The 55,367-nt window shown below is 60.9% G+C and carries 57 protein-coding genes, 1 tRNA gene and 1 pseudogene (2 of these 59 running past the window's edge); 31 read left to right on the top strand and 28 right to left on the bottom strand.

Going from position 1 to position 55,367, the window contains the following annotated elements; translation table 11 throughout:
* Positions 1–549, top strand: the 3' portion of a protein-coding gene (locus tag AC13QE_RS15430; protein WP_488484308.1) for an MFS transporter. 633 nt of this gene lie to the left of the window's left edge; 549 of the gene's 1,182 nt are visible here — the last part of the coding sequence; the start codon falls outside the window, past its left edge; its stop codon occupies positions 547–549.
* A gap of 118 nt (positions 550–667) precedes the next feature.
* Complete coding sequence (locus AC13QE_RS15435; protein ID WP_488484309.1) at positions 668–1,729, top strand: peptidase M14; 1,062 nt, start codon at positions 668–670, stop codon at positions 1,727–1,729.
* A gap of 6 nt (positions 1,730–1,735) precedes the next feature.
* On the opposite strand, the gene AC13QE_RS15440 is transcribed toward AC13QE_RS15435, so the two are convergent.
* Both AC13QE_RS15440 and AC13QE_RS15445 read right to left on the bottom strand, forming a co-directional pair.
* Positions 1,736–1,897: a hypothetical protein gene (locus tag AC13QE_RS15440; RefSeq protein ID WP_165915179.1), complete on the bottom strand. Its 162-nt coding sequence runs from the start codon at positions 1,895–1,897 to the stop codon at positions 1,736–1,738.
* Positions 1,898–2,018: 121 nt separating this feature from the next.
* Positions 2,019–2,540 (bottom strand): MarR family winged helix-turn-helix transcriptional regulator, encoded by a 522-nt coding sequence (locus AC13QE_RS15445; RefSeq protein WP_488484310.1) that lies wholly within the window; start codon positions 2,538–2,540, stop codon positions 2,019–2,021.
* Between the two features lie 154 nt (positions 2,541–2,694).
* Here AC13QE_RS15445 and AC13QE_RS15450 point away from each other — a divergent pair, with 154 nt between their 5' ends.
* From AC13QE_RS15450 to AC13QE_RS15460, 3 genes are all read left to right on the top strand, one after another.
* Positions 2,695–3,057 (top strand): ArsC family reductase, encoded by a 363-nt coding sequence (locus AC13QE_RS15450; RefSeq protein WP_488484311.1) that lies wholly within the window; start codon positions 2,695–2,697, stop codon positions 3,055–3,057.
* A gap of 3 nt (positions 3,058–3,060) precedes the next feature.
* Entirely contained in the window at positions 3,061–3,534 is a 474-nt protein-coding gene (gene ybaK / locus AC13QE_RS15455; RefSeq protein ID WP_488484312.1) for a Cys-tRNA(Pro) deacylase, read from the top strand.
* A 93-nt stretch (positions 3,535–3,627) separates the two neighbouring features.
* Positions 3,628–4,881, top strand: a complete 1,254-nt coding sequence (locus tag AC13QE_RS15460) for an aminopeptidase (RefSeq protein ID WP_488484313.1) — start codon at positions 3,628–3,630, stop codon at positions 4,879–4,881.
* A 74-nt stretch (positions 4,882–4,955) separates the two neighbouring features.
* On the opposite strand, the gene AC13QE_RS15465 is transcribed toward AC13QE_RS15460, so the two are convergent.
* Positions 4,956–5,546, bottom strand: a complete 591-nt coding sequence (locus AC13QE_RS15465) for an NAD(P)H-dependent oxidoreductase (protein ID WP_132715583.1) — start codon at positions 5,544–5,546, stop codon at positions 4,956–4,958.
* The gene (xseA, locus tag AC13QE_RS15470; protein ID WP_132715582.1) at positions 5,546–7,159 is read right to left on the bottom strand and encodes an exodeoxyribonuclease VII large subunit; all 1,614 of its coding nucleotides are present in this window, start codon (positions 7,157–7,159) and stop codon (positions 5,546–5,548) included. Before xseA ends, AC13QE_RS15465 begins: the two co-directional genes overlap by 1 nt.
* A gap of 238 nt (positions 7,160–7,397) precedes the next feature.
* On the opposite strand from xseA, the gene AC13QE_RS15475 reads away from it, so the two are divergent.
* Positions 7,398–7,625: a homogentisate export protein gene (locus AC13QE_RS15475; RefSeq protein ID WP_132715581.1), complete on the top strand. Its 228-nt coding sequence runs from the start codon at positions 7,398–7,400 to the stop codon at positions 7,623–7,625.
* An 83-nt stretch (positions 7,626–7,708) separates the two neighbouring features.
* On the opposite strand, the gene AC13QE_RS15480 is transcribed toward AC13QE_RS15475, so the two are convergent.
* Positions 7,709–9,547, bottom strand: a complete 1,839-nt coding sequence (locus tag AC13QE_RS15480; RefSeq protein WP_132715580.1) for a hypothetical protein — start codon at positions 9,545–9,547, stop codon at positions 7,709–7,711.
* Between the two features lie 239 nt (positions 9,548–9,786).
* On the opposite strand from AC13QE_RS15480, the gene AC13QE_RS15485 reads away from it, so the two are divergent.
* Positions 9,787–10,800 carry a glycosyltransferase gene (locus AC13QE_RS15485; protein ID WP_488484314.1) on the top strand — a complete coding sequence of 338 codons (1,014 nt, stop codon included), beginning with the start codon at positions 9,787–9,789 and terminating at the stop codon, positions 10,798–10,800.
* Entirely contained in the window at positions 10,797–11,183 is a 387-nt protein-coding gene (locus AC13QE_RS15490; protein WP_488484315.1) for a GtrA family protein, read from the top strand. The genes AC13QE_RS15485 and AC13QE_RS15490 overlap by 4 nt, the downstream gene beginning before the upstream one ends.
* 7 nt (positions 11,184–11,190) lie before the next feature.
* Here AC13QE_RS15490 and AC13QE_RS15495 read toward each other — a convergent pair whose 3' ends face one another.
* Positions 11,191–12,177: a Gfo/Idh/MocA family protein gene (locus AC13QE_RS15495; protein ID WP_488484316.1), complete on the bottom strand. Its 987-nt coding sequence runs from the start codon at positions 12,175–12,177 to the stop codon at positions 11,191–11,193.
* 317 nt (positions 12,178–12,494) lie between these two features.
* Between AC13QE_RS15495 and AC13QE_RS15500 the strand changes: the two genes are divergently transcribed.
* The 4 genes from AC13QE_RS15500 (at position 12,495) to AC13QE_RS15515 (ending at position 15,572) form a co-directional block, all read left to right on the top strand.
* Positions 12,495–13,064: an isochorismatase family protein gene (locus tag AC13QE_RS15500; protein WP_488484317.1), complete on the top strand. Its 570-nt coding sequence runs from the start codon at positions 12,495–12,497 to the stop codon at positions 13,062–13,064.
* Entirely contained in the window at positions 13,061–14,059 is a 999-nt protein-coding gene (locus AC13QE_RS15505; protein WP_488484318.1) for a GlxA family transcriptional regulator, read from the top strand. The genes AC13QE_RS15500 and AC13QE_RS15505 overlap by 4 nt, the downstream gene beginning before the upstream one ends.
* A gap of 105 nt (positions 14,060–14,164) precedes the next feature.
* Positions 14,165–15,115, top strand: a complete 951-nt coding sequence (locus tag AC13QE_RS15510) for an aldo/keto reductase (protein WP_132715574.1) — start codon at positions 14,165–14,167, stop codon at positions 15,113–15,115.
* 13 nt (positions 15,116–15,128) lie between these two features.
* Positions 15,129–15,572, top strand: coding sequence for a GNAT family N-acetyltransferase (locus AC13QE_RS15515; protein ID WP_488484319.1), 444 nt, complete (start codon positions 15,129–15,131; stop codon positions 15,570–15,572).
* On the opposite strand, the gene AC13QE_RS15520 is transcribed toward AC13QE_RS15515, so the two are convergent.
* Together AC13QE_RS15520 and AC13QE_RS15525 are read right to left on the bottom strand one after the other, a co-directional pair.
* The gene (locus AC13QE_RS15520; RefSeq protein ID WP_488484320.1) at positions 15,562–16,179 is read right to left on the bottom strand and encodes a hypothetical protein; all 618 of its coding nucleotides are present in this window, start codon (positions 16,177–16,179) and stop codon (positions 15,562–15,564) included. The two genes, AC13QE_RS15515 and AC13QE_RS15520, sit on opposite strands and share 11 nt — an antisense overlap.
* A 146-nt stretch (positions 16,180–16,325) precedes the next feature.
* On the bottom strand, positions 16,326–17,219 hold the full coding sequence (locus AC13QE_RS15525) for a LysR family transcriptional regulator (protein WP_132715571.1): 894 nt from the start codon (positions 17,217–17,219) through the stop codon (positions 16,326–16,328).
* 128 nt (positions 17,220–17,347) lie between these two features.
* Between AC13QE_RS15525 and AC13QE_RS15530 the strand changes: the two genes are divergently transcribed.
* From AC13QE_RS15530 to AC13QE_RS15545, 4 genes are all read left to right on the top strand, one after another.
* The gene (locus AC13QE_RS15530) at positions 17,348–18,343 is read left to right on the top strand and encodes an aldo/keto reductase (protein WP_488484321.1); all 996 of its coding nucleotides are present in this window, start codon (positions 17,348–17,350) and stop codon (positions 18,341–18,343) included.
* A 254-nt stretch (positions 18,344–18,597) separates the two neighbouring features.
* A complete protein-coding gene (locus AC13QE_RS15535; RefSeq protein WP_488484322.1) occupies positions 18,598–24,120 on the top strand; it encodes an alpha-2-macroglobulin family protein in 5,523 nt (1,840 codons plus the stop codon).
* Between the two features lie 9 nt (positions 24,121–24,129).
* Positions 24,130–26,217 carry a penicillin-binding protein 1C gene (gene pbpC / locus AC13QE_RS15540; RefSeq protein ID WP_488484323.1) on the top strand — a complete coding sequence of 696 codons (2,088 nt, stop codon included), beginning with the start codon at positions 24,130–24,132 and terminating at the stop codon, positions 26,215–26,217.
* A 94-nt stretch (positions 26,218–26,311) separates the two neighbouring features.
* On the top strand, positions 26,312–26,671 hold the full coding sequence (locus AC13QE_RS15545) for a nuclear transport factor 2 family protein (RefSeq protein ID WP_015338486.1): 360 nt from the start codon (positions 26,312–26,314) through the stop codon (positions 26,669–26,671).
* A gap of 252 nt (positions 26,672–26,923) precedes the next feature.
* Here AC13QE_RS15545 and pheT read toward each other — a convergent pair whose 3' ends face one another.
* From pheT to infC, 6 genes are all read right to left on the bottom strand, one after another.
* A complete protein-coding gene (gene pheT / locus AC13QE_RS15550) occupies positions 26,924–29,347 on the bottom strand; it encodes a phenylalanine--tRNA ligase subunit beta (protein WP_488484324.1) in 2,424 nt (807 codons plus the stop codon).
* 16 nt (positions 29,348–29,363) lie between these two features.
* Positions 29,364–30,446, bottom strand: a complete 1,083-nt coding sequence (gene pheS / locus AC13QE_RS15555; protein WP_132715566.1) for a phenylalanine--tRNA ligase subunit alpha — start codon at positions 30,444–30,446, stop codon at positions 29,364–29,366.
* 37 nt (positions 30,447–30,483) lie between these two features.
* Entirely contained in the window at positions 30,484–30,741 is a 258-nt protein-coding gene (locus AC13QE_RS15560; protein WP_488484325.1) for a hypothetical protein, read from the bottom strand.
* Positions 30,742–30,772: 31 nt separating this feature from the next.
* A complete protein-coding gene (gene rplT, locus AC13QE_RS15565) occupies positions 30,773–31,177 on the bottom strand; it encodes a 50S ribosomal protein L20 (RefSeq protein ID WP_112336785.1) in 405 nt (134 codons plus the stop codon).
* 37 nt (positions 31,178–31,214) lie between these two features.
* Positions 31,215–31,418 (bottom strand): 50S ribosomal protein L35, encoded by a 204-nt coding sequence (gene rpmI / locus AC13QE_RS15570; protein ID WP_012759782.1) that lies wholly within the window; start codon positions 31,416–31,418, stop codon positions 31,215–31,217.
* A 321-nt stretch (positions 31,419–31,739) separates the two neighbouring features.
* A complete protein-coding gene (gene infC, locus AC13QE_RS15575) occupies positions 31,740–32,276 on the bottom strand; it encodes a translation initiation factor IF-3 (protein WP_184461881.1) in 537 nt (178 codons plus the stop codon).
* A 277-nt stretch (positions 32,277–32,553) separates the two neighbouring features.
* On the opposite strand from infC, the gene AC13QE_RS15580 reads away from it, so the two are divergent.
* Together AC13QE_RS15580 and AC13QE_RS15585 are read left to right on the top strand one after the other, a co-directional pair.
* Complete coding sequence (locus AC13QE_RS15580; RefSeq protein ID WP_488484326.1) at positions 32,554–33,363, top strand: alpha/beta hydrolase; 810 nt, start codon at positions 32,554–32,556, stop codon at positions 33,361–33,363.
* A 235-nt stretch (positions 33,364–33,598) separates the two neighbouring features.
* Complete coding sequence (locus AC13QE_RS15585) at positions 33,599–34,198, top strand: transglutaminase-like cysteine peptidase (protein ID WP_488484327.1); 600 nt, start codon at positions 33,599–33,601, stop codon at positions 34,196–34,198.
* Between the two features lie 120 nt (positions 34,199–34,318).
* On the opposite strand, the gene AC13QE_RS15590 is transcribed toward AC13QE_RS15585, so the two are convergent.
* Together AC13QE_RS15590 and mbfA are read right to left on the bottom strand one after the other, a co-directional pair.
* Positions 34,319–34,507, bottom strand: coding sequence for a hypothetical protein (locus AC13QE_RS15590; RefSeq protein ID WP_112399686.1), 189 nt, complete (start codon positions 34,505–34,507; stop codon positions 34,319–34,321).
* 229 nt (positions 34,508–34,736) lie between these two features.
* Positions 34,737–35,720, bottom strand: coding sequence for an iron exporter MbfA (gene mbfA / locus AC13QE_RS15595; RefSeq protein ID WP_015338476.1), 984 nt, complete (start codon positions 35,718–35,720; stop codon positions 34,737–34,739).
* A gap of 254 nt (positions 35,721–35,974) precedes the next feature.
* On the opposite strand from mbfA, the gene AC13QE_RS15600 reads away from it, so the two are divergent.
* Positions 35,975–36,442, top strand: coding sequence for a group III truncated hemoglobin (locus AC13QE_RS15600; RefSeq protein WP_488484328.1), 468 nt, complete (start codon positions 35,975–35,977; stop codon positions 36,440–36,442).
* Positions 36,443–36,535: 93 nt separating this feature from the next.
* Here the strand turns inward: AC13QE_RS15600 and AC13QE_RS15605 are convergent, their stop codons facing one another.
* Positions 36,536–37,093, bottom strand: a complete 558-nt coding sequence (locus AC13QE_RS15605; RefSeq protein WP_488484329.1) for a DUF308 domain-containing protein — start codon at positions 37,091–37,093, stop codon at positions 36,536–36,538.
* A 140-nt stretch (positions 37,094–37,233) separates the two neighbouring features.
* Here AC13QE_RS15605 and AC13QE_RS15610 point away from each other — a divergent pair, with 140 nt between their 5' ends.
* A complete protein-coding gene (locus AC13QE_RS15610) occupies positions 37,234–37,818 on the top strand; it encodes a TetR/AcrR family transcriptional regulator (RefSeq protein ID WP_488484330.1) in 585 nt (194 codons plus the stop codon).
* A gap of 54 nt (positions 37,819–37,872) precedes the next feature.
* On the opposite strand, the gene AC13QE_RS15615 is transcribed toward AC13QE_RS15610, so the two are convergent.
* Both AC13QE_RS15615 and AC13QE_RS15620 read right to left on the bottom strand, forming a co-directional pair.
* A complete protein-coding gene (locus AC13QE_RS15615; RefSeq protein ID WP_207899576.1) occupies positions 37,873–38,787 on the bottom strand; it encodes an EamA family transporter in 915 nt (304 codons plus the stop codon).
* 98 nt (positions 38,788–38,885) lie between these two features.
* Positions 38,886–39,911, bottom strand: a complete 1,026-nt coding sequence (locus tag AC13QE_RS15620) for a histone deacetylase family protein (protein ID WP_488484331.1) — start codon at positions 39,909–39,911, stop codon at positions 38,886–38,888.
* 149 nt (positions 39,912–40,060) lie between these two features.
* Here AC13QE_RS15620 and AC13QE_RS15625 point away from each other — a divergent pair, with 149 nt between their 5' ends.
* Complete coding sequence (locus tag AC13QE_RS15625; RefSeq protein ID WP_488484332.1) at positions 40,061–40,666, top strand: HAD-IA family hydrolase; 606 nt, start codon at positions 40,061–40,063, stop codon at positions 40,664–40,666.
* 2 nt (positions 40,667–40,668) lie between these two features.
* Here the strand turns inward: AC13QE_RS15625 and AC13QE_RS15630 are convergent, their stop codons facing one another.
* Positions 40,669–41,190 (bottom strand): GNAT family N-acetyltransferase, encoded by a 522-nt coding sequence (locus AC13QE_RS15630; RefSeq protein WP_488484333.1) that lies wholly within the window; start codon positions 41,188–41,190, stop codon positions 40,669–40,671.
* Between the two features lie 17 nt (positions 41,191–41,207).
* Entirely contained in the window at positions 41,208–41,780 is a 573-nt protein-coding gene (locus AC13QE_RS15635; RefSeq protein WP_488484334.1) for a helix-turn-helix domain-containing protein, read from the bottom strand.
* Positions 41,781–41,951: 171 nt separating this feature from the next.
* On the opposite strand from AC13QE_RS15635, the gene lepA reads away from it, so the two are divergent.
* Positions 41,952–43,784 (top strand): translation elongation factor 4, encoded by a 1,833-nt coding sequence (lepA, locus tag AC13QE_RS15640; RefSeq protein ID WP_047628664.1) that lies wholly within the window; start codon positions 41,952–41,954, stop codon positions 43,782–43,784.
* Between the two features lie 57 nt (positions 43,785–43,841).
* Positions 43,842–43,952: pseudogene (locus AC13QE_RS15645) on the top strand (type II toxin-antitoxin system CcdA family antitoxin); the annotation flags it as partial.
* 23 nt (positions 43,953–43,975) lie between these two features.
* Here the strand turns inward: AC13QE_RS15645 and AC13QE_RS15650 are convergent.
* Together AC13QE_RS15650 and AC13QE_RS15655 are read right to left on the bottom strand one after the other, a co-directional pair.
* On the bottom strand, positions 43,976–44,431 hold the full coding sequence (locus AC13QE_RS15650; protein WP_132715556.1) for a GFA family protein: 456 nt from the start codon (positions 44,429–44,431) through the stop codon (positions 43,976–43,978).
* Positions 44,432–44,492: 61 nt separating this feature from the next.
* A complete protein-coding gene (locus AC13QE_RS15655) occupies positions 44,493–45,227 on the bottom strand; it encodes a type 1 glutamine amidotransferase (RefSeq protein ID WP_488484335.1) in 735 nt (244 codons plus the stop codon).
* Between the two features lie 227 nt (positions 45,228–45,454).
* Between AC13QE_RS15655 and AC13QE_RS15660 the strand changes: the two genes are divergently transcribed.
* Positions 45,455–45,748, top strand: coding sequence for an Rdx family protein (locus AC13QE_RS15660; protein WP_015338465.1), 294 nt, complete (start codon positions 45,455–45,457; stop codon positions 45,746–45,748).
* A gap of 19 nt (positions 45,749–45,767) precedes the next feature.
* Here AC13QE_RS15660 and AC13QE_RS15665 read toward each other — a convergent pair whose 3' ends face one another.
* On the bottom strand, positions 45,768–46,196 hold the full coding sequence (locus tag AC13QE_RS15665; protein ID WP_488484336.1) for a BA14K family protein: 429 nt from the start codon (positions 46,194–46,196) through the stop codon (positions 45,768–45,770).
* A gap of 186 nt (positions 46,197–46,382) precedes the next feature.
* On the opposite strand from AC13QE_RS15665, the gene AC13QE_RS15670 reads away from it, so the two are divergent.
* The 3 genes from AC13QE_RS15670 to AC13QE_RS15680 all read left to right on the top strand — a co-directional run bounded on the left by AC13QE_RS15670 (position 46,383) and on the right by AC13QE_RS15680 (position 48,311).
* Positions 46,383–47,804 (top strand): phosphomannomutase, encoded by a 1,422-nt coding sequence (locus AC13QE_RS15670; RefSeq protein ID WP_488484361.1) that lies wholly within the window; start codon positions 46,383–46,385, stop codon positions 47,802–47,804.
* Positions 47,805–47,896: 92 nt separating this feature from the next.
* A tRNA-Leu gene (locus AC13QE_RS15675) sits at positions 47,897–47,983 on the top strand.
* A gap of 199 nt (positions 47,984–48,182) precedes the next feature.
* Positions 48,183–48,311 carry a hypothetical protein gene (locus tag AC13QE_RS15680; protein ID WP_015338462.1) on the top strand — a complete coding sequence of 43 codons (129 nt, stop codon included), beginning with the start codon at positions 48,183–48,185 and terminating at the stop codon, positions 48,309–48,311.
* Positions 48,312–48,367: 56 nt separating this feature from the next.
* On the opposite strand, the gene AC13QE_RS15685 is transcribed toward AC13QE_RS15680, so the two are convergent.
* Positions 48,368–48,634, bottom strand: coding sequence for a DUF982 domain-containing protein (locus AC13QE_RS15685; protein ID WP_132715552.1), 267 nt, complete (start codon positions 48,632–48,634; stop codon positions 48,368–48,370).
* 357 nt (positions 48,635–48,991) lie between these two features.
* Here AC13QE_RS15685 and AC13QE_RS15690 point away from each other — a divergent pair, with 357 nt between their 5' ends.
* Positions 48,992–49,174, top strand: coding sequence for a hypothetical protein (locus tag AC13QE_RS15690; protein ID WP_112336816.1), 183 nt, complete (start codon positions 48,992–48,994; stop codon positions 49,172–49,174).
* A gap of 217 nt (positions 49,175–49,391) precedes the next feature.
* Here AC13QE_RS15690 and AC13QE_RS15695 read toward each other — a convergent pair whose 3' ends face one another.
* From AC13QE_RS15695 to AC13QE_RS15705, 3 genes are read right to left on the bottom strand one after another with little or no spacing between them, the layout of a single operon-like run.
* Positions 49,392–51,311: a beta-N-acetylhexosaminidase gene (locus AC13QE_RS15695; protein ID WP_488484337.1), complete on the bottom strand. Its 1,920-nt coding sequence runs from the start codon at positions 51,309–51,311 to the stop codon at positions 49,392–49,394.
* Between the two features lie 24 nt (positions 51,312–51,335).
* On the bottom strand, positions 51,336–52,112 hold the full coding sequence (locus tag AC13QE_RS15700) for an SDR family oxidoreductase (RefSeq protein ID WP_488484338.1): 777 nt from the start codon (positions 52,110–52,112) through the stop codon (positions 51,336–51,338).
* Positions 52,113–52,140: 28 nt separating this feature from the next.
* Positions 52,141–53,004 (bottom strand): MurR/RpiR family transcriptional regulator, encoded by an 864-nt coding sequence (locus tag AC13QE_RS15705; protein ID WP_488484339.1) that lies wholly within the window; start codon positions 53,002–53,004, stop codon positions 52,141–52,143.
* Positions 53,005–53,278: 274 nt separating this feature from the next.
* Between AC13QE_RS15705 and AC13QE_RS15710 the strand changes: the two genes are divergently transcribed.
* The 3 genes in view from AC13QE_RS15710 to AC13QE_RS15720 are tightly spaced (at most 11 nt apart) and all read left to right on the top strand, a layout consistent with a single transcriptional unit that may run on beyond the window.
* A complete protein-coding gene (locus AC13QE_RS15710) occupies positions 53,279–53,764 on the top strand; it encodes a hypothetical protein (RefSeq protein ID WP_488484362.1) in 486 nt (161 codons plus the stop codon).
* 11 nt (positions 53,765–53,775) lie between these two features.
* Positions 53,776–55,251: a M81 family metallopeptidase gene (locus tag AC13QE_RS15715; RefSeq protein WP_488484340.1), complete on the top strand. Its 1,476-nt coding sequence runs from the start codon at positions 53,776–53,778 to the stop codon at positions 55,249–55,251.
* 1 nt (position 55,252) lies between these two features.
* A protein-coding gene (locus tag AC13QE_RS15720; protein ID WP_488484363.1) for a D-TA family PLP-dependent enzyme crosses the window boundary here: on the top strand, positions 55,253–55,367 show its beginning. 1,001 nt of this gene lie beyond the right edge of the window; only the first 115 of its 1,116 coding nucleotides appear in the window; the start codon lies at positions 55,253–55,255; its stop codon lies beyond the right edge, outside the window.

Raw genomic sequence — 55,367 nt, forward strand, 5'->3', positions numbered from 1 at the left:
CAGGTGCTGAGCCGCGTTGCACCATACGGCGTCGCGCTTGCGCTTGCCTCAAGCGGCTTCGGCGTCGTCATGGCCTTCGTCGCGCTGTTCTTCCATAGCCGCGGCTGGGAAGGCGCCTCCTTTGCGCTCAGTGCTTTCGGCCTCGCCTTCATGGGCGTGCGCCTGGGTCTTGCCCAGGCTGTCGCCCGCTTCGGGGGCCTGCCGCTGGTGCGCATTTCCCTTGTTATCGAGATCGTCGGCCTGGCTGCGCTTGCGCTTGCACCCTCCCCGACCGTTGCCATCATCGGCGCGGCTCTCGCCGGCGCCGGCTTCGCGCCCGTCTTCCCCGCACTTGGCAACGAGGCCATGGAGCGCATCCCGCCGCAGAACCGCGGCGTCGCGCTCGGGCTTTATTCGATCTTTCTCGACGTGTCGCTCGGTTCGACTGGCCCGATCGCCGGCCTGTTCGCGGATCATCTCGGCTATGCGGCACCCTTCTCTTTCGGTGTTGGTGCGGTGCTGCTCAGCCTGCTCCTGAGCTTCTGCCTGCGCAGGAATGGCAGTCGGTGAAAGCTGTTTTGGCGCTGTTTGTCCCCGGCCCTGATTCTGGCATATGGTGACAAACGGTTGCGGACCGCCTGCAGGGCTTGATATGGGTCTCTGATTATCATCAGCAGGAGGCCCGCCCATGAACGTCACCGAAATCGTCATCGAAGGCGACACTCCGGGGATCGCCTGGCGACTGCCCGTCCTGCATTTTTCCGGCAGCAAGACAGACGCTCCGAAGATCTACATTCAGGCTGCATTGCACGCCGGTGAACTGCCGGGAACTGCCTTGGTGCACTTCCTCTGCGAGCGACTTCGGAAAGCGGAAGCCGAAGGCGCGATCCTCAGCGATATCGTCGTGGTGCCGCATGCCAATCCGATCGGCGCGGCGCAATCGCATTTCGGCGAGATGCAAGGGCGCTTCGACTTGGGCTCGCGTACCAATTTCAATCGCGATTTCCTGCTGATCTCGCTGCGCGACCGCGATCTCCTCATCGAAAATCTGGAACGCTACCCCGCCGTCGACCGGCTGAAGCGCCAGCTGATCCATATGGCGCTCGGTGCCGATCTGGTGATCGATCTGCATTGCGATGACGAATCCCTGCAATATGCCTATATCGACGAGGCATTCTGGCCCGAGGCCGCCGATCTTGCCGCGGCGCTGAAGATGGATGCCGTGCTGCTGTCGGATGGCGAAAGCTCGGCCTTCGAGGAGGCCGTCAGCTTCGCCTGGAAATACGAAGTGCCGGGGGAAAAGAAGGCAAGGCTGCCGGGCAAGCTCTCTGTGACGGTCGAGTTGCGCGGCACACGCGACGTCTATCCCGAGATGGCAAGGAAAGATGCCGAAGGGCTCTGGCGTTTCCTGGCTGCGCGCGGCGCAGTCCGTGATGACAGCGTTGCGCTCGGTGTATTCGACGGCCCGGCCGTGCCGCTCGACAATGTCGAGATGATCCGCGCGCCGCAGGCGGGTACAGTGCTCTTCCATCGCAATATCGGCGAGCGCGTTGAAGAAGGTGATCTGCTGGCAACGATCATCACAGCGCCGGGCATGGCGAACGGGACCATTGAGGTCCGCGCGCCGCAAGCAGGTCTGATCGTCACCCGAGTATCGGACCGGCTGGTGCGCCGGCGCGGCGATCTTATGAAGATCGGTTCGGACAGAGCAAGCTCCGTCGCCCGCAAACCAGGAACACTTGAGGATTGATTTCCTCTAGCGGCGATCGATCACCTTACAGCGCATAGTGAAGGCGATCGCCGCTGATTCCCGCAGAAGCGCACCCAAATAGCGAATGTGACACTGCCCGCCAGCAAGGAGTGCGCGCACGATATTCGTTAGCTGGATAATAATTGAACGATTTTCCATCACGATCATGCCTCCGATCGAATTGATGCAGGCAATGTTCAGATCATCGAAGGCAGCAACTACCGTCCTTCGAAATATATGTATGCAGTGTGCATATATATGGTGAAACTGTCAAGATCCTATCTCGTGGCTATGTCATGAAGGCAATCGGGCAGCGATCCTGGTCGCAGGCGCCCTGATCGCAAACGCGACAGACCACGTCCTGGTCATCGCCGAGATCGACCAAGGCCGGCAGCAGCGTCTCGATGAGATGGCCGAATTGCATCGCCTCTTCAGGCCCGAGCACGGCGAAAGCTCGATGAATGACAGCACGCCGTGCCGCCAGGCTTTTGTCGAACAGCACCTGCCCGGCCTTGGTCAATTGCAGCGATCGGGCACGCTTGTCTCCCTCGACGCCTCCGGCGCGCAACGCGAGACCGGACGCCACCAGTTGGTCGACAAGGCGCACGGCGGCAGAATGGGAGAGCGCGATCATTCGGCGTAGGGTCTCGATCGTCAGCCCCGGCTCGGTGCCGATTTGAATGATTGCGGCGGTCGCGCTCGGGCCAAGGCCGGTTTCATCGACAAAGGCCTTTTCCATCTTGTCCACCAGAGCAAGGCTCATGGCGCCAAAGAGATTTTCCAACCGCAATATTTCCTTGTCCGTCGCCATGCTCCAACTCGCGCCATAAGTATGCATGCTGCATATTTATGCGATTATTGCTGGCAACTGCAACGGGCGAGAGAACTGCTTCCCCGTCCGAGCGGCTTTCATCCGCCTTTGTTCGCGTGTTATGCCCTATCGGACAGCAAAAGACGGATTCGCCATGACGATCACCATTTACGGCATCAAGAACTGCGACACGATGAAGAAGGCCCGCACCTGGCTCGAAAGCCATGGCATCGCCTATGACTTCCACGACTATAAGGCCGTGGGCATCGATCGGGATCATCTGGAGCGCTGGACCAAGGAAGCCGGATGGGAAGTGGTGCTCAACCGCACCGGCACCACCTTCAAGGCCCTGCCGGAAGCGGATCGCACCGACCTTTCGAAGGACAAGGCCATTCAGCTGATGATGGCGCAGCCCTCGATGATCAAGCGCCCGGTGCTGGAAGCGGACGGCAAATTGCTCATCGGCTTCAAGCCGGATATTTATGCGGCTGCATTCGGCAAGGCCGCCTTGAGATAAGCCATGTCCAAGACCACCCGCGCCACGCAAGTGCTGACCCAGGCGAAGATCGCCTTCACCGTGCATGCCTATGATTATGACCCGAATGCGGAACGTGTCGGCCTGCAGGCCGCAGAGGCCTTGGGCGAAGAACCCCATCGCGTGCTGAAGACGCTGATGGCGGAGGTGGATGACAAGCCCGTCTGCGCCGTCGTGCCCTCCGACCACGAAGTCAGCATGAAGAAGCTCGCCGCAGCCTTCGGTGGCAAGTCGGCTAATATGATGAAGCCTGCCGATGCCGAGCGCCTGACGGGCTATCATGTCGGCGGCATCAGCCCCTTCGGCCAGAAGAAGCTCGTTCCCACAGCGATCGAGGCGCAGGCGATGACCGAGGCCTATGTCTACATCAATGGCGGCCAGCGCGGGCTGCAGGTGTGCCTCAGCCCCCAGGATGCCTTGGCTGCTCTCAAAGCCAAGGCTGCGCCCCTGATTGCCTGACGATCTGCAAGATCGGACAAAGCGCCTTCAATTTCGCCGCAAACCGGTCTAAGTCTTCAGACCATCTTCGATATCAGCCAAGCAGGTTTTGTCATGACATCAGCCTCCCCCAACCATCATCCCGTCGATCACGCCAAGCTGGAAAAGCTTGCGGAAGTGGCCGTAAAGGTCGGGTTGCAGCTGCAGGCCGGTCAGGATCTGCTGATAACAGCGCCGGTCGCAGCGATGCCGCTGGTTCGGCTGATCACGCGCGAAGCCTACAAGGCCGGCGCCGGCCTCGTCTCGACCTTCTATTCCGACGAAGAGACCACGCTCGCCCGCTACGAATACGGCCAGGATGCGAGCTTCGACCGCGCCGCCACATGGCTCTATGAGGGCATGGCCAAGGCCTTCTCCAACAATACGGCACGCCTCGCCATTTCCGGCGACAATCCGATGCTCCTGTCCAGCCAGGACCCCAACAAGGTGGCGCGCGCCAACCGCGCCAACTCGGCCGCCTACAAGCCGGCGCTGGAAAAAATCTCGAATTTCGACACCAACTGGAACATCGTCTCCTACCCGAACCCGTCCTGGGCAAAGCTCGTCTTCCCGAACGACCCGGAGGCAATCGCAGTCGCCAAGCTCGCCAAGGCGATCTTCTCGGCCTCGCGCGTCGACGTCGAAGATCCGATCGCCGCCTGGGCCGAACACAATGCCAATCTGCACAAGCACTCGGCCTGGATGAACGGCCAGCGTTTTTCCGCCCTGCATTTCCAGGGACCGGGCACCGATCTGACCGTCGGTCTGGCGGATGGCCATGAATGGCATGGTGGCGCCTCCACCGCGAAGAACGGCATTACCTGCAACCCGAACATCCCGACGGAAGAGGTCTTCACCACGCCGCATGCGCTGCGCGTCGAAGGCCATGTTTCCTCCACCAAGCCGCTGTCGCATCAGGGCACCCTCATCGACAATATCCAGGTACGCTTCGAAGGCGGCCGGATCATCGAGGCCAAGGCAACGCGCGGTGAGGAAGTGCTGAACAAGGTGCTCGACACCGACGAAGGCGCCCGCCGGCTCGGCGAAGTGGCGCTGGTGCCGCATTCCTCGCCGATTTCGGCAAGCGGCATCCTGTTCTACAACACGCTGTTCGACGAAAATGCTTCATGCCACATTGCGCTCGGCCAGTGCTATTCCAAGTGCTTCATCGACGGCGCCAAGCTCAGCCAGGAGCAGATCAAGGCGCAGGGCGGCAATTCCAGCCTGATCCATATCGACTGGATGATCGGCTCCGACAAGGTTGATATTGACGGCATCAACGCCGATGGCTCGCGTGTGCCGGTCATGCGCAAGGGCGAGTGGGCATAACCAAGTTCAGATATTCGAATGCGATCATGCCGCGGTATCTCTGCCGCGGCATATTTTTTTCGGAAATCGTGAGATCAGATCGTCGCCAGCGCTCGCCTGATGCGTTCGAGATGCGCCTTGCGTCCGGCTTCGGTCATACGGTCCATGTCATGCAGCGCCAGCATGCGGAAATTCAACCGCTTGGCGCAGAAAGCGGCTATGCCGCGCTTCAATAGGCGCCGCACCGGATTGCCCATATAGAGGTGCACGATCCACCAGGGCGAACCGGTCGTCGTCAGCGCCCAGAAGAGGCGGATATTGGTGAGCTTCGGCACGATACGCCCGCCGGCGACATCGTGGGTGAAGGCAATGCCGGGCGCAAAGGCGCGGTCGAAGAAGCCCTTGAGGATCGCCGGAAAATTGAACCACCATTGCGGAAAGACGAGGATCAGTCCCTCCGCCGCCTGCAGTCGTGCGACGATGGCATCGACGCCAGAGGTATCATAGGGCTGGTCGAAATAGCCGCGCCGTTCGGCTTCGGACAGACGCGGATCGAAGCCCTCGCGATAGAGATCGAGCAGATCGACCTCGTGCCCGCCGGCAACAAGCGTCTCCTGTGCAATCTTCGCCACGGCGACGGCAAAACTATCCTCCAGCGGATGAGCCAGCACCAGCAGGATACGCATCAGAAGAGGCTTCCCTGCTTCGGCGGAGCGGCGGGTTCTACCGGTTTGGTTGCCCGCTTCTTCGCAGGCGTAGCGCCTGATGGCGTGGATGAAGACGAAGGCGGGACATCACCGCCGGCGACCGCCCCGACGCGGCCATCCGCGAACTCGATCGAAATAGCCGCACCTGCCGAAAGTGCCGCCGCCAACGAAACCGGGCGGTCATCCTCGTCACGAACCACGGCGTAGCCGCGCTTTAGGACGTTCTTGTAGGAGAGCGACTGCAGAATACGCTCCTGCGCCGTAAGCTCGCTGCGCGCGCGCGTCAGCTGATGACGGATGGCCGTATCGGCGTGACGGACGAGATTGCCGAGGCGATCACGCGCCCTGCCCGTCTGCGCTTCGAGGCGTGACGGCAAGGTAGCGAAAACGGCATCGGCCCGTTCGATGCGGGCATGAGAGCGGTCGAGCATGCGCTCGATGGTTCGCTCCGCGCGGGTCATTCGCTCGCTCAACTGCTGCCGGCGCTCGGTGATCCGGTTCGACAGGATATCCGGCCGCAGCTGCGAAGCGGTGCGCTCGAAGGAGCGGCGCTTGTTGAGCGTGTTCAGCTCCAGCCCGCGGCCAAGGCCGGCGGCCGCTTCGTCGAAGCGCCGGCGCGGCAGAGCCAGGATCTGGTCGAGGGAAGGCAAGGCGCGCAGCAGCGCGCGAACCGCCTGCCGCCGTTGATCCATCTGTCTCGTCATCCCCCCCTGCAGCCGAGCCGCAAGGCTTGCGAGTTGCGCCTCCAATTCGGCCCGAACAGGCACGGCCATTTCCGCCGCACCGGTCGGCGTTGGGGCGCGCACGTCGGCGGCATAGTCGATCAAGGTCCAGTCGGTCTCGTGGCCAACGGCCGAGATCAGCGGGATCTCGCTCGCGGCTGCGGCGCGGACGACCGCCTCGTCGTTAAAACTCCAGAGATCCTCGAGGCTGCCGCCGCCACGTGCGACAATCAGCACGTCCGGGCGCGGGATCGGGCCACCGGCCCCAAATTCGTTGAAGCCGCGAATGGCGTTGGCCACTTCATCGCCGGAGCCTTCGCCCTGCACCTTCACCGGCCAGACGAGGACGTGCACGGGGAAACGATCGGAGATACGATGCAGGATATCGCGAATGACGGCGCCTGTCGGCGAGGTTACGACACCGATCACTTTGGGCATGAAGGGCAGCCGGCGTTTGCGCTCGGGATCGAAGAGGCCTTCGGCACCGAGCTTGCGCTTGCGTTCCTCCAGCAGCGCCATCAAGGCGCCTGCCCCGGCAGGCTCCAAGGTTTCGATGACGAGCTGGTATTTCGAGGAGCCTGGGAAAGTCGTCACCTTGCCTGTTGCAATGACTTCCATTCCCTCTTCAGGGCGGAATTTCAGCTTGGAAAATGTGCCTTTCCAGATCACCGCATCGATGCGGGCGCGATCGTCCTTCAGCGAGAAATAGGCATGGCCTGAGGAATGTGGACCGCGATAGCCGGAAATTTCCCCGCGCACGCGCACCTGATCGAACGCATTTTCGACCGTGCGCTTGATCGATCCGGATAGTTCCGAGACGGAATATTCCGTCAGGTTCGAGGGCGAATCATTCTCAAAAAAGCTGCTCATGTCCTCTTTCTAGCCGATGTCGCGGTAAATGCGGAGCCTTGCGCATACCGCTTAAGTCTGAATCGATCGAAAGACAGGATTGCGCGCATATTTAAGGTACTGCCGCCTCCTTTGCATGTCCCATAACGGGCGTGGAGCCTATTGCTTCATCAAGCGTTAACCTTATCGACAAAGCCTTTCTTAGCCATCCGCGCGTAAACCTGTGCAAACTGGTTCTTGGTAAAGAGGATATGGAGCGATGATATTCGTGACCGCCACGATCATCGGAATTGCCGCCGGCCTGCAGCGCTCGACGATCGGCGCCCTGTTCGGCGTGGCATTGGTGAGCATCGCCTTCATGGCGGCCGTTGCGATATCGATCGTTCCGCCGCCGCTGACGACATTGTTTATCGCGCTCGGCGGCTACAATCTCGGCTTTATCGGCTATCTCATGACAGCGGATATGCTGGAACAGCGCCGGGCTTAGACACAATATCTAAGAATATTCTGCGGCTTCTCGCTCGCAGTAGCGTGGTTTGGAGATTCCGCGCAGAGCTGAACAGCTCCAGCTCAATTCTGCGGCTTGACGCGGAAGAACTGCACATCCGATTCCGCCGGCGCCGCAATCGGCTCCAGATAGACGGGAATATGCCCAGCAGTCAGCTGCGCATAAAGTCCCTTCGGCGCCCGCTCACTCACTAACTCCACCTGCGGATCCCCCTTACAGAAGGCGACAATCGTTACCTTCGCCTCATGCAGAAGCGCTTCTGCCTGTTGCGGCTCCGCAAGGCCAATAAGCAGCTCGGCCATCATTCCATCAGGATCGCGGTGATAGGGGCCGGAGAGGGTGCGATGGGGGGTAAAGCGCAGAAGCGGCGCTCCCAGGTTGGAAGCCGCCGCGACCACCCCCGGCGCAAGACCCGCGATCGGTCGCAGGGCCTGCTGGGATATACAGTTGGCAGTCTCCTCCGCCTTGACCGGCGCCGCGACCATAAGACCATTGACGACCCCCTTGCTTGCAAGCGCGCCGCCCACGGCCCAAACGGCTGGGACAGAAGCCAATAATGTCCCCCCATAAAGCAGGATCGCACGTAGATTCTTGGGATCGGTCATGTAGTTTTTTCGCAATTCGGCGATCATCAATGCCAGTGGCGGTATGGCCAGGAGATTGGCGAATTCTGTGCCGCGTACCTGCACCAGCGTGATCACCCAATTGATCGCGATCAGCGCCATCAGCATTGCGTGGAGGCTCGGCCGGGTGCCTCGCAGGATACGAAAGGCGCAGACGAGCATCGCCAGAAGACCCGTTGCGTAGAAGACGCCGAGCGTATCCGGCTGACGGTGGGCCACCGAGATAATCGATTGTGCCTCGGCCACTCTGCTGAGCCAGAAATCCACCAGCATGGGGTCCAGGTCGGAAAGCGGATTGCGCAGGCATTGCGGCGCAAGTGCGACGGTTATCGCAAACACGAATGCGCCGTTGACCGCGAGAATTGCAATGCGCCAGGGCCGGGAGAGACGGCTGGCAAAAACGGACGACAGGAGAAGCCCGACGCAGCCTGCGCTGGTGATGCCGTAAAAGCCGAGCGAGAGATTGTCGCATGTGACCATCGAGTAAAGACGCGGCGGCACCAGCGAGAAGAAGGCGGCGCTGACGGCGATCGTCAAGGTCAGGGCAAAAGCCTTTGCAGCGGGTGCGAATATCTCGCCTTTCCAGGCCCACAAACAGGCAACCGACATGCAGGCGACGGCGACAAAGGGCGTTGTCTCTGCGCCGATACCGAGCTGGATGGCAAGGGCAATGGCGGCCATCGCAAAGTTGCGAGGTCTGTAACTTTCGTCGACGAGCATTGCGACAGTAAACGCGACGAGGCCGAGCTGAACATTGTCGTGATCGATGGAGCCCGGCACGAAGCGCGGCGAAAGCAGGACAAACAGCGCCGTCAGAACCAGCGAGAAGTGCATGCCTTCCACGCCGGCGATGCGCCGACCTGCAAGACCCATGAAGAACATCAGCGGCAGGACGAGCATGAGAGGCCATACCGTCAGCGCGGCCGCCTCGGCGCCTTCCGGTGAAAGGAACATTCGGAAGAAGAGGATGAGGCTTGCGATCGGCAGATCGATGAAGCGCGACCAGTGCATCAGCGTCCCGCCCGCGAGGCCGAGACGGTATTGCATCATGTCGAACCAGCCCTGGCCTGCGAGAAAATCGCGCACTTCGACAAGACGCATGGCGTCGTCATTGTCCGGCCCGACATAGTCCGCAAGGTTACGATGAATGATGAGCTGTGCGACGATGACGATGGCGGCATAGGCCAGAGCGACGAGGGCAGAATGAGACCAACGCAGAGGCGCCTTCTTTTCTGCTGTTCCAGCTGCCTCGGGCGGCATTGCCAGCGTTTGCGCCATCTCGATGAACCCCATGTTGGAAGGATAGTCGGGGCGATACGCTAACGGTTGCCGATCAAAAAAAAGTAAAGCCGCTGCCTACAGCTGCTTTTATCACGATAATGTTTTTCGCAGCGCCGGTATCCCGCCTTTTTTATTAGGCAGCCATAGGGTCTTATTAACAGCCCGCGGGATAAGCTCTCGCCCGGATCGTCAATCGGGCCTCGACTTGACTTCACACGCAGCAACCGGCCAAGACCATGTCGAATGAGAAGCTGAATATCGCCGTCCTCCTGCCCTGCTACAATGAAGCCGCAACGATCGGCGAGGTCGTGCGCGGTTTCCGCAAGGCGCTGCCGCAAGCCGCGATCTATGTCTACGACAATAATTCGACGGACGGCACCGCGCTGCATGCCATGCTTGCCGGCGCGACTGTCGTGCGCGAGCGTCGGCAAGGCAAGGGGCACGTGGTGCGCCGCATGTTCGCCGATATCGAAGCTGACATCTATCTGATGGCCGATGGCGACGGCACCTATGCGCCCGAAGACGGCGAAGAGCTGATCCGCACGTTGCTGACCGAGGGATCCGACATGGTGGTCGGCACCCGCCGCAACGTTCGCAACGACGCTGGCCGGCAGGGTCATGCCTTCGGCAATCGTATTTTCAACTGGCTCTATCGCAGCATCTTCGGCGCCGATTTCACCGATATATTTTCCGGCTACCGGGCCTTTTCGCGCCGCTTCGTCAAGAGCTTTCCTGCCGTGTCGGGCGGTTTCGAGATCGAGACGGAAATGTCGGTTCATGCCTCCAGGCTGAAGCTGCCCGTCAGCGAACTGGAACTCGATTACGGTCGGCGGCCGGAAGGCTCGCATTCGAAGCTGTCCACCTTCCGCGACGGTGGCAAGATCCTCTGGATGTTTGCGATGCTGATGAAGGAAACGCGGCCTTTCGCCTTTTTCGGCATCCTGAGCGCCGTCGCCATGGAGCTCAGCATTGGCTTCTCCATTCCGGTCTTCATCGAATATTTCGAAACCGGACAGGTCTTACGCATGCCGAGTTGGATGCTCTCCCTGGCGCTGACAATGATCGCCTTCATGCTGTTCACGGCTGGTATCATCCTCGATTCCGTGGCGCGCGCCCGCGCCGAACAGTTGCGCATTCACTATATGAGCCTACCCAAGCCCTCCTCGCACGAAAGCGAAGATGACAGGACGGTTTACATGGCTGAGATCGACAAGCCGGCAAGCCGGAAAAAAAGGGCCAAGGCTGCATGAAGAAGCTCTTTCGCTTCCTGATCGCCGGCGGTGTCGGCTTCGTGGTCGATGCGGGCGTGCTGCATCTGTTGCTCTGGTTCACGCCCTTCGGCCCCTTCGTCGGCCGTGCGATTTCGATCCCGAGCGCGCTGCTTGCCACCTGGGTCCTCAACCGCAACTTCACCTTCGGCCGATCCGACCGCTCGCTTGCGGCGGAAGGCTTCCGCTACGGTTCGGTCGGTTTGACCTCGGCTCTGCTGAACTACACCCTCTTCAGCTCGCTGCTGATGACCGAGCCGTCATTAAGACCGATCATTGCGCTGACGCTAGCATCGGCGGCGGCAACAGCGTTCAGCTTCTTCGGCTATTCACGCTTCGTCTTCCGCCACCGGCAGAATTTGTGACAAACCCTCAAACAGGTTCCCAGCCGTCCTTCTCGCTGGCGCGGTAGATGGCGTCGATGACCTTCTGGTTGAGCTTCGAACTTTCCAGCGACACGACCTCGGCGCCTTGACCAAGCGCGGCAGAGGCGAAAGCTTCAGCCTCGCGCCTGTACTGGCGGCTGTCGGGGAAACGGAAAATCTGCGATTCCGAATGGCCGCGATTGGTCAGCTCCAGCTCTTCAGCACCATAGCGATCGGCATTGAAGGGCGACTTCACCTCGATGAAACCCTCGGTGCCGTGGAAGACCATGACCTGACGGTTGGCCATCTGCGTCGAGATATAGAAGGTCAGTTCGAAATCGCTGAAGTCTGCTTTGACGCTGGAGTAGATGTCGGTGCCGAATTCCGGGTCGCGCTCCGTCACTGCCTGAATGCGCAGCGGTTCGCGGCCCGTGACGAAACGGGTGCTGATCGTCGGATAGACGCCGATGTCGGGCAGGCCGCCGCCGCCGAGCGCGGGAATATTGCGCATGTTGCCGGCATCGCGGTTGAAATAGGTGAAGGCACCCTGGATATGGCGCAGACGGCCGATGGCGCCATCGGCGAGCAGCGAGCGAACCTTCCGCCAGACCGGCGCATAAGTGACCATATAGGCTTCCGTCACCAGTACCTTGTTGCGGTCGCGCGCGGCGATCAGGCTGTCGATCTCATCCGCCTTGAGCGCAATCGGCTTTTCGCACAGCACATGCTTGCCGGCATCGGCAGCCTTGATCGTCCATTCGACGTGCTGCGAAGTCGGCAGCGGGATATAGACGGCATCGATCGTATCGGAGGCGAGCATCTCTTCATAGGAGCCGAAGGCATGCGGCACGGAGAAGCGGTCGGCCATCTGCCTGGCGCGGCCGAGATCGCGGCTGGCGATGGCAGCCACGACGCAGTTTTCCGCATCCTGAATGGCGGGCACGACCAAATCCCGGCCGATCTTCGCCGTCGACAGAATTCCGAAACGCAGCATGATCTTTCTCCTGAAGCATCGTCCCCAAACAGATGGCCGCATGGCGATGATCGCAACATGGCCTTTCCGGCGGGATCCTTTGTGAACACGGTGGGGTAAAGCGAAACAGGGCATTCCGCTCTGGACGAAATCGACGTCAACTTTATTCGGCCCTTGCCGAAGGTGCAACGCCCGAGATGGCCCGCAGGCGCGAACCGGAGGGTGTAATGACCATCACGTCGTGTCCGTATTTGTCCCCTTTCTGTCTGCCAGATGGCTTTCGAAGCTTTCAAGCGACGCCTAATCTCAGCTATCCTTCAAGCACAGGAGATACGAAAATGTCCCATGCGGATACCGCACTGCTCGTCATCGACGTCCAGGAATCCTTTCGCCAGCGTCCCTATTGGCGAACGGACGACCTGCAAGCCTTCACCAGCCGCCTGCAGGCGCTGATCGACGGCGCCAAGGCGCAAGGCATTCCCGTCGTCCAGATTTTCCATGTCGAGGACAACGACGCGCATTTCAGCCTCAAGAGCGGCTTCGTTCGCAAGCTCGATGAGATCTCGCTGGAGGCCGATGCCGTCTTCCACAAGCGCCGCCATTCGGCGCTCGTCGGCTCAGGCCTCGATGTCTGGCTGGTGGCAAACGGCATCCGCAAGGTGATCGTTTCGGGTATCCGTACCGAGCAATGCTGCGAGACGACGACCCGGCACGCTTCCGATCTTGGCTATGAGGTCGACTATGTCACCGAGGCGACGCTGACCTTCCCGATGACGCATGCCTCGGGCACGGTCTTCAGCGTCGATGATATCAAGAAGCGCAGCGAGCTCGTGCTGTCAGGCCGTTTCGCCCGTATCGCAACGGTCGAAGAGGCGCTGGCCGACGCATCGATCCGGAGTGCCGCATGATTCAAAGCGACCAGCGCCTCCATCGGCGGATCATTCCCGTCTACGTGCTTCTGCCGCCTTATACGCTGCTGATGGACGTGGCGGGGCCTGTGGAGGTGTTGCGTCGCGCCAATATCGAACAGGACGACGTCCTGTTCGATTATCAGTTCATCGCTGCCCAGCCGTTGCAGACGACTTCGGTTGGGCTGACGCTTGCCGATCTCAGGCTGTTGCCGGATCACATTCCCGATGGCGCCTATGTCATCTTGTCCGGCAACGTCACGCCACCCGACGATGCCGAAGATATCGAACCGGAGATTGCCAGGCTTGCAGCGTGGCTGAGAGGTGCGATCCGGCCGGGCATCACCCTTGTCACCATATGCTCGGGTGCCGTGCTCGCAGCCCGCGCCGGACTGATGGATGGCTATGCCTGCACCAGCCACGCCGCCTGCCTCGACGAAATCACGCAATATGCACCGACGGCCAGGGTTCTCGACAACCGGCTCTACGTCGAAGACCGCGATCGATATTCGAGCGCCGGCATCACGACAGGCACCGATCTCATGTTGCATCTCGCCTCCAAGCTGACCTCGCCGGTGACGGCGCTGACCATTGCACGTCACATGGTCGTCTATATGCGTAGAACCGGCGCCGAGCCGCAGCTCTCGCCCTGGCTCAGCGGCCGCAACCACGTTCACCCCGCCATCCATCGCGTGCAGGATGCGATCATGGCCGATCCGGCCCATGGCTGGTCGCTTACCGAGCTTGCGGGCATCGGCGCCATGAGCGCGCGGCATATTTCGCGGCTGTTTCAGGAACATGCCGGCCTGTCGGTGACGGCCTATGTCAATCTGATGCGTGTGACGCTGGCGCGCGACGTGCTTGCCAATTCGCGGCTGGATATGGAGCGTGTGGCGGAAAAATCCGGCTTCGCCTCGCCGCGGCATATGCGGCGTGTCTGGTCGAAATACAACGCGCTGCCGCCCAGCCACTATAGGCGTTCGACGGCGGAATAAAGAAATCGTTAGTGGTCTTTGTCGGCAAAGGTCGTTAGCTTGGGCTGTCCCTTCGCGCCGACGCCTGCTCGCCGGCCTGCCCCTCAAGTGATTTGGAGTGATATCATGGACATGCGCAAGCTTGGACGAACCGATCTGTTTGTCGCCCCCATCGTTTTCGGCGGCAATGTCTTCGGCTGGACGGCTGATGAGAAAACCTCCTACGCACTGCTCGACGCCTTTTTCGATGCCGGTTTCAACACCATCGACACGGCCGATGTCTATTCCCGCTGGGTTCCGGGCAACAAGGGTGGCGATTCCGAGGAGATCATTGGCAAGTGGCTGAAGCAGGGCCGCGTTTCGCGCGACAAGGCCATCATCATCACCAAGGTCGGTTCGGAGATGGGCCCGGGCAAGAAGGGCCTCAAGGCCGACTATATCATCGAGGCGGCCGAGGCTTCGCTGAAGCGGCTGCAGACCGATCACATCGACCTTTATCTGTCGCACTGGCCGGACCCCGAGACGCCGCATGAGGAATCGCTTGCCGCCTATGCGAAGCTGAAGGAACAGGGCAAGATCCGCCATGTCGGCTGCTCGAACCTCGATGCGGCGCAGCTCCAGGCTTCGCTCGATGCTGCCGCCAAGGCTGGCCTGCCGCGTTACGACGTGCTGCAGCCCGAATATAATCTCTATGCCCGCGACAGCTTCGAGGGACCGCTGGCGGATCTCTGCGTCAGGCAAGAGATCGGCGTCATCACCTATTTCAGCCTCGCAGCCGGCTTCCTGACCGGCAAGTACCGCACCAAGGCCGATACCGAGGGACGGGCACGTGAGAACCGGGTTTCAGCCTATTTCGATGACAAGGGCCTGCGCATCCTTGCGGCTCTCGACAAGGTCGCCGCCGAAACCGGCGCGAAGCCCGCCGAGATCGCGCTTGCCTGGCTGTTGCGCAAGCGTGGCGTCACCGCTCCGATCGCCAGCGCCACCAGCCTCAACCAGCTCAACGCGCTCATCAATTCGGCAAAGCTGTCGCTTTCCGACGACGCCATGCGCCTGCTCGACGCAGCCGGCGAATAAAAGAGGCAGACTGATGACCGTGACGATCCGAGACGCCAGACCCAACGACGAAGCGCGCTGGCGCGCGCTATGGGACGGCTATCTGGCCTTCTACGGCGTCACCGTCGCGCCCGACATTACCGATGCGACATGGCGCCGGGTCTTCGATCCGGCGTCGGCGATCTTCATGCGCTTGGCCGAGGTCGACGGTGAGGTGAAGGGTTTTAGCCTCAGCCTCACGCATGAGGGCACCTGGGTGCGCGCACTCGACTGCTATCTGGAAGACCTGTTCGTTGATGAAAGCGCCAGGGGCCACGGCGTCGGCCGGGCGCTGCTCGACGATCTCGTCGCGCTCTGCAAGACGAACGGCTGGGCCAGGCTTTACTGGCACACCGAAGAAGGCAATGCGACCGCCCGCAAGCTCTATGACAGCTACGTCAAGAGCGACGGGCATATTCGCTACCGCATCAGCTTTTGACTTTCGGAAAGCCCTCATAATGGGCGGAATGATCCCCCTCCCAGTTGGCCATGCCAGGCTTGGTCAGCATGCCGCGCGGGCTGACATAGCTCTGGATAGTCCGTATCGGCCGCTCGTGCCATTGGATGTTGAAGGCCCATAGCTTCGGGAAGAAACAGAGCGAAGCATAGGGCAGATGGTCGTGGATCCACCAGGCGAGTTTCTGCCAATCGCCTTCGTGAGTATGGTGATCGATCAGCCAGGGCACGACGATGCAGACGGCCGCCCCCATGCAGCCGTCGAGATCGCGCATATCCCAGATGTGGTGCGCGGCGGTGTGGGGATTGGTCGAGCAGTTCAGCCCGTTCCTGTTGCCGAAAGCATTGACCTCGGGCGAGCGATAGCCGGAACGGATATGTAGCCGGCCAAAGGTCGCCTCCAGCGGCTCCAGCAATTCCTCGCAAAGCCGGCGTCCGGCCTCGATCGCCAGATCCGGGTCTTCCGGAATATTGGGGATGCGATAGAAATCCGATATTTCCGAATGCAGGAAATCGCGAAAGAAGAAGTTCTTCGACAGCCTGACGCGGCCTAGATCCTCGAGCCCCTTCATCGATCCCGGTTTTCTCATCGCTGCAATCCCTTCCTGAAACCATTCAATCAGTCGAGACGACTTATCGCATCACCGCCACCCGATTTTTGTCAGCAGTCGCTTCGTTCCCTTGCTTTGCGCGTTTCCGGACGGAAAACCGCTACGCACTTTTCCTGAAATCGCTTTTAAGGCCCCGTATATTTGAAAAAATCGATGAAGGCTCTAAGCGCCGGGCGCATCTGGCGGCGGCTCGGATAGTAGATGCAGAAGCCCGGATAGGGCGGGCACCAATCCTCGAGCACGCGGATGAGCTTGCCCTCGGCCAGTTCCTGCTGCACGCGAATATCGAAGAGATAGGCAAGGCCGGCGCCATTGAGGGCGGCCAAAACGCCTAACCGATCCTCGATGACGATCAGGGGACCATCGACGGCAATGACCAGCTCGCGGCCATCCTTCTCGAACTCCCAGCGATAGATCGAGCCATCGGTAAATCGCCGCTTGATGCAGCGGTGATGAACGAGGTCGCGGGGATGCAGAGGCTTCGGATGCTTCTCGAAATAGGCCGGAGACCCGGCAATGACGGTGCGGATATCCGGCGAGATCTTCACCGCGATCATGTCGCCTTCGATGCTCTCCGCCAGTCGGATACCGGCATCGTAGCCTTCCTTGACGATATTGCTGAAGCCGTCCTCATTGGCGATTTCGAGCGTGATATCGGGATAGGTATTGAGGAAATCGCCAATGCGCGGCGCCATCAGCAGATCGGAGGCAAAACGCGGGGCAGTGATGCGCAGCGTCCCCGCCGGGCGGCCGCGGGTCGCAAGCGTATCCTCCAACGCGATATCGATTTCCTCCAGGGCCGGCGCCAACCGTTGTAACAGCGCCTGTCCCTCCTCCGTGGGGAGCACGCTGCGCGTGGTGCGGGCAAGCAGCCGCACACCGAGGCTTTCCTCGAGGCTGGATACGGCGTGGCTGACCGCCGATGGCGCGATCGACAGTTCCTTGCCGGCAGCGCGGAAGCTGCGATGGGCGGCGACGGCGGCAAAAACCGCGAGTTGGGAGAGCTGTGTTCTGTTCATTGATCTAAATTATAGAACAACCTGTAAGGATTTGCATGGATTTTCATTCATTGTCCGAAACCCTAATTTGAGCGTGTCGGCAGCGGAAATGACCGCCGCCGCTCCCATAAGCTCAAAAGGAATAGATCATGAAAACCCGCAGGCTTGGTAAGGATCTCACCGTTTCCGCCGTCGGACTCGGCTGCATGGGCATGAGCTTCGCCTATGGCCCGACGGACGAAGACGAATCCGTCAAAACGCTGCATCGCGCCGTCGATCTCGGTGTCACCTTTTTCGATACGGCCGAAACCTACGGCCCGTTCACCAACGAGGAATTGCTCGGCCGAGCACTGAAGCCTGTGCGCGACCGCGTTGTCATCGCCACCAAATTCGGTTTCAAGCTCGATCACACGAAATCGGGCCCCGCCGCCATGATCGGCGTCGATAGCCGGCCCGAGCATGTCAAGGACGTTGCCGAAGCCTCCCTCAAGCGACTTGGCACCGATGTCATCGACCTCTACTACCAGCATCGTGTCGATCCGAATGTGCCGATCGAAGATACGGTCGGCGCCATGGCCGAGCTGGTGCGGGAGGGCAAGGTGCGCGCACTCGGCCTTTCCGAAGCAGGCTCCGCCACCATCCGCCGCGCCCATGCCGTACATCCGATCGCCGCCGTGCAGAGCGAATATTCGCTTTGGAGCCGCGATCCGGAGGAAGACGTGCTCGCCACCTGCCGCGAACTCGGCATCGGCTTCGTGCCCTACAGCCCGCTCGGCCGCGGCTTCCTGACCGGTGCCATCCAAAAGACGGAAGATCTCGCCACCGACGATTTCCGCCGTTCGCTACCGCGCTTCCAGAGCGAGAATTTCGATGCAAACGCAGCCCTGGTCGCAAAACTTCAGGCACTGGCCGAAGAAAAGGGTGCCACGGCTGCACAACTGGCGCTCGCATGGGTGCTGTATCAGGGCGACGACATCGTACCGATCCCCGGCGCGCGCAAGCTGCACCATCTCGAGCAGAACGCTGCAGCCGCCGATATCGTCCTTTCGGCACAAGAGGTGAAGGAACTCGGCGATATCATCAAGCCCGAGATCGTCGTCGGAAAGCGGTATACGGATGCCGCATTGGCTCTGACGAATATATGACAAACGGACTTCCTCTGCAGCCCAGACAGAGACACCGGTCATCAAGGCCGGTGTCATTTTGAGACTGAAAAGAAAAATGAAACCCGACTGACGCTTGGCTGAACATGCTAATCGCCTGAATTACAGCCTCTTTCAAGCACCTAGGCGAATCGTCGTAAACGTGAAGCGTACACAACAGCTCGACGCTCGGTTGACAAACGGGTCCGAAATTTGAAGATTGCCGCCATCAAAAACGGGCAGCGTGGGGAGGACTTATGTCTAGGCGCGCGTTTATCGGCTTCTCTGCTTTTCTTCTCGCCACTTTCGCATCTCTGACCCCTTCGCTGGCGGCTGACGTCAAGCGCCAGGTGGTCACCACGAAGGACGGCGATTACTTCGGCTTCGATCTGCGCACGGAGCAGAATGTGACGCTGGATCAGTGCTCCGCGTCCTGCATCGGCGACAAGTCCTGCAAGGCCTTCACCTACAATCCCAAGGTGAAGTGGTGCTTCATGAAGTCGGACTTCAACCAGCTCAACAGCTTCCCCGGCGCGATCGCCGGCAAGATCGTCGAGACGGCGGCCACCAGTGAACCGGATATCGGCGCGGCCCCTCCCCTTTCCTTCCTTTCCGACAATTTCGTCCAAAGCGCGCGCGATGCAAAGAACACGCTGACGCTCGGCAACGAGCTGAAGGGCCAGGGCGTCGAAAGCCTGATTGCGCTCGGCCGTATCGAGCTGACTTCTGGCAATGTCAACGATGCCCTGAACGCCTTCCAGGGTGCGCTCTCGCTCAGCCCCGACAATGGTGACCTGTGGGTCGAGATGGCGCGCGCCGCCAATACGATCACGAACGACACGTCTGTCGCTACGCGCGCCGCCTATGCCGCACTCAACGGCTATCAGCTGACCCGCACGACGAGCAGCCGCGCCGATGCGCTGGCCGTTCTCGCCGAGGCGCTGAAGAATGCGCAGAACTATCGCCCTGCGCTCAGCGCTTACAAGGCAAGTCTCAATCTCGTGAGCTCGGCGGCCGTCCAGGCAGCCTATAACGATCTTCTGGCCCGCCAGGGCTTCCGCGTGACCGGCAACACGCTCGACAACGACAATGCCTCGCCGCGCGCCTGCGTGCAGTTCTCCGAAAAGCTGGTAAAGAGCGGCGTCGATTATACCCCCTTCGTCACCCTCAACGGCGCCGCGCCGAAGGGCGTCGATGCCAAGGACAACCAGATCTGTGTCGAAGGTCTGGAATTCGGCCAGCACTACCGCGTCTCGCTGCGCGCCGGTCTGCCCTCCTCGGTGGAGGAAAACCTCGCCTCGCAGGTCAATGTCGATATCTACGTCAAGGATCGCACGGCTTCGCTGCGCTTCACGGGCGACAATTTCGTCCTGCCCTCGACCGCGCGTCGCGGCATTCCGATTGTGTCCGTCAACGCCACTACGGCCAATCTCAAACTCTATCGCATCGGCGACCGCAATATTGCGCAGCTTCTGAACAATTCGCAGTTCCTGACGCAGGTGGATAGCTACAGCGCTCAGACCATCCAGGATACCAATGGCGAACTGGTCTGGCAGGGCTCCATCGAGATCAAGCAGGAACTCAACAAGGAAGTCGCAACCAGCTTCCCTGTGGACGAGGCACTGCCGAAGCGCAAACCCGGCGTCTATGTGCTGACGGCGGTTGCGCCCGAGAGCGGCGGCCATGAATGGGACCCGCAGGCGACGCAGTGGTTCGTCGTCTCCGACATCGGCGTCACCACCTATGCCGGCACCGACGGGCTGAATGTTTTCGCACGCTCGCTCGGCAGCGCCAAGCCACTTGCCGGCATTCAGCTGCAGCTGCTCGCCAAGAACAACGAAATCCTCGGCACGGCGAAGACCGACGACAAGGGCCGCGCTGTCTTCAGCGCCGGCCTGATGCGCGGCACCGCGGGCATGACGCCGGCCGTCATCACCGCTCAGAATGGCGATCAGGATTATGTCTTCCTCGACATGACGCGCGCCGGCTTCGATCTTTCCGACCGCGGCGTGGCAGGCAGAACCGCGCCCGGCGCGATCGACCTGCTGACCTGGACGGAACGCGGCATCTACCGCGCCGGCGAGACGGTACATGCTTCCGCACTTGCCCGCGACGTCAGCTCGACGGCGGTGGAAAACCTGCCGCTCACCTTCGTCTTCCTGCGCCCGGATGGCGTCGAGGACCGCCGCATCGTCACCGATGGCGGCAAGCTCGGCGGCTACAATGTCGATCTGCCGCTGCAGCAGACCTCGATGCGCGGCACCTGGACGATGAACATCTACACCGACCCGAAGGGCTCCTCCATCGGCTCGCAGACCTTCCTCGTCGACGATTTCGTGCCGGATCGCATCGAATTCGACATGAAGAGCGACGCCAAGGAGATCGAAGTCGGCCAGCCGACGCCTGTTAATGTCGATGGACGCTATCTCTATGGCGCGCCTGCCGCCGGCCTCAACCTCGAAGGCGAAGTCACGCTGAAGCCGACGCGCCAGAGCGATGCCTTCAAGGGCTATCAGTTCGGCCTCGCCGACGAAGGTGCCGGCAAGGCAAATGCAAACAATGACGACGAGGACAGCAGCAGCGGCGACAGCAAGGCCGAGAGCACGCAGGTGCCGCTCGAAGACCTGCAGGCGCTGGATGAAAACGGCAAGACCACCTTCAACGTCACCATCAACGACACGCCTTCGACCACGCAGCTCTTGAACGCCAATATCACGGTGCGCATGCAGGAAGCCGGCGGCCGCGCCGTCGAGCGCTCTCTGACGCTGCCCGTCAAGGCGGACGGTCCGCGCATCGGCATCAAGCCGGAATTCGACGGCGATCTGGGCGAAAATTCGGTTGGCAACTTCCATGTCATCGCCGTGGACGCGAACGGCCAGAAGCAGGCCATGCAGGGCCTGACCTGGAAACTGCTGAGTGTCGAGCGCAATTATCAATGGTATCGCGACGGCAGCAGCTGGAAGTTCGAGCCGATCATGTCCACCAAGCAGGTGGCAGTCGGCACGGTCAACGCCACGACGGACGGCGCGGCGATTTCCATGCCCGTCACCTGGGGTCGCTACCGTCTCGAAGTTTCCACCGCCGATGCGAACGGCCCGGAAACCAGCGTGGAATTCAATGCCGGCTGGTACGTCGCCTCCACCTCGACGGAAACGCCGGATGCGCTCGAGATCGCGCTCGACAAGGAAAGCTACCATGTCGGCGATACGGCGAAGCTGAAGGTCACCTCGCGCTATGCCGGCCAGCTGATGGTAACGGCAGGCTCGGAAACTCTGATCTCGGTCACCAATGCCGATATCGGCGCCAATGGCGGCGAAGTGGATGTTCCCGTGACCGCCGATTGGGGCGCGGGCACCTATCTGACGGCAACCCTCTTCCGCCCCGGCGACGCCCAGGAAAGCCGCATGCCGATGCGCGCCATCGGCATCAAATGGGCTCCCGTCGATCCCGGCGAGCGCAAGCTGCAGATCAAGATCGACGCGCCCGAGAAGACGCTGCCGCGTCAGCCACTGAACATCGCGCTGCAAGTGGCCGGCGCAGGCGCCAATGAGGACGCCTACGTCACGATCGCCGCCGTCGATGTCGGCATCCTCAACCTGACCCGCTACCAGCCGCCAGCACCGGATGACTGGTATTATGGCCAACGCCAGCTCGGCCTCGAAATCCGCGATATCTACGGTCGCCTCATCGATGGCTCGCTTGGCGCGACCGGCAAGCTGCGAACCGGCGGTGACGGCGGACAAGCGGCCCTGCAGGCCAGCCCGCCGAAGGAAAAACTGATCGCCTTCTTCTCCGGCCCCATCAAGCTCGATGCCAGCGGCAAGGCCAATGTCAGCTTCGACATTCCGCAGTTCAACGGCACGGCGCGGCTGATGGCGGTTGCCTGGTCGAAGGCCGGCGTCGGCCACGCGACGCAGGATGTCATCATCCGCGATCCCGTCGTCGTCACGGCCAGCCTGCCGAAGTTCCTGGCGCCCGGAGACAAGGCAAACCTGCGTCTCGACGTCGCAAACACGGACGCGCCCACCGGCGAGTACGCGCTCACAGTCACCGGCAATAGCGCGGTTACGATAGATGCAAGCGCCACCCAACAGAAGATCAATCTGCAGACCGGAGGCAAATACGCCGTCACGCTACCGCTAACCGGCGGACAGCCGGGCGACGGCACGGTTTCGATCAAGCTCTCGAATGCGTCGGGCATGTCGCTCGACCAATCGGTCGATATCCCTCTTCGCCCGGCGCAGCTGCCGGTCACCGAACGGCGCGTCATCGCCCTTGCCCCCGGCAAGAGCCTGACCGTCAATGCCGACCTCCTTGCCGACAGCGTCCTGCCCGGCGCCTCGGTCAGCGTCAATGTCAGCCGTTCCAGCGCCTTTGACGTGCCGGCGCTTTTGATGAGCCTCAGCCACTATCCCTATGGCTGCGCGGAACAGACGGCGAGCAGCGCCATGCCGTTGCTCTATTTCAGCGACATGGCCATCAAGAACGGCCTGGCCAATGACGCCGAGATCCAGAAGCGCGTGCAGGACTCGATCTATCGCGAACTGTCCTACCAGTCTTCGACCGGCAGCTTCGGCCTCTGGAGCCCGGGCTCGGGTGATCTCTGGCTCGACGCCTATGTCATGGACTTCCTGACCCGCGCCCGCGAGCAGAAATACAACGTGCCGGATCAGGCGATGGTGCAGGGGCTCGAAAACCTCCAAAATGCGCTCAGCGCCAATACCAACGTCAAGGATAACGGCAACGAGATCGCCTATGCGCTCTACGTGCTGGCGCGCAACAAGAAGGCTTCGATCAGCGATCTGCGCTACTATGCGGACACCATGCTGAACGACTTCCCGACACCGCTCTCCAAGGCGCATCTGGCCGCGGCTCTCGCGCTCTATGGGGATGCACAGCGCTCACGCAACATCTTCGTGGATTCGCTGCAGATGTCGCAGAAGGCGGCGGTGACCAAGGTCAGCTTCGTCCGCTCGGATTACGGCTCGTCGCTGCGCGACGGCGCCGCCGTGCTGGCGCTGGCCGCCGAAAGCCGCCCGGTGCCGCCGATCATTCCGGAACTCGCAAGCGTCGTTGCCAAGGATTGGCAGAGCCGGAAATATACCAGCACCCAGGAACAAACCTGGATGCTGCTTGCCGCCCGCGCCCTGCAAAATGGCGATGACGGCCTGACGCTCGATGTCAACGGCGCCGCCCATAGCGGCACCTACATGGCGCAGATGTCGGGCGATGCGCTGATGGGCCATCCGCTGACCGTTACCAACACGACGCGCCAGCCGCTGTCGGCTGCCGTGACCACTGTCGCGGCTCCGGTTGCACAGCTGCCTGCCGGCGGCAACGGCTTCAAGATCGAGCGCAAATACTACACGCTCGATGGCGAAGAGGCGAATGTCAGCCAGGCACAGCAGAACGAACGCTACGTGGTCGTGCTGCACGTGACCGAGGACAATGACTGGCCGCAGCGCATCCTCGTGACCGATCTCCTCCCGGCAGGCTTCGAGATCGACAACCCGAGCATCGTCAACAGCGCCCAGCTTTCGAACTTCGACTGGCTCAGCGACATTCAGCCCGCTCATGTCGAATTCCGCAACGACCGTTTCGTCGCAGCCTTCGACCAGGGCTCCGGAGCAGATCGTGACATGACCTTCGCCTATGTCGTGCGCGCCGTGACCCCCGGCGTCTACGATCATCCAGCCGCAAGCGTCGAGGACATGTATCGTCCTCAGTTTTCGGCCCGCACGGCGATGGGCCGCATGGAGGTGCTGGGCGCCCAGCAGTAAGAAGCAGACATGAAGGCGCGGTGGAAAATTGCGATCGGCTTTGGAGCCACTGCCCTGGGGGCGTTGGCTCTGGTCTTTGGCCTGGAAGCCGCGGACCAGGCTTATCCGCCGCCGCTGGATAATGCTCGTGTGGTCTCGGCCGAAGTGCTCGACGCCAATGGCGATCTCCTGCGCGCCTTCGCCACGCCCGAGGGGCGCTGGCGGCTGAAGACCGGCGTTGCCGATGTCGATCCGCAATATCTGCGCATGCTGGTCGCCTATGAGGATCGGCGCTTCTACGATCACCATGGCGTCGATCCCATGGCGATCGGCCGCGCCTTTCTGCAGCTCGTCACGCATGGCCGCATCGTCTCGGGCGGCTCGACACTCTCCATGCAGGTGGCGCGCCTGATTGAGCCACGCAGCGAGCGCTCAATGACGGCGAAGCTCCTGCAGGTCGTCCGCGCCATCCAGATCGAGCGGCGACTGACCAAGGAACAGATCCTCGATCTCTATCTGACCCATGCCCCCTATGGCGGCAATCTGGAGGGCGTGCGCGCCGCAAGCCTTGCCTATTTCGGCAAGGAGCCGAAGCATCTGACGGTCGCGCAGGCTGGCCTGCTTGTGGCGTTGCCGCAGCTGCCGGAAAAGCGCCGGCCGGACCGCAATCTTGCCGCCGCCCAGGCTGCCCGCCATCGCGTGCTCGAGCGCGCCGCCGTTGCCACTATCATCGGTGAAGGCGAAGCGGAACGCGCCTCGCTCTCCCCTATTCCGGCCCAGCGCCGGCAGCTGCCGGCTTATGCGGCCCATCTGGCCGAACTGGCGCTCAGGAAGCAGCCCAGCGTTATCAAGCACAAGACGACGCTGCGGCGTGATGTACAGCAAGGCCTCGAAGCCGTTGCGGATGCGGCAGCGAAGCGGCTTGGGCCGAAGGTGTCTGTTGCCATGATCATGGCCGACGCGAAGACCGGCGAGATCATCGGCGAAGTCGGCTCGGCCAATTATTTTGATTCCTCGCGCGCGGGCTGGGTCGATATGACGCGCGTTCTGCGCTCGCCCGGCTCGACGCTGAAGCCCTTCATCTACGGCCTTGCCTTCGAGCAGGGCTATGTGGCGCAGGAAACGATCATCGAGGATCGCCCCGCCGATTTCTACGGCTATCGTCCCCGCAATTTTGACATGAGTTATCAGGGCGATGTCAGCGTGCGCCAGGCGCTGCAATTGTCATTGAACGTGCCGGCCGTGCGGCTGCTCGATGCCGTAGGTCCGACGCGGCTGCTGGTGCGCTTCCGCCGCGCCGAGGTGAAGCCGAAGTTGCCGCCGAACGAGGCACCGGGCCTTGCCATCGGCCTCGGTGGCGTCGGCGTGACGCTGAAGGATCTCGTGCAGCTCTATGCCGGGCTTGCCAATCGCGGCAAGGCGATGCGGATCGGCGACGGGGTTCAGGACGAGCCGGGACCGATCGAAGGCGAGCCGCTGATGGAGCCGATCGCGGTGTGGAACATCACCGACATCCTCTCCGACATCATCGCGCCGCGCGGCAGCAAGCAGCTCGGCATCGCCTACAAGACCGGCACCAGCTACGGCAACCGCGATGCCTGGTCGATCGGCTATGACGGCGCGCATGTGCTCGGCGTCTGGGTCGGCCGCCCGGACAATGGCGCCGTGCCGGGACTGGCGGGCTATGTTTCGGCCGCCCCGATCCTGTTCGAGGCCTTCGCGAAATCCGGCGTTGCCATAACCTCCTTCCCTGCCGCTCCCATGGGCGCCGTCCGCATCGCGCCGACCGAGCTGCCGATCAGCCAGCGGCGCTTTTCCGTGACCGCCGCAGGGCTGCTGGCCGCCTCCAGCCGCGAACCGGCGCCTCAGATCGTCTATCCGCCGGAAGGCGCACGCGTCGATCTCGGCGCCAGCAGCGGCAACGATCAGATCATGCCGCTGGCGTTGAAGCTGCAGGGTGGCAGGGCGCCGTTCCGCTGGCTCGCCAACGGCAAGCCGTTGCCCGACATGTCGCGGCGCCGCACCAACCAATGGACGCCCGATGGCGCCGGTTATTCGACGCTGACCGTCATCGATGCCGCCGGACGCGCGGCAAGCGTGCGGGTTTTTGTCGAATAATATAAGTCAAATCATTGCGATCGCGCCGCCTGCATTTTTGTCAGCTGCCGGCGTCTATGATATCTTAGGCATAACTCAAACGAGGAATGACGAGATGTCGGAAGAGCAGGCAATCCGTGCGGTTGTTCATCTCTATGTCGATGGAATGGCATTCGCAAACGAGCCGGCGCTGCGCAAGGCTTTCCATCCGCGGGCAGCGATCATCGGCAATTATCAAGGCGCGGTGGAATGGATGACGCGGGATGAATTCATCGCCGCGATCGTCGAGGAAGGCAGTGCGCCGCCCGGAACCATACCGCTGATGGAGATCGAATTGATCGACATCGAAGGCGATGCGGCCAGCGTCAAGGTCGTCGACGAATTCGCCGGGATGCGGTTTTCGGACTATCTATCGCTGGTGAAGATCGATGGGCGGTGGAGTGTGGTGAACAAGGTTTATCATCTGCATCGGTAGGTGAGGCGGCACCGAGGATGCCGTGCCCCTGATACCCCCCTCGGTCACTTCGTGACATCTCCCCCACAAGGGGGGAGATTGTTGGGAGTTTGCCGCACGCTCTTTCGAACCTGAAAGCTTCAGTGTCTGCAGCTTCGATATTTGATCGAGGCGAGAAGATTCCGCGAGTTACCAATCTCCCTCCTTGTGGGGGAGATGTCGCGATAGCGACAGAGGGGGGAACAGACCCTCCGCGAACTCGACAGCGACCGATTACGCTCTCAACACCCCACCCGTCGACTTCGTGACGTTCGACACGATCTTCTGCGTCAGCGCCTCGAAATCCTCATCCGTCAGCGTGCGCTCGGCCGGCTGAATCTGCACTTCGATGGCAATCGACTTCTTGCCTTCGCCGAGCGACGCACCCTCGAAAATGTCGAAGACGTTGACGCCGGTGACCAGCTTGCGGTCGGCCCCGACGGCGGCGCGGACGACGGCGCCGGCTTCCACTGACTTGTCGACCACGAAGGCGAAGTCGCGCTTGACGGCCTGGAAGGGAGAAAGCTCCAACGCCGGCTTGGTGCGGGTCGCCTTCTTCTTCGGCTCGGGCATGGCATCAATGTAGACTTCGAAGCCGGCGAGAGCGCCCGACACGTCGAGCGCTTCCAGCGTCTTCGGATGGAATTCACCGAAATAGCCGAGCACGACCTTCGGACCCATCTTGATGGTGCCGGAGCGGCCGGGGTGATACCAGGCAGGGCCGCCCTGCTCGATCTGGATATTGCCCATCGGCAAGCCGCAGGCCTCGATGACGGCGAGAGCGTCAGCCTTGGCGTCGAAAACGTCGACCGGCTTGCCGCCGCCCTTGGTGGCGTTCGACCACATGCGGCCGGCGCCGGCAAGCGATGCCGTGCCGCGGCGAATACCGCCGGCAACGCGCCGCTGTCCCTCGGGTGTGTCGTTCTCATAGGTGCCGGAGACTTCGAAGATCGCGACGTCGCCATAACCCTTGTCGGCATTGCGCTGCGCAGCCGACAGCAGGCCCGGCAGCAGCGAAGGACGCATGTCGGACATGTCAGCGGCGATCGGGTTCGCAAGCTTCAATGCGTTGGAGCCACCGCCGAAGAGCTTGGCCTGATCTTCCGAGATGAAGGACCAGGTGACGGCTTCCAGCATGCCGCGCGAGGCGAGCGCCCGCTTGGCGGTGCGGGTGCGGATCTGCAGTGTCGTCAGGATCTTGCCGTTGACAGCGGTGTGGCTGCTAAGCGGCTGCGGCTTGATATTGTCGACGCCGTGGATGCGCATGATCTCTTCGACAAGATCGGCCTTGCCATCGACATCCGGACGCCAGGAGGGAACAGCGACGGAAATGCGCTCGCCCGAACCGGAAACCGAAAAGCCGAGCTTCGTCAGGATCGACTTGCTCTCATCGGCCGAGACGTCGAGGCCCGTCAGGCGCTTGACTTCCGACAGCGGGAAATCGACGACCTTCGCCTCATAGCCCTTGTAGCCTTCGACGCGGGCTTTGGCAGCCGTACCGCCGCAGCAGGCAAGCACCAGCTCGGTCGTGCGCTCGAGGCCGGGCACCATATATTCCGGATCGACGCCGCGCTCGAAGCGATAGCGCGCATCGGTGATGATGCCGAGGCTTCGGCCCGTCTTGGCGATGTTCATCGGGTCCCAGAGTGCGGATTCGATCAGCACATCCGTGGTGTTTTCATCGCAGCCGGAATGTTCGCCGCCCATGATGCCGCCGATCGACTCGACACCATTGTCATCGGCGATGACGACGTTGCTCGGGCTGAGCTTGTATTCGCGCTCGTCCAGCGCCAGCACGGTTTCGCCGTCCCTGGCGCGGCGGACGACCAGGTTGCCCTTGACCTTGGCGGCGTCGAAGACGTGCATCGGGCGACCCTGGTCGAAGGTCATGTAGTTGGTGATGTCGACCAGCGCGCTGATCGGACGAAGGCCGATGGCGAGCAGGCGCTGCTGCATCCACTTCGGGCTTGGGCCGTTCTTGACGCCGCGCACGAGGCGAAGCGCAAAGCCCGGGCAAAGGCTGATATCGTCGAGCTCGATCTTGAGTTCGGTCGGCGTTTCACCTTGGACAGGAAACGTTGGCGTGAGGCGGGGCTTCAGCGTGCCAAGGCCGGAGGCGGCGAGATCGCGGGCGATGCCATAGACGCCGGTGCAGTCCGGGCGGTTCGGCGTCAGATTGATCTCGATGACCGGATCGTCGAGGCCGGCATAGGCCGCAAAGCTCGTGCCGACCGGCGCATCTTCCGGCAGATCGATGATTCCGTCATGGCTGTCGGAGATTTCCAGTTCCTTTTCCGAGCACATCATGCCGCGGCTCTCGACGCCGCGGATATTGCCGATGGCAAGCGTCACATCGATGCCGGGAACATAGGTGCCCGGGGCCGCAAAGGCACCGACGAGGCCGGCGCGCGCATTGGGGGCGCCGCAGACGACCTGAACGGGCGCACCGCTACCGGTGTCGACCATCAGCACCTTCAGGCGATCGGCCTGCGGGTGCTTTTCGGCCGAGAGAACCTTGGCGATGACGAAGGGCTTGAACGCGGCCTTGTCGTCCACTTCTTCCACTTCCAGCCCGATCATCGTCAGGCGGGCGCAGATCTCGTCGAGCGTGGCGTCGGTTTCCAGGTGCTCTTTCAGCCAGGAGAGTGTGAATTTCATGTGCTTTATCCCTTCCTTACGCGCTCAGACCGCCGAACAAAGTCGGCATGTCGAGCGGGCGGAAGCCATAGTGGTTCATCCAGCGGACGTCGGCGTTGAAGAAGTCGCGCAGGTCGGGCATGCCGTATTTCAGCATGGCAATGCGGTCGAGGCCCATGCCCCAGGCAAAGCCCTGATACTCGTCCGGATCGAGGCCGCCATAGCGCAGTACGTTCGGATGCACCATGCCGCAGCCGAGGATTTCCATCCAGTCGGTGCCTTCGCCGAACTTGACGATCGGGCCGGAGCGGTCGCACTGGATATCGACCTCGAAGGACGGTTCCGTGAAGGGGAAGAAGGACGGGCGGAAGCGCATCGTCACATTGTCGACCTCGAAGAAGGTCTTGCAGAACTCTTCGAGCACCCAGCGGATATTGGCGACGTTCGCGGTCTTGTCGATGACGAGGCCTTCGACCTGATGGAACATCGGGGAATGCGTGGCATCGCTGTCCTGGCGGTAGGTCTTGCCGGGGATGATGATGCGGATCGGCGGCTTTTGCGCTTCCATGGTGCGGATCTGCACCGGCGAGGTGTGCGTGCGCAGCACCTTGCGCTCACCCTTTTCATCCGGCTGGAAGAAGAAGGTATCGTGCATTTCGCGGGCCGGGTGCCCTTCCGGGAAATTCAGCGCCGTGAAGTTATAATAATCGGTCTCGACATCGGGGCCTTCAGCGATCGAGAAGCCCATGTCGCCGAAGATGGCGGTGATTTCGTCGACGATCTGGCTGATCGGATGGATGCGGCCGCGCTCGGCCGGCGAGGAGCGGACCGGCAGACTGACATCGACGGTCTCGGCCTTCAGCTTCGCCTCGATCGCCGCATCGCGCAGCTCGCTCTTGCGGGCGTTGATCGCGTCGGTGACGGCGTTCTTCAGCGCGTTGATCGCTGCGCCGCGTGTCTGCCGTTCTTCCGGCGACATAGAGCCCAGCGTCTTCAGCAGTTCCGAAACCGAGCCCTTCTTGCCGAGCGCGGCAACCCTGACCGTTTCGATCGCCTGCTCGTCGTTCGCCGCAGCCACCTCGGCCATGAGTTGGGTTTCGAGTGTTACGAGTTCCGTCATCTGATCCTGCCTTGCGGGCGGCGGGCTTGGACGCCGCTCATTCCGCGGAATAATGGATGAACACCCACATCAGACTGCTTGTGGCAACGATGAGGCGCTGCAGATCACTACCCATGTGGAAGCGGCCAATCAACCGGGCAAATGACAAAAACACGCCAAGAATGCGGTCCTTGGTATTTGTCGCCCGATGCGCGACCCATTTTCGAGCCTCGCCCAACAAGACAGCCTGACACGATGGAAAAGCATATGCTGCAAAACACAAAACCCGCGCTGGTTTCGCCAGCGCGGGTTTCATAATGAATTTACGAAAGACGTGCGAGGCAGCGTTAGTTAACGGCTGCTTCGAACTCGTTCTTCGTGCCGGCTTCCTTGAGGTATTCAAGTGCCTTCTTCGAAGCGACGACGAGCGCGCCGAAAGCTTCCTGCTCATGGATTGCCATGTCGGAAAGAACCTTGCGGTCAACTTCGATGCCAGCCTTGGTCAGGCCGTCGATGAAGCGGCCATAGGTCAGGCCATGCTCGCGGACGGCAGCGTTGATGCGCTGGATCCAGAGGGCGCGGAAGTTGCGCTTGTTAACCTTGCGGTCGCGATAAGCGTACTGCTTTGCACGATCGACGGCGGCCTTGGCGGTACGGATGGTGTTCTTGCGACGGCCGTAGAAGCCTTTGGCTGCCTTCAGAACCTTCTTGTGCTTGGCGTGGGCGGTAACGCCTCTTTTTACGCGTGCCATTTCATGATCTCCTTAGTCTATAGCGTTACGAATAGTCTTAGAGACCGTTCGGCAAGTAGTTCTTGATAACCTTACGGCCATCCGGTTCTGCGAGAACCATGGTGCCGCGGGCATCGCGAATGAACTTGTTGCTACGCTTGATCATGCCGTGGCGCTTGCCAGCAGCGGCTGCCTTGACCTTGCCGGATGCGGTGATCTTGAACCGCTTCTTGGCAGAGGACTTCGTCTTCATCTTGGGCATTTTGCTACTCCTTCGATGCTTCCTGGCCTGCTTTGCTTAAAAGCCCTTCCCACAGATCCGGAATTGACCGGGCTGCAACAAGGTGCCGGAGCGTTTGTTGTTGAACGGCGGATACGGTGACGAACCGCTCCACCAGCATTCTGAACTGCCACGGCATGCCCTGCCGGTCAGTTCGGACGCGCGCTTATAACCGCACTTGCCTTCAAGTGCAACGGCCCAGACGCGTGAATCTTTGCAGATCGATGACAGGCATCGACTCTGTTTCAGAAAAGGAAAAAGCCGTCCAGGGGACGGCTCCGACCTCTTAACTCCGCTCGCGCCTCACTTGGGCGCAAGCACCATCATCATCTGGCGGCCTTCGAGCTTGGGCTCGGCCTCCACCTTGGCAATCTCGAGCGTATCTTCCTTGACCTGCTGAAGAAGCTTCATACCGAGTTCCTGGTGGGCCATTTCGCGGCCACGGAACTTCAAGGTCACCTTCACCTTGTCGCCTTCTTCGAAGAAACGGCCGATCGCCTTCATCTTCACCTCATAATCATGGGTGTCGATGTTGGGGCGCATCTTGATTTCTTTGACTTCGACGATCTTCTGCTTCTTGCGCGCTTCGGCGGCCTTCTTCTGGTTGGCATATTTCAGCTTGCCCAGGTCGAGGATCTTGCACACAGGCGCTTCGGCATTGGGGGAAATTTCCACCAGATCGAGACCGGCCTCCTCTGCCATTCTCAATGCCTGGTCGATCGGCACAACGCCCAAATTCTGGCCGTCAGCTGTAATGAGCTGAACTTTGGGAACGCGAATTTCCCTGTTGGAACGTGGCCCGTCCTTTACGGGCGCATCGGTTTTAAAGGGTCTGCGAATGGTCGTATTCTCCACGAATTGTTTCGGATAGCTGCAGCCTCTCACTCCCCGTCGGCGCAACTGACGGAAATGTCGTAAAAGCTGTGTTGAAGTCAATAGCATGACAGCAGGAAAAAAGCACCTCCCGCGTGTCAATAGAGTGTCGCGGAAGCGCGAGATGCGCGAAGGACACAGTATCTTCGGGAATTATATAGTGACCCCGGCAAAAAGATCGAGGATTTTTCAGGTCACGCGAGCGCGAATCTGTTTTATAGGGCAGAAAATCCGGGAGCTTTCCATGTCCGAGACCGCAACGATCCAACCGACCTTCCTGCCCGTTGGCACGGGCGACAGCGAGCGCCAGATCGCCATCATCCAGCGCGCTGCCGGCAAGGGCGACAGGAATGTCAGCTTCGTCTGGTTGTCCGGCTATCGATCCGATATGAGCGGAACCAAGGCACTGGAACTGGATGCGCTGGCCGCGCGGCTCGGTATCGGCTGCATCCGCTTCGACTATTCCGGTCACGGCCAATCCGGCGGCAAGTTTACCAGCGGCACGATTTCGCGCTGGCTGGAAGAGGCGCTTGCCGTCATCGACCATACCAAGCCGAAGAAGATCGTTCTCGTCGGCTCGTCGATGGGCGGCTGGATCGCGCTCAGGGCCATCCAGGAACTGCGCAAGCGCAAGAAAGCGCCCACTATTGCAGGCCTCGCGCTGATCGCGCCCGCGCCCGATTTCACCATCGACCTCATCGAACCCAATCTTTCCGACGTCGAGCGGCGCTCACTGGCAGAGCGCGGCTATTTTGACGAGCCTTCGGAATACAGCCCCGAGCCGAATATCTTCACCCGCGCGCTCATCGAGGACGGCCGGGCCAATCGCGTGCTCACCGGCATCATCGAGACCGGCTGCCCCGTGCATATATTGCAGGGCATGGAGGATGCTGACGTGCCTTTTTCGCATTCGTTAAAGCTGGTTGAGCACCTGCCGGCCGACGATGTGGTGTTAACACTTGTGCGCGATGGCGATCACCGCCTGTCGCGACCGCAGGATCTGGAGCGCATGCTCGCTGTGGCCGAGACGTTGGCGCTTCATAATACGCCGTGAAAACAAGTAGATACCTGCAGGCTTCTTAGCGCGCGGCCTCCTTTGGCCGCCGCCGCATGCCCGCGCCCGCATAATCACAGGCAGCAGAGGATTGTGGCAACTACTCCCTTGATTGTGCCGAAATTAACCATATGAGCCGGTTCCCGCGTTAACACTTAAGTAACGATTGACTTCGCGCACCCCCCTACATTAACAATTTGTTAACAAATGCAGGGACGATACAAGGATAGTGGGCGTGCGTATAAAGGGCTTGTTGATTGCCTTCGCTGCTATAGTTGCGATGTCGTCGGCGGCGATGCCAGCACCTCAGCAGGGCGCTTCGATGACCGTCGGCAACGTGACCTCCCAGCCGATCGGGCATTATGACTTTTGTCAGAGACATACCGACGAGTGCGGCCCGACCCGCAATATCGGCCCTGTCGACATGAATGCCGCCGCCTGGGCGCTGGTCAATCAGGTCAACCTGCGCGTCAACAAGACCATCCATCCGGCGACGGACATGGAAGTCTACGGGCAGGAAGAATATTGGGAATATCCGCAAACCGCCGGTGACTGCGAGGATTTTGCCCTTCTGAAGCGCAGGATGCTGATGCAGAGCGGCATTTCCGCATCCAATCTGCTGATGACGGTCGTACGCAAGCCCGATGGCGAGGGACATGCGGTGCTGACGCTGCGCACCAAGCAGGGCGATTTCATCCTCGACAATCTCGAAGACGAGATCAAAGTCTGGAACCAGACCCCCTATTCGTATCTGAAGCGCCAAGCGAGCTTCAATGCCGGCCGCTGGGTTACCATCGAGAACGGCAACGACGTCCTCGTCGGCGCCGTCAAGTAAGCGAAAGCCAAATTGTTCAACGCAGATAGGCCGGCCCCTCGGACCGGCCTTTCGTTTTTTCATCATGTATGAAACGCGCCTTGCTTTCATGCAAGGGCGAATTGGTCATCACCACGAACGTCAGCTGTTTTTATGGCTCTGCTGGCCTGCCTTAACGTGTTGCTCGTGGGTGCCGCCGCGCGAGCCGCCAGAGTGCTGCTCGCGGGAGCCGCTGGACGAAGCATTCCGCGTATTGTCGTTATCCATGTTCTTGTGGCTCTGTTGGCCAGCCTTCACATGCTGCTCGTGGGTTCCACCTTGGTTTGCCATTGGATCATCTCCTTTGGTTTGCATACGAGGCCAAGAGCGGCCTCGTATTGCTAACCGATGGCAGTGGAAGGCGTTCCGACTTTTAACATTTCGTGATCTGAGAATGTCCTCGCCCCTTCCGAGGGCGACAAACATTGTCTACCCCTTACCGCCGGCCCTTCGCTTGGGCTCAGGGCATTCGACGCGCGAAACGATTCACCGGATCGTTTCGTCGGCTATGCCGAGTGCATCACCCATTTCCGATCAGAATGCCGGCACCCAGCACAAGCGAGCCGCCGAGGACGACCTGGAAGGCAGCCCGCAGAAACGGCGTTTCCATATACTTGTTCTGGATGAAGGCGATGGCCCAGAGCTCGAAGAAAACAACCACGGCCGCAGTAATCGTCGCAGTCCAGAAATGCGGAATGAGATAGGGCAAGGCGTGCCCGAGGCCGCCAAGCGCCGTCATGATGCCGCAGGCAAGGCCGCGCTTGATCGGCGAACCGCGGCCGGAGATCTTGCCGTCGTCATGGGCCGCCTCGGTGAAACCCATCGAAATGCCCGCGCCAACCGATGCCGACAGGCCGACAAGAAAGGTCTGCCATGTCTGCTGCGTGGCAAAGGCGGCGGCAAAGATTGGTGCGAGCGTCGAGACGGAACCATCCATCAGCCCGGCGAGACCCGGTTGCACGTAGGTCAGCACGAATTGCCGGCGTGCCTGTGCATCCTCCTCGTGCTTGACCTCTTCTGGCGTATGCTTCTCGCCCAGCATGCGGGCGACGTCTTCGTGACCCTGCTCGGCAAGCGCAAGATCGCCGAGAAGCTGGCGCGTCGAGGCATCGGACACCTGCTTGGCCGCCTCGACATAGAAATTATAGGCCTGCTGCTCCATCGCCTCGGCTTCGTTGCGCATGGCATCGAGGGAGAGGTTCTTGCGCAGCCAATCCGGCTTGCGCTCATAAAAGCCATGCACATGCTCGCGCCGGATCAGCGGGATACGCTCGCCGAAGCGGCGGCGATGCATATCGATCAGCGTCTTGCGATGGCTGTCCTCGACCTCGGCCATATCCTCGAAAACCTTGGCGGACTCGGGATAGTGCGGACGGAGCGTATCTGCATAGGCAAGATAGATGCGGGAATCATCCTCTTCCGCCGCAATGGCGATCGCGAGGATCTCCTGTTCGGAAAGCGAGGTGAAAGGACGTTTGGACGGGCGAAACAGGCCGAGCAGCATCGGTGGCAACCTTATGACTTTAGAATTATTCTAAATCTAAAGTCAGTGATTGCGCTGGTCAAGCGCGGATGTGTCGCCGTGTGGGCTGCGCGCCGAAGAATTCACGGTTTATCGCGATAACATCAGCAAATCGCGAGATGGTTTGACAGATTGCCGCAACATTCCGATGACGCTTGGCCTAGCCGGCAAATTGCTTACATAGATGGAGACAGATGCGGCTTGCGGCGACGCCTAGCCCGAGCCAGGAGACTATTATGGAACAGGAACTACAGGCCCGTGCAGCTCACCTCGCCGGCATTCGCGAGAAAGCCGAGGCGGAAATGGCGCGCATGGGCATCGATGCTGCCTTCATCGACAGGCTGGTCGATACATTTTATGGACGCGTTCAGGCGCATCGCCGGCTCGGGCCAGTCTTCGAGGGACGCCTTGCCGGACGCTGGCCGGATCACATGGAGAAGATGAAACGCTTCTGGTCCTCCGTCGCCTTCAAGAACGGCGCCTATGGCGGCAAACCGGTGCAGGCGCATCTCGGCGTCGGAGGAATGAGCGCCGATCTCTTTCCTGAGTGGCTGGCGCTTTTCTCCGAAACGCTTGCCGATATCGCACCTTCGGCGGAGGCCAAAGCCTGGTTCATGGCGACAGCCGAACGCATCGCCAAGAGCCTGACGCTCTCGCTCTTCTATAATCCGGCGCTGGACGATCCCGCGCAGAAGACGGTTTAAGACAGACGATGGAAATGCCGAGTTCGGCGGCAGATGCCGGCGATCGACGGCAGCAGGTCATTTCAGACACGCTGCCGCAGGATGAGGCAGCGCCTATGCCTGTGCTTTGCGATGGGCCGCAACCGCAAGCCAGATTGCGGAGAGCAGGAAGTAGAAGGCTCCGAATGCCGCATAAGGAACGATATCCAAAATCGTCGGCGCGACCGTGCCGAGGGATCGACTGAGCATAAAACCGCCAGCAAGCGCCGACTGCGCACCACTCAAGATCATTACCCATTGAGCGCCATAGGTACGCCAGCGTTTTGCGCCGGTATAGAGTTGCAGCAGGCCCGAGAGGATCGCCCAAGCCCCGAACACGGCCAGAACGGCATAGGTGCTATTGTAGGTGGCTACGACAACGGCGAGCGCCGTGACGATGCTGACGACAACATTCAATGTTTGGGACGGATTGACCTTCAGGCCGCCGTTAACCCGAGCGTCGACCAAATTGGCGAGGGCATCCCATACAGGATAGATAACCAGCAGAAACGCGACGGATGGCGGTTTCGTGCTGAGGACGATCGCGGCTGAAATCCAGACGATCGAGAACAGGGCACGTGTAAAATAGTAGGATTGCAGCCAGTTGGACTGGGGTGAAATGCGGCTTTGCATCGGTAGGCTCCTTGTATTTGTCTACCTACTAGTAGGAAGATAAACTCACCGAGTCAACACGACGCTCGAACACCGTTTCGTGAGAGCCAGAAGTGGTGCGACAATCTTGACAACCAGCCTACTAAAAGGTAGGCAGCGACATGAAATCAATAGCTTCCACTTCAGAAAAAATTCTCGACATCGCCCAGGCTCTTATCGTGGCCGGAGGCTACAATGGCTTCAGCTATGCCGACATCTCCGCTGCGATCGGCATTCGGAAGGCAAGCATCCACCATCACTTTCCGACAAAGGCCGAACTGGTTTCGGTGCTGGTGGACCGTTACAGGCAGCAGACGGAAGCGGGTCTGAAGTCTTTGCGCGAAGGGATCTCGAGCCCTGCGGAACAGCTGCAGGCCTATGTGAACTACTGGCACTCATGCATTCGGGACGCCTCGCTGCCCTTCTGTGTCTGCGCAATGCTCGCCAGCGAGATGCAGATGCTGCCGGAAGAGGTCGCACGTAAGGTGCGTAGTCATTTTCATAGCCTCGCCGGATGGCTTACGTCGGTGCTGCAGGATGGAACCGAGAATGGCCTCTTCCAGCTGGACAAGCGACCTGAGGAAGAGGCGCAAATGCTGATGGCCTCGGTTCATGGGGCAATGCTCTCGGCGAGAGCTTTCGGCGATCCGGGACTGTTCATCGCAATCGTTGCACCCCAGATCGCCAGGCTTCAAGCCCCTGATTGACGGGGGAGTTGCCGGTGCCAAACTCAAAGCAAAGACGGCTCAGGCCCACCAGTCTCAAGCTTTCGTGGCGAAAACCGTCGCCCCGATACTGGCAGACACGACCAGTGCCGTGCCGAACATCTGTGAGGGCGTCATCGGTTGCGACAGAATGACAAAACCGGCAACGGCGCCGATGGCGGGCTCGAGGCTCATGAGAATGCCGAAGGAAGATGTAGGCATGCGCTTGAGCGCCACCATTTCCAGCACATACGGAAGGAGCGGCACGAGCAGCGCCAGGCCGGCTATTTCAAGAAGGCCGAAGGTCGTCAGATTGGGGACCGCAGAGGCATAGCCGAAGGGCGTGGAGACGACTGCCGCGACCAGAAGCGACATGGAAAGCCCCTCAAGACCCTGAAAGGCATTGCCGACCTTCTTCGTCAAAAGAATATAGCAGGCCCATCCCGCTCCGGCGCCGATGGCAAAGAGGATGCCGGGAAGATTGCCGACCCACTCTTCGCCATCATAGGCCAGCAGCAGAACGCCGATTGCCGCAAGGATCGGCCAGAGAAGCTGGCGGCTGAGCCCGAAGCCGAGGGTCGCGACCAGCAACGGCCCGAGAAATTCGATAGCGACGGCAAGGCCCAAGGGAATGCGCGCGATTGACGAAAAGAAGGAGGTTGTCATCAGCGCCGATACGGTGCCAAGCGCCAGCACGCCGAGCCATTGCGAGCGGCTGTAGCTCATGATCTTGGGCCGGACGATGATTGCCAGCGCGATGGAGGCGAAGACGAGCCGCAGCCAGGTCGCGCCCGCCGGCCCATAGGCATGGATGATGGGGGAGGACAGTGCCGAGCCGAACTGGATTGACGACATCGACATGACACACATCAGCACGCCGGCGGCAATGCCACCGGTCGATGAAGCAACGTCCGGATGCGGCATCGAGGCCGCGCCGCCACCCGTGCCACGCTCGGCAAGTTTCTGTTCCATAACCTCTCCCATCAGGCGAGGCTTTTTAGAAGCTCAGACTTATGCTGGCAAATTCAAACTTTTCATCCTGCGATCAGGCAGTTTGATGCAAGCCTCTCTCAAGCTTCGAGACCCTTCAGCACATTTGCAACGTTGAGGCCGATTTCGGGCACGCCGTAACCGCCCTCCATGCAGACGAGGACGGGAAGCCCGGCGGCCGCGATGCGCTCACCCATGCGGACGAAATCCTGCGAGGTCAGCTTGAAAAACGAAATCGGATCGCGCTCGAACGTATCGACACCAAGCGACAGCACGATCGCCTCCGCGCCGAATAGCTTGATGCGGGCGAGCGCATCATCGAGTGCCGCCGACCAGACTTCCCATGGCGTGCCGCGCGGCATGGGGTAATTGCGGTTGGCGCCCAACCCATTGCCTTCGCCCTTCTCGTCGGCATGACCGAGGAAATAGGGAAAGGCATGGATGGGATCGCCATGGAGCGACGCCGTGAAAACATCGCCGCGCCGGTAGAATATGTCCTGCGTGCCGTTGCCGTGATGGAAATCGACATCGAGCACGGCAACCTTGGCCGCGCCATGATCACGCAGGCGCTGAGCGGTAACGCCGGCATTGTTGATGAAGCAATAGCCGCCAAAGAGGTCGATGCCGGCGTGATGTCCGGGCGGGCGGCAGAGCGCGAAGGCGAAGCGGTTGCCGGCGTGAAGCCAGTCGGCACCGGTCAGCGCACAACGCATCGATGCGATCGCCGCCTCATAGGATCCCTTGGTGATCGAGGTGTCTGCGGCATTGGCATAATGGCCGATCATTCCGACGATATTGTCAGGCACGCGCTGGCTGGTGCGTCTGACGGGAAAGGAGTTGGCGATCGCTTCGCCCTTGTAGCCGGCCGCAACCCAACGCTCCCAGACCACGCCGAGAAAATCGAGATAAGCGGGATCATGGACCTTGCGCGCCGTCTCCAATCCATGAACATCGGGCGCAACCACATCGGCAAAACCGGCCTCCTTGACGGCGGCGAGGATCCATTCGGCGCGGAAGGGTGCTTCGAAGGGCGTGACGAGCTGGCCATCATGCAGCTCGGTCTTCGCATCCCTGAGCTTGTGATCCTCTGAATAGATGACCCGCATCGTCCCCTCCTCCATCGCCGGCATTGTTCTGCTGAAGACACGAAGGCTTACATGCATCGCGCCCCGGAAAAAAGAGCGGGATGTGGCCTTGAATGCTGCTGCAAACAACTGCACCTTCCGCCCACGTTCGAGGAATTGGAGGCGGCGCCATGAAACTCCTGATGGTTGATGTCGACGGCGTGCTGGTGCATGGCCGCCCGGGTGACGGACTGCCGCTGTTCACCTATCTGGAACGCGATCTGGGCTTGCGGCTTGAGGCGCTGCAAGAGGCATTCTTCAAGACCTGTTGGCCAGACATCGTCACCGGCCGCGATGCGCTGGAGCCGAGGCTTGCGGAGGTTCTCGGGAGGATTGCGCCCCACGTTAGCGCCCGAACCCTGATCGACTACTGGTTCGAGAATGACTCTCGCCTGGACCACGGCCTGCTCGAGGACCTCGCCGCACTGAGGGCCGGGGGAACGAGGATGTTCCTCGCCACCAATCAGGAGCATATGCGCGCCGCCTATCTGATGGAGAATCTCAGGCTCTCCGACTATTTCGACGGCATTTTCTATTCCGCGATGTTGGGTTACCAGAAGCCGGCGCCGGAGTTCTTCCGGCTGGCGACCGAGCGCGTCGGCATCGCGCCCGGCGACATCGCCTTCATCGACGATTACCCCGCCAATATCGAAGCCGCCCGGCAATTCGGCTGGAAAGCAATGCATTGGGCGCCGGCCTCGAAGCTGGAAGATGCGCTCGCGGCCTTTTCGCGCTGAAATTACGCGGAAATCCGCTTATAGAAGATGGTCGTGTCGCAGAACCCGCCCTGCGGCCACAAGGCGTAATCGGGGATGACGCCGACACGCTCCCAGCCGAGGCGGGGGTAGATGGCTTCGGCGTCGCTGCCCGTCGCCGTGTCGAGCACCAGCAAAGTCTTGCCGATACGCGCGGCTTCGCGCTCCGCCGCTTCCATCAACAGCCGAGCAAGCCCCTTGCCTCGCGCGGAGCTGTGCACCAGCAGTTTTTTGAGATCGCCACGATGCGGCTGGTTCGGCATTTGCGCCGCGCCCACCTGCACCGTTCCGACCACCCTGCTCTCAATTACGGCGGCGAAAAGCAGTGTCGCCCCATTTTCGACGCTGTCGGCCACGCCCTGCCAATACGGCAATGCGTCGGCTGCCCCATAAGGCTGCATGAAGCCGACGGAAGCGCCGCCGTTGACGCAATCGGTGAGCACATCGCAAAGATCCGGCAGGGCGGCACGAGCCTCGGCGGCGGAGAGAAGACGAATATCAGACATAAAAAGGTCCTTGGATGTTATGAACGGCCGCGATCGAGGATGACGCTGTAGCGCGCCGGCACCTCGCCGGGATTGTGGAAGGCGTGGCCATCGCCGACGCCCATGAACAGACAATCGCCGGGCATGAGGTGATGGGCGACGTCGCGATGCGTCACCTCCATCTCGCCCTCGAACAGCCAGACATGCTGGGTCATGCCGGCGCTTGCAGTATTCGGCGGGAAGATAACGCGCGCGCCGGCAGGGAAGATGACTTCGACGACATCGACCTTCGATTCGGTTCCTGGCGGCGAGACAGCCCGCCTGACGTAACCGGTTCCAGGGTCGCGCCAGATCGCCTGCTGAGCATGGCGGGAAAGCGGCGACACCTCCTCGTCTTCCTCGGCAAAGAAGGCCGAGAGCGAAAGGCCAAGCGCTGCGCAAAGCCGCGACAGCAGCGAGGCCGTCGGGCTCGCCTCCGCCCGCTCGATGCGCGAGATCATGGCGCGGCTGACGGCTGAGGCATTGGCAAGCTCATCCAGCGTCAGGCCGCGAGCGATGCGCAGCTCCTTGATGCGCGCGCCGATCGCCATTTCCAGATCATCATCCGCCATTCTCTATGTCTCTCATCTCGAAATTCCACTATATGAGAAATACACGATCTTATAATGGAATCAAGAGCGCTTCCACACGTGTCGGCGGCGGGACGGAAAAGGCTAACATAACGTGAAGATAGCCGCCAAAACCCCGCTTTTCCGCTTTGCGGCGCGGGGCGGCGCTGCTATATGGCGCGCATGAGCACCAATTCCACCACTCCGCTTTCGCATATCCGCAACTTCTCGATCGTGGCCCATATCGACCACGGCAAATCGACGCTGGCCGATCGCCTGATCCAGACGACGGGCGGCCTTGCCGAACGCGAGATGTCGGAGCAGGTGCTTGACAATATGGAGATCGAGCGCGAGCGCGGCATCACCATCAAGGCCCAGACCGTGCGCCTGCACTACAAGGCTAACAATGGCGAGACCTATATTCTCAATCTGATCGACACGCCCGGACACGTCGACTTCGCCTATGAAGTCTCGCGCTCGCTGTCGGCCTGCGAGGGCTCGCTGCTTGTTGTCGACGCCTCTCAGGGTGTTGAGGCGCAGACGCTCGCCAACGTCTATCAGGCAATCGACAACAATCACGAGCTCGTCACCGTCCTCAACAAGATCGACCTTCCGGCGGCCGAACCCGACCGCATCAAGGACCAGATCGAGGAAGTGATCGGCATCGACGCATCGGACGCCGTGCTGATTTCGGCAAAGACCGGCCTCGGCATCCCCGACGTGCTGGAGGCCATCGTCCACAAGCTGCCGGCGCCGAAGAGCGCGGGCGGCGAAAAGGCACCCTTGAAGGCGCTGCTGGTCGATAGCTGGTACGACACCTATCTCGGCGTCATGGTTCTCGTGCGCATCATCGACGGCACGCTGACCAAGGGTCAGACCATCCGCATGATGGGCACGGACGCGAAGTACCAGATCGAGCGCGTCGGCGTCCTCACGCCGAAGATGGTCGCCGTCGACAGCCTCGGCCCCGGCGAGATCGGCTTCATCACCGCCTCGATCAAGGAAGTCGCCGACACCCGCGTCGGCGATACCATCACCGAAGACAAGCGCCCGACCGCCGAGGCCCTCCCCGGCTTCAAGCCGGCACAGCCTGTCGTGTTCTGCGGCCTCTTCCCGGTCGATGCCGCCGATTTCGAAGACCTGCGCTCGGCCATGGGCAAGCTGCGCCTCAACGACGCCAGCTTCTCCTTCGAGATGGAATCGTCCGCCGCTCTCGGCTTCGGCTTCCGCTGCGGTTTCCTCGGCCTGCTGCACCTGGAAATCATCCAGGAGCGCCTGGAGCGCGAATTCAACCTCGACCTGATCGCGACGGCGCCCTCCGTCGTCTACCAGCTCACCATGACCGACGGCACCGAGATCGAGCTGCACAACCCGGCCGACATGCCCGACGTGGTCAAGATTTCGGAATTCCGCGAACCCTGGATCAAGGCGACGATCCTGACGCCGGACGATTATCTCGGCTCGATCCTGAAGCTCTGCCAGGACCGCCGCGGCATCCAGACCGAGCTGACCTATGTCGGCAACCGCGCCATGATCACCTACGACCTGCCGCTCAACGAAGTCGTCTTCGACTTCTACGACCGCCTGAAGTCGATCTCCAAGGGCTATGCCTCCTTCGACTACAGCCTGACCGATTATCGCGAGAGCGACCTCGTCAAGATGTCGATCCTCGTCAATGCCGAGCCGGTGGACGCGCTCTCCATGCTCGTGCACCGCTCCGCTGCCGAAAAGCGCGGCCGCGTCATGTGCGAGAAGCTGAAGGACCTGATCCCGCAGCACATGTTCCAGATCCCGATCCAGGCCGCCATCGGCGGGCGTATCATTGCGCGTGAGACGGTGAAGGCGCTGCGCAAGGACGTGACCGCCAAGTGCTACGGCGGCGACGCCACCCGCAAGCGCAAGCTGCTCGACAAGCAGAAGGAAGGCAAGAAGCGCATGCGGCAGTTCGGCAAGGTCGAAATCCCGCAGGAAGCGTTTATTGCTGCGCTGAAGATGGGGGATGAGTGAGCGCATCGAAGATGCAGTACCTCACCTCCCACTGAAGATAAGGCCGCTCGGGTCAGCAAGATTGAGCACGAGCGTCTCTGGTTAATCGAAAATGCCGAGGCGATTGCAAAGGCAAATGCCTATGTCGAAAGACATGGTCTGCCGTTTGCGCAATACTGTCAGTTCTGACAGCGGGCTTAACCACCTCAGCCTTAACCCTCCGCCATGTATTCCTTCGTCAAACCTTCATACTCTTCCATCGCCGGTAGCGCGGCGTAGCTGTGCTTGGCCGGTGTCGTCACCCATGGGAGCTTTTCGCTCGTCCAGGTCTCCATGAAGGGCGTGAACCAGCTGACGTCATCGAGCATGGTGGCGCGGACATTGACGAACCAGTCGACGCCTTCGAGCTTCGTGAACAGCCAGCTCATGCAATGCGGGCAGAAATAGTGATGGATGGTGTCGCCATGCAGGCCGCCGATGACAGGCTCGCCCTTCGTCACCTCGAAACCATCCGAGGGGATGGCGGCGCTGAGCGAATAGGGGCCGGCGGTCATGCGCTGGCAGCCTGTGCAGTGGCAAGCCATGGTGAGGAGCGGCTTGGCATTGATCTTCAGCCGCACCTGTCCGCAACGGCAACCGCCCTCGCTCGGTAGTTCCAGCGTGCTCATGATGTCATTTCCTCCCATTCAATGATTTTTGATACACGACGCGGGCTATTGGGTGCGCGTCTCAAGCTTCCGCCGCCTGCGGAAGCTCCGCTTGCACCTTAATCGTCCGCACCCATGCGCGCGCGATCGCAAGGCCGGCCGTCTCAGCCGATGCCGCATGCCTGGCCACAAGCTCCGGATAGCGATCGAGCCAGCCGGGCTCCTTGCGCTCGATGATTTCCCTGAATTCGCCGCGCCAGCGCTCCACTACGGCGGCATTGGCTTCGAAGTGGAACTGCGTGCCATAGGTGGCGCGGCCGATGCGGAAGGCCTGATTCGGCGTGACGCCATTGGCGGCAAGGCGCGTGGCTCCATCAGGCAAGGTAAAGGTGTCGCCATGCCATTCGAAGATGGTGAATTCGTCGCCGACATCGGCCAGCAGCGGGTCTGCCTTACCCTCCTGCGTGAGTCCGACCGTCTTCCAGCCGAATTCATGGGCGGTGCCCAAGAGATTTTCCGCCTCATAGGCGCGCGCCAGGATCTGGCTGCCGAGACAGATGCCGAGCACGGCCTTATCCTCACCCTCGAAACGGCGCATCAGACCCGCCAGCTCCGGCAGATAGGGATGGGTGTCGTCGTCGCGGGCGCTCTGTTCGCCACCGAGCACGGCCAGCGCATCCCAGGATGACGTTTCCTTCGGCAGGGCCTCGCCGCTCCAGGGGCGGAACCAATCGATCTCGGCTCCGGCCTCCTCCAGCGCTATGCCGAGAGCTCCGAGCGGAGTGTTCTTCATATTCTCGATAATGGCGACGCGCATACCGTTGATTCCCGAGCAATGTTGCCACCGAAGATGAGCATGAGGCAGCGGCAGAGGCAAGTGGCCAGAGCGCTTCAACATTCCACGGAAATGCCGAACGACTCCGGCCGTCTAATCCTGGCGCAATTCCAGACGGAAAACCGCCTGGCACTTTTCCTGGAATTGCTTTGGCTTGCAGCGGATTAAAGTTGAGCCTAGATCTCAGCAAACAACGAAGGATCAGGACAATGAGCGACAAGCCCCGCATCACCATTCTCTATTGTACCCAATGCAACTGGCTGCTGCGCTCCGGCTGGATGGCGCAGGAGCTGCTGCAGACCTTTACCGACAGTCTTGGCGAAGTAGCGCTGATCCCCGGTACCGGCGGCGTCTTTGAAATCCGCATCGACGGCGAGCTCTTGTGGGAGCGCAAGCGCGACGGCGGCTTCCCCGGCCCGAAGGAACTGAAGCAGCGGGTGCGGGATATCATCGACCCCGAGCGCGATCTCGGCCATACCGATCGCGGATCGCTGGAAAGCTAAGTCTTCTGCTGCTCAGGCATCAGTCGAAGAGCGAACGGCAGGGCTTGGTTCCATTATTGATCGTCGTATAGCTGTTGGTGCCGGGATTATAGGTGCGATAGCGCTCGGCGCACCAGGTTTGATGCTGTCTCAGTTTCTGGGCGGGCGAAGGATAGAGAGCCCTCGGCGGCGGTGCATAGGTTTCACGCGGGAGCATATGAACGCGCGGGCTGTCATAGCGATTGAGGCCTCCGGCATAGGGCGGCGTGATGGGAAGCGGCTGGCCGGGCCGGGTGTAAAACTGCCGCTGTCCGAAACCAAAGCAGCCACGAGAATCGCAGATGACGGTGTTGGTGCGCGGCGGAGTGATGAGCTTCCGAGAATCCGAGGCGGCGGCAGCGAAATCCGCCTGCGACAGTGAGGCGAGCGTTAGAGCGCAGCCAAGCGCAATCCTTTGAAAAATAGCCATGACAAGTTCCTGTTTCGGACGCCATGAACCGATGGGCAGCCGCAGCGTCTCCACCTTACTTGGGGTCTGACAGTGGCAAAACCAGTGCTGACGCAACCGGAACGCTTCGATCCACGATGAGTTGATCGCTGTCGCCGCTTGCGCCATAACAACGCAATCATTGCTAGGAGATTGCCAGTGAGCAGCTTGAAATTCGGCACCAGCGGCCTTCGCGGCCTATCCGCAGACCTCACCGGTCGGGCATCCGCGCTCTACGCGACGGCCTTTGCCCGCCACCTGCTGAAAAACGGCCATGCCAAGCCGGGCGATCTCATCCTCGTGGGCCGCGATTTCCGCGAATCGAGCCCGGCGATCTCCGCCACCTGCATCGGCGCGCTGAAGCGGGCTGGACTGACGCCGATCGACTGCGGCACATTGCCGACGCCGGCGCTGGCGCTTTACGGCCTGCAGCTGAAGGCGGCCTCGCTGATGATCACCGGCTCGCATATCCCAGCCGACCGCAATGGCATCAAATTCTACCGGCCGGACGGCGAGATCGACAAGCGCGACGAGGTGGCGATCAGCGAGGAAGCGCTTGCGATTGGCAATTCGGCACTCGACGAAACCCCCGCCGAGGCGGAAAACCGCACGGCCGAGACGGAGGCGCTGTTCCTGGAGCGCAACAAGGGCCTGCTGCCATCAGGCAGCCTCGCCGGCCTCACCATCGGCGTCTATCAGCACAGCACGGTGGCGCGTGATCTCTTCGGTGAGGTGCTAACCCATTACGGTGCCCGCGTCGTGCCGCTCGGCCGCTCCGAGAGCTTCATTCCGGTGGATACGGAAGCGGTCTCAGCCGAGACCATCCGCCTCATGAAAGCCTGGGCGCCGGAACATGGGCTGGATGCCATCGTTTCGGCCGATGGCGACGGTGACCGGCCACTAGTCGCAGACGAAACCGGCGAGCCGCTGCGCGGTGATCTGCTCGGCCTCATCGCTGCCAACTTCCTCGGCGCGCAAGTGGTCGTGACCCCGGTCACATCTAACTCCGGCATTGAATCGGCCGGCTCTTACTCCGTTATCCGCACCCGCGTCGGCTCTCCCTATGTGATCGCCGGCATGGACGAGGCCATTGCGGCGGGCAAGGCCAATGTCATGGGCTTCGAGGCCAATGGCGGCACGCTGACAGCCAGCCGTTTCACCGTCGAGGGAAAACCCTTCGAGCCGCTGCCGACACGCGACAGCTTCCTGCCGATTCTCGCGACGCTCTACGCCGCCGCCAAGGCACGCAAGCCGCTCTCGGCCGTCGCCGGTAGCTACCGCCTGCCCTTTGCGGCCGCCGACCGTCTGGAGAACTTCCCCGTGGAAACCAGCGCAGCGCTGATGGCCTATCTGCGCGCCTCAGACGCCAATCTTTCGGATTTCCTGAAGCCGATCGCGACGGTCGCTTCCAAGAGCGACATCGACGGCCTGCGGGTGACACTTGTGGATAACCGAATCATCCATTTCCGCCCCTCCGGCAATGCGCCTGAAATGCGCTGCTATGTGGAAGCATCGAGTGAAAACGAGGCAAAGGCCCTGCTGGAACAGGGACTTGGCCTGATCAGCGCATGGGCCGCAGCCCGGGTTTGACCCGGGCTTCAACCGCTTTTTTCGCGATTGACACTAAAACTTCAAAAACCCTGTTGACACCGGACGGCCACCCCCTTACATGCGTGTCCGTCGCCCAGATGGCGGAATTGGTAGACGCGCCAGCTTCAGGTGCTGGTACCCGAAAGGGTGTGGAGGTTCGAGTCCTCTTCTGGGCACCATTCCATTTTGAGAAACGCGGATTTCTCAAAGATTTCAAGACATAGTAGATGCTTACAATACGCGTTCCGGTTCGCCGGAAGCGCGTTTGCCTCTGGTCTTGAAACATGACGGCACCCCGCTCTGAGGCCGTCTTTAAATCATTGACTACCGAAGAATAGATCGACCTAATCTAATAGAGCAAACCTTGAGGGATTTTCGATGGATCACAAGAGCGACTGGTACGATCTGATCGTCGGCAACGGCAACGTCAATGAAGGGCTCGGGAGGATAATAGGTTTCATCCTCGCCGTGATCGTGATCCTCAGCCTGATCTTTTGGATGATCTGAGCGCTCCCGCTTTGGGTGGCCTGGCCGCGTCGTTACGCCCTCTGATACATATCGATCTAGTGAAGGCTTCCAAGGTCCGGCCTGACGCTAAGCCCCGCCTCTTGCGCCGCCTCCAGAAAAGCTTTCCGCGATTCCTCGGCGGTGGCCATGCCGAGCACGGCATCGAGGCATACGAGCACAGCCTCATCCACAACAGGCCCGCTGACAACAGGCCATTCCTCGCTCATGCAGTTCGCTGCATCGAGCGCATTGGTTATGATCGCATAATGCCCGGCGCCGACGAGATCGACTATGACCGGATTGTTCCAATCGCCATATCCCATCGTCACGCCTCCTCACTATTGAGCGCGATCAATGCTGTAACCGAAAACCATCCGGTGCCGTCCCATGCGGCTGCTGTCCTATAATAGCCCATGAAATCAACTCCTCGCTGACGCCATGGGGCGATAACGGCAGCGGCGGCGAGATGTTCCTGGCCGGCGGATGTGCCGGCGGATTTTCTTGAGCCTCATCGGCTCGGCCCGCTCACCGAAGGCCTTCCCGCCATGCATGAGCGCCGATCACTCCTTCTGCGCTTCGCGCTGTGCGCAAACCTCCATCCCATTACGGCGCTAGCTTCCCCGCTTCCAACTGGTTAACTTTTGAAGCAGGGAGGTGAGGCGAATAAGGGGAACAACAAAATGGACCACGTCTACAATCTGCTCTGGCTTGCTTTCAGCGTCGCTCTTCTCTTCGCCGCATTGAACCGGCGGCTGGCCGGAGATTTCGTCACCATGTGGTATCTGCTCGTCATCACAGCTGTGACCGTGATGGCCTGGGCGGGCTTCTTCCCGACCGATATGGCGAACCTGCGGGCCGGCTAATCTGCGGGCCGCAATCCCATGCCGCCCCCTCGCAGCCACCACCTCAATGCGTCCCAGACGCGAAAAAACCGCCGAAAATCTCTTTCGGCGGCTTGGAGCGTGATCAAAGGACGGAGCCGCGCATCGCGATCTTTCAGATTCGCTTCCCGCGCTTTAGGTCTTTCATTTTGCGCATGTCGTGGTCGCAAAACCGCTGCACACTGTTGCGTGACATGCCCTAGAGCTTCGGGCTCAGCGGCACGATGGCGGCAAAGCGCAACCAATCCTTCTGCGCCTTCGGCGTCCAGGCCGCCTCGGCAATACCGGGCAGACGCGGGAAAACGAGGCGGTTGAAATAGTCGCGGGAGATGAAATTCTCCTGCCAGATGCAGGCCTGCACGCCTTTCATGAGATGCTTCAGCTCATCCGGGAAATCGCCCTCGGCCTCGTAGGCATAGGTATGGGCCGGCGGCACCGTGCCCGCCCAGCTCGCACCCGGCTCCTGCCAGGCGTCGGCCTGCACCATGTCGAGATAATAGGCCTGGCCCGGGGTCATCACGACTTCATAGCCTTCGCGCGCAAGCTCGATGCCGACCTCGGGCTTTTCCCAGGCCATGAGCAAAGTGCCTTCCGGATCGACGCCGCCGCCATGGGCAACCTCGTTCCAGCCGGCAAGCTTGCGGCCGCGCTCGGTGAGCATGGCCTTGATGCGCTTGAGGAAATAGGACTGCAGCGCGAATGTCCCTGATATGCCTTCCTTTTCCATGAGCTTGCGTGCGAGCGGTGAAGCGAGCCAGGAACCATTGGCGACCTCGTCGCCGCCAATATGGATATATTCGGACGGAAAGAGCTCGACCATTTCGTCGAAGACCTTGGCGAGAAACTCGTAGGTCAGCTCGATGGCGGGGTTCAGCGCATTGTTCGGGAAGCCCTGAACGGAATGATAGCTATCGGGAGCCTCCTGCCCGTCCGTCAGCTCAGGCAGGGCGACAAGGGTGGCGGTGCTGTGACCGGGAATGTCGATTTCCGGGATCACCTCGATGCCGAGCGCCGTGGCGTGGGCGACGATCTCGCGAACGTCATCCTGCGAATAGAAGCCACCGACCGGCTCGGCAGCATTGCCAAGCTGCGGCAACAGCGGCTCGTCCGGCCCGCGCAGCACGCCAGTGGTGGTCAGCTGCGGATAGGCGCGGATCTCCAGCCGCCAGGCCTCGTCGTCAGTCAGATGCCAGTGGAAGATATTGAGCTTCAGCCAGGCGAGAATGTCGAGTAGCCGCAGGACGTCGTCCTTTGGCGTGAACTGCCGGGAGACGTCGAGATGGCAGCCACGCCAGCCATAGCGCGGCCGGTCGGCGATCACGCCAGATACGGGGAAGCGGAACTTGCCGGGCTCGCGCCGTGCGCCATCGAGAAGCTGTGCCAGCGTCGTCAGGCCATAGAGGCGGCCCGCCTGGGCAGAGAAGGAAAGTACGACTTCATCGCCGGAGAAGGAAAGCTCATAGGCTTCGCGGGCCAGTGCCGGCCGTTCGACAAACCGCAGCGCCCTACCCTGTGGCGCAGCGATGAGGCTGAAGGGGATGTGATTGGACGGAAAGAGGCGGCGGAAGAGCGCCTGCGCCGCGGCCAGCGCCTTGATGCTCACGGCATCGGAACCCCCGGCCGGGTAGAGCGCAACCGGAAAATCTTCGCCCGGCTTGACGTCGATCTCCGCCGGCCACGGACAGATTGCGTAGGGAAGCTCAAGCCTGCCTTCCGGCAGCAGGACCGGCGGCGGCTCGCTGACGTGATCGGCGAGCAACAGATCCGAAGTGAAGACCGTGACATGCGTGCCGTCTTCCAGCGTCACATAGGCGGATTTGGCGCCGTCGGTGCAATGGCGCGCTATGCGGTGAAGTGCCGAGACGGTGAACGTCCAGCTTCCTCCGGGTGCGATGGACAGGCCTGCCGGCGGCGCAAACTCATGAAAATTGGCATTGCGGCGGACGAAGACGGCGTTGTCGCAGGCTTGGGGATCAACGAGGCGTGTCAGGGTCGTATAGGCGAGACGGAAATTCTCAAGAGGCGCATCCGAGAAATTGAAGAGGGTCAGTGTCAACCGACCATGCTTTCCGCCTTCGGGCGACCAGGTGTTTTCGAGATGATAGGAGGACGGCTGCATGATGTTCCCCTTTGCCGGCGTGCGTCAGTAATGTTCGGATTGCGAGAAGGTGTGGGCGAGCTCCGCCTGCCCCGCCGTCAGGCCGCAATCAACAGGCAGGCACACGCCCGTGATCGCCGCGGCAAGCGGGCTTGCGAGAAATGATACGGCATTGGCGACATCGACGGGATCGACGACGCGCTGCAGCGCATACCAGCGCTTCGCCTCTTCAAAGACATTGGGATTGGCTGCAGCGCGGACTTCCCAGGCCTGAGTACGAACAGTGCCGGGCGCGACCGCATTCGAGCGGATGCCGAACTTGCCGTATTCGACGGCAACCAGCCGGGTGAAATGCAGGAGCCCGGCCTTGGCGGCGCTATAGGCCGGATGGCCGAAGACGGCCATGCCATTGACGGAGGCGATATTGATCACCGACCCCTTCGACGCCTTCAGCATGTCCTCGACGGCGCGGAAGCAGAGGAAAGCCGCCTCTAGATTAAGGGCATTGTCGGCGCGCCATATGGCAGGCGTCGTATCTTGAAGACTGACGGCGCGAGCAGCACCGGCATTGTTGACCAGCGTCCTCAATCCACCCAATCCCGATGCGACCTTGGCCATGGCGGCAACATCGCCGTCGCTGGTGATATCCGCCTTGAATGGCACGAAACGTTCCGCCGGACCAAGCTCTCCCACCGCCTTCTGCATAGCGGCCTCGTCGATATCGACGAGCAGGATGATATCGTGGTCGTCTGCCAGGCGTTTTGCGATGGCACGGCCGATATCGCCGGCCGCCCCTGTGACGATGGCAACGGATTTGCTCATATGGTTTCCTCTAATCAGGTCTTGAAGGCTAGTCCCCCAGCAGCTGGCGATCGTCGCCATCACGGTGAGCAACGAGCTGCTGCTTGATGCGACGTAGCGTCACCGTGGCCTGCGGCTGGATGCGATAGGCGACCAGACTGGCGAGAATGTCCACTACGGCGAGATAGGCGATGCGGGTCGATGTTGGCCGATAGATATTGTCACCTTCCGGAAGATCGACGGGCAATGTGATTTCCGCGGCATGGGCGACCGGGCTGTTGCTCTGCGTCAGCGCTATGGTCGGAATCTTGGCTTCGCGCGCCAGCGTGAAAGCGCGCACCAGCTCGGCGTTACGGCCTGAGAAGGACGAGCCGATCAACACGTCCGCCGGCTTGGCGGCAGCCGCCATCATCAGCTGCATGCTGTGATCGGAGCTCGCGGTAATACGAAGGCCGAGCCGAAACAGGCGGTTCTGCAGCTCGATCGCAATCATCGAGGAATTGCCGCCGGAGCCGAAGGCATAGATCATCTCGGCGCCGGCAAGCCGGTTTGCCGCCCGCTCGATCGCCGCGACGTCCAGACCGCGATGCAGCAGGAAGAGTGCGTTCTGCGCCTTGGTAATAATGTCCTGTGCGACGTCGGCCGGGGCAATGCTCTTCGGCTCGGGCTTCAGATAGCGCATGCCCACATAGGCGGTGCGCGCGAGCTGCACCTTAAAATCGGAAAAGCTCTCGCAGCCCAGACGCCGGCAGAAGCGCGTCACCGTGGGGGGCGAGACGTCGGCCTTACCCGCCAGCTCGATGATGGAAGCATTAACGGCGAATTCGAAATCATTGAGGACGATATCGGCGATACGGATTTCCGATTGTGAAAGCCGGCCCCTCTCGTCCTGCATGGTCGTGAAGATATCCATCAGCCCCCCTTTGTCGCTGGTTCACCCACGTTTGACACGTAGTCGGCGACACGATCCATCTCAATCTTCTCGATCCCGCCGGCGCCTGTGGACTGGCGCGGGCACAGATGCGGCTTGTCATTCGTTCCCATTTCGCCGGAACCGTGACATGTGATGGCCAGCATGCGGTTCCTGCAAATTATTTTCTTGATACGTTGACAAATGACCATAGAAAGCAGAATTTGACCAGTGAAAATCGCAAATTATGAAAAGAATTTAAATGACGGCGGATACTATGCGTGATCCTTTCAAGAATCCCTTCCCTGCCAACGATACCGCCAGGCATTCGATCTGGGAGATGCTCGTTCCGCGTGACATCGATGCTTTTCTTGCCGCCGACTGGTCGAGGGTCGCGGGTGATTTCGTCGAGGAAGGCTTCATCGGCATCGACGGAAAACGCGAGGTCAGCCCTGATAAATGGCGTCTCGCCTTCCCAACCTTGTCGGCCTATCGTGACGAATGGCTGCGCCAGGCGCGCGACTTCGCCACCCAATCCTTCGCCGAAGATCCGCGCACGGCCATCTTTACCACCACGACGCTCGAAGACATCGAAATCGAGGGCGGTATGGCGCTGGTGCGCAAGAAGTTCGACGGCAGCCTGAAGAAGTCGGACGGCGGCATCGACGTTCTGAAGTGGCAGACACTTTATTATTGCCGCCTGCACGAGGGACGCTGGAAGATCTGCGGCTTTACCGGTTACCTGCCGAATCCCATGGAATAGAGGCGACAGCGTTGCGCATTTTCACCGCGGCCCTTGCGACCGAGACGAATACCTTCTCCCCCATCTGCGTTGATCGGCGCGCTTTCGAAGCCTCTCTCTATGCGCCTCCCGGCATGCATCCGGAAACGCCGACGCTGTGTACGGCGCCGATCACCGTCGGTCGTCGCATCGCGGCGGAAAAGGGCTGGGAGGTGATCGAGGGCACCGCCACCTGGGCTGACCCGGCGGGGCTTGTCAATCGCCGTACCTATGAGGAACTGCGCGACGAAATTCTCGAGCAATTGCGCGCGGCGATGCCTGTCGATGCCGTCGTTCTCGGGCTGCACGGCGCCATGGTTGCGGATGGTTACGAGGATACGGAGGGTGATTTCCTGTCGCGCGTGCGCGAGATCGTCGGGTCTGATATCCTGGTCTGCGCCGAGCTCGATCCCCACAGCCATCTGACGGCGAAGCGTCGCGCAGCCGCTGATTTCTTCGTCTATTTCAAGGAATTCCCGCATACGGACTTCGTCGATCGTGCCGAGGACCTCTGGCGGATCGCCATCGATACGCTGGAAGGCCGCGTAAAGCCGGTCATGTCCGTCTTCGACTGCCGCATGATCGATGTGTTTCCGACCTCGCGCGAGCCCATGCGCTCCTTCGTCGACAAGATCAAGGCGATGGAAAAGAGCGATGCGGACATTCTGTCCATCTCCGTCATTCACGGCTTCATGGCGGGCGACGTGCCCGAAATGGGCACAAAGCTGCTCGTCGTCACCGATAATAAGCCGGATAAAGGCTCTGCAATCGCCCGCGATCTTGGCCTGGAACTCTTTTCGAAGCGCGGCACCTTCATCATGCCGCAGATCGATGAGAAGCAGGCGGTGAGCGAGGCGATGGCTGCTGCCTCGGGCCCCGTCGTCATCGCCGATCTTTGGGATAATCCCGGCGGCGGCACGGCAGGCGATGCCACGGTCATTCTGCGGGAATTGCTCGACCGCGGCGCTACCGATACGGCGATCGGCACGATCTGGGACCCGATGGCCGTTCAGATCTGCATGGCGGCCGGCGAAGGCGCGGAAATCCCGCTGCGTTTCGGTGCGAAATCGGCGCCGGGCACGGGCAATCCGATCGACGGTCTCGTCAAGATCGTTCGCCTCGTCCCGAATGCGGAGATGCGTTTCGGCGAAAGCTTCGCTCCCTTCGGCGATGCCGCGCATATTCAGCTCGATGGCATCGACATCATCCTGAATTCGACGCGCGCGCAGAGCTTCGATCCCAGCCTGTTTTCCGTCATGGACATCGATCCCGGAACGAAGAAGATCCTGGTCATCAAATCAACCAATCATTTCTACGCCTCCTTCTCGAAGATCGCATCGCAGATCCTTTACTGCTCCGCGGGAACGCCTTATCCCAACAATCCGGCGCGCACGCCCTACCGCCGCGCGCGAAAGGATATCTGGCCGATGGTGGCGGACCCCTTTGCAGAAGAACGGAAAAATGCCTGACATGGCCTCCAGTATCGCTCACGACATCGCCTTGGAAATCGGCCCCAAGCCCGGCGACACGATCGATAACCTCTCCACGCCGCGCCCGATCATCGACGAAGACCGGCTGGCTGCGA

It is taken from the genome of Martinezella sp. CNPSo 3957 (genome assembly GCF_057784395.1).

Excerpts from the sequence above, each read along its gene's own strand:
- AC13QE_RS15435 (WP_488484309.1), top strand. The coding sequence starts at position 668 with ATGAACGTCACCGAAATCGTCATCGAAGGCGACACTCCGGGGATCGCC.
- AC13QE_RS15440 (WP_165915179.1), bottom strand. The coding sequence starts at position 1,897 with ATGATCGTGATGGAAAATCGTTCAATTATTATCCAGCTAACGAATATC.
- AC13QE_RS15445 (WP_488484310.1), bottom strand. The coding sequence starts at position 2,540 with ATGGCGACGGACAAGGAAATATTGCGGTTGGAAAATCTCTTTGGCGCC.
- AC13QE_RS15450 (WP_488484311.1), top strand. The coding sequence starts at position 2,695 with ATGACGATCACCATTTACGGCATCAAGAACTGCGACACGATGAAGAAG.
- ybaK (WP_488484312.1), top strand. The coding sequence starts at position 3,061 with ATGTCCAAGACCACCCGCGCCACGCAAGTGCTGACCCAGGCGAAGATC.
- AC13QE_RS15460 (WP_488484313.1), top strand. The coding sequence starts at position 3,628 with ATGACATCAGCCTCCCCCAACCATCATCCCGTCGATCACGCCAAGCTG.
- AC13QE_RS15465 (WP_132715583.1), bottom strand. The coding sequence starts at position 5,546 with ATGCGTATCCTGCTGGTGCTGGCTCATCCGCTGGAGGATAGTTTTGCC.
- xseA (WP_132715582.1), bottom strand. The coding sequence starts at position 7,159 with ATGAGCAGCTTTTTTGAGAATGATTCGCCCTCGAACCTGACGGAATAT.
- AC13QE_RS15475 (WP_132715581.1), top strand. The coding sequence starts at position 7,398 with ATGATATTCGTGACCGCCACGATCATCGGAATTGCCGCCGGCCTGCAG.
- AC13QE_RS15480 (WP_132715580.1), bottom strand. The coding sequence starts at position 9,547 with ATGGCGCAAACGCTGGCAATGCCGCCCGAGGCAGCTGGAACAGCAGAA.
- AC13QE_RS15485 (WP_488484314.1), top strand. The coding sequence starts at position 9,787 with ATGTCGAATGAGAAGCTGAATATCGCCGTCCTCCTGCCCTGCTACAAT.
- AC13QE_RS15490 (WP_488484315.1), top strand. The coding sequence starts at position 10,797 with ATGAAGAAGCTCTTTCGCTTCCTGATCGCCGGCGGTGTCGGCTTCGTG.
- AC13QE_RS15495 (WP_488484316.1), bottom strand. The coding sequence starts at position 12,177 with ATGCTGCGTTTCGGAATTCTGTCGACGGCGAAGATCGGCCGGGATTTG.
- AC13QE_RS15500 (WP_488484317.1), top strand. The coding sequence starts at position 12,495 with ATGTCCCATGCGGATACCGCACTGCTCGTCATCGACGTCCAGGAATCC.
- AC13QE_RS15505 (WP_488484318.1), top strand. The coding sequence starts at position 13,061 with ATGATTCAAAGCGACCAGCGCCTCCATCGGCGGATCATTCCCGTCTAC.
- AC13QE_RS15510 (WP_132715574.1), top strand. The coding sequence starts at position 14,165 with ATGGACATGCGCAAGCTTGGACGAACCGATCTGTTTGTCGCCCCCATC.
- AC13QE_RS15515 (WP_488484319.1), top strand. The coding sequence starts at position 15,129 with ATGACCGTGACGATCCGAGACGCCAGACCCAACGACGAAGCGCGCTGG.
- AC13QE_RS15520 (WP_488484320.1), bottom strand. The coding sequence starts at position 16,179 with ATGAGAAAACCGGGATCGATGAAGGGGCTCGAGGATCTAGGCCGCGTC.
- AC13QE_RS15525 (WP_132715571.1), bottom strand. The coding sequence starts at position 17,219 with ATGAACAGAACACAGCTCTCCCAACTCGCGGTTTTTGCCGCCGTCGCC.
- AC13QE_RS15530 (WP_488484321.1), top strand. The coding sequence starts at position 17,348 with ATGAAAACCCGCAGGCTTGGTAAGGATCTCACCGTTTCCGCCGTCGGA.
- AC13QE_RS15535 (WP_488484322.1), top strand. The coding sequence starts at position 18,598 with ATGTCTAGGCGCGCGTTTATCGGCTTCTCTGCTTTTCTTCTCGCCACT.
- pbpC (WP_488484323.1), top strand. The coding sequence starts at position 24,130 with ATGAAGGCGCGGTGGAAAATTGCGATCGGCTTTGGAGCCACTGCCCTG.
- AC13QE_RS15545 (WP_015338486.1), top strand. The coding sequence starts at position 26,312 with ATGTCGGAAGAGCAGGCAATCCGTGCGGTTGTTCATCTCTATGTCGAT.
- pheT (WP_488484324.1), bottom strand. The coding sequence starts at position 29,347 with ATGAAATTCACACTCTCCTGGCTGAAAGAGCACCTGGAAACCGACGCC.
- pheS (WP_132715566.1), bottom strand. The coding sequence starts at position 30,446 with ATGACGGAACTCGTAACACTCGAAACCCAACTCATGGCCGAGGTGGCT.
- AC13QE_RS15560 (WP_488484325.1), bottom strand. The coding sequence starts at position 30,741 with ATGAAACCCGCGCTGGCGAAACCAGCGCGGGTTTTGTGTTTTGCAGCA.
- rplT (WP_112336785.1), bottom strand. The coding sequence starts at position 31,177 with ATGGCACGCGTAAAAAGAGGCGTTACCGCCCACGCCAAGCACAAGAAG.
- rpmI (WP_012759782.1), bottom strand. The coding sequence starts at position 31,418 with ATGCCCAAGATGAAGACGAAGTCCTCTGCCAAGAAGCGGTTCAAGATC.
- AC13QE_RS15580 (WP_488484326.1), top strand. The coding sequence starts at position 32,554 with ATGTCCGAGACCGCAACGATCCAACCGACCTTCCTGCCCGTTGGCACG.
- AC13QE_RS15590 (WP_112399686.1), bottom strand. The coding sequence starts at position 34,507 with ATGGCAAACCAAGGTGGAACCCACGAGCAGCATGTGAAGGCTGGCCAA.
- mbfA (WP_015338476.1), bottom strand. The coding sequence starts at position 35,720 with ATGCTGCTCGGCCTGTTTCGCCCGTCCAAACGTCCTTTCACCTCGCTT.
- AC13QE_RS15600 (WP_488484328.1), top strand. The coding sequence starts at position 35,975 with ATGGAACAGGAACTACAGGCCCGTGCAGCTCACCTCGCCGGCATTCGC.
- AC13QE_RS15605 (WP_488484329.1), bottom strand. The coding sequence starts at position 37,093 with ATGCAAAGCCGCATTTCACCCCAGTCCAACTGGCTGCAATCCTACTAT.
- AC13QE_RS15610 (WP_488484330.1), top strand. The coding sequence starts at position 37,234 with ATGAAATCAATAGCTTCCACTTCAGAAAAAATTCTCGACATCGCCCAG.
- AC13QE_RS15615 (WP_207899576.1), bottom strand. The coding sequence starts at position 38,787 with ATGGAACAGAAACTTGCCGAGCGTGGCACGGGTGGCGGCGCGGCCTCG.
- AC13QE_RS15620 (WP_488484331.1), bottom strand. The coding sequence starts at position 39,911 with ATGCGGGTCATCTATTCAGAGGATCACAAGCTCAGGGATGCGAAGACC.
- AC13QE_RS15625 (WP_488484332.1), top strand. The coding sequence starts at position 40,061 with ATGAAACTCCTGATGGTTGATGTCGACGGCGTGCTGGTGCATGGCCGC.
- AC13QE_RS15630 (WP_488484333.1), bottom strand. The coding sequence starts at position 41,190 with ATGTCTGATATTCGTCTTCTCTCCGCCGCCGAGGCTCGTGCCGCCCTG.
- AC13QE_RS15635 (WP_488484334.1), bottom strand. The coding sequence starts at position 41,780 with ATGGCGGATGATGATCTGGAAATGGCGATCGGCGCGCGCATCAAGGAG.
- lepA (WP_047628664.1), top strand. The coding sequence starts at position 41,952 with ATGGCGCGCATGAGCACCAATTCCACCACTCCGCTTTCGCATATCCGC.
- AC13QE_RS15650 (WP_132715556.1), bottom strand. The coding sequence starts at position 44,431 with ATGAGCACGCTGGAACTACCGAGCGAGGGCGGTTGCCGTTGCGGACAG.
- AC13QE_RS15655 (WP_488484335.1), bottom strand. The coding sequence starts at position 45,227 with ATGCGCGTCGCCATTATCGAGAATATGAAGAACACTCCGCTCGGAGCT.
- AC13QE_RS15660 (WP_015338465.1), top strand. The coding sequence starts at position 45,455 with ATGAGCGACAAGCCCCGCATCACCATTCTCTATTGTACCCAATGCAAC.
- AC13QE_RS15665 (WP_488484336.1), bottom strand. The coding sequence starts at position 46,196 with ATGGCTATTTTTCAAAGGATTGCGCTTGGCTGCGCTCTAACGCTCGCC.
- AC13QE_RS15680 (WP_015338462.1), top strand. The coding sequence starts at position 48,183 with ATGGATCACAAGAGCGACTGGTACGATCTGATCGTCGGCAACGGCAAC.
- AC13QE_RS15685 (WP_132715552.1), bottom strand. The coding sequence starts at position 48,634 with ATGGGATATGGCGATTGGAACAATCCGGTCATAGTCGATCTCGTCGGC.
- AC13QE_RS15690 (WP_112336816.1), top strand. The coding sequence starts at position 48,992 with ATGGACCACGTCTACAATCTGCTCTGGCTTGCTTTCAGCGTCGCTCTT.
- AC13QE_RS15695 (WP_488484337.1), bottom strand. The coding sequence starts at position 51,311 with ATGCAGCCGTCCTCCTATCATCTCGAAAACACCTGGTCGCCCGAAGGC.
- AC13QE_RS15700 (WP_488484338.1), bottom strand. The coding sequence starts at position 52,112 with ATGAGCAAATCCGTTGCCATCGTCACAGGGGCGGCCGGCGATATCGGC.
- AC13QE_RS15705 (WP_488484339.1), bottom strand. The coding sequence starts at position 53,004 with ATGGATATCTTCACGACCATGCAGGACGAGAGGGGCCGGCTTTCACAA.
- AC13QE_RS15710 (WP_488484362.1), top strand. The coding sequence starts at position 53,279 with ATGCGTGATCCTTTCAAGAATCCCTTCCCTGCCAACGATACCGCCAGG.